The following is a 57,671-nucleotide window of genomic DNA, read 5'->3' on the forward strand; positions in this document are numbered from 1 at the left end:
TCACTACCATCCCATAGGTTTTCAGAAAAGTTGACAAAGTAGCTGGTCACATGACATGTTAAGGTTCTACTACAAACTTTAACAGGAGTGTCTAATGCAACCAGCCAAACATAAATTTACTATTTTCAAGCAGATTGTGGAAATGATTCCATCATATCTTGTACCCAAACTTGCCCGGAAGCACGATGTAGAAAAACGATGCCGAACATTTTCAGCATGGAGTCATGTTGTTTCAATGCTTTTTGCTCACCAGTCACATGCTTTGAGTCTTAATGATATTGCAGATACTTTGCGATTTCATAAAGGTGCGCTATCGACACTGCGTAATGCTACACCACCAAGTCGTAATGGATTATCGCATGCTAATCGTGTTCGCCCTGCATCCATGGCCAAAGAATTATTCCACGAAGTCCTTCGTTATTTAACCAATAGGTTTCCACAGTTCGGTCGAATTGATACCACATTCAAATTACCACGGAAAATCAAACGGACAATTAATCTGGTTGATTCTACAACTATACAGCTATTCGCTAATTGTATGAGCTGGGCGAAACATCGTCGCCGTAAGGCAGCCGCAAAATGCCATATGCTTCTTGATGCTCAGACATTTCTTCCAAGATTCGCCGTAGTCAAAAATGCCAAGTCCCATGATGCTGTAATGGCAAAAACATTGTGCAGCGGGCTTAAAGATGGAGAATTTGTCGTATTTGATAAAGCGTATGTTGATTTTTCACATCTCTTCGAGCTTATGCAACGGGGAATTCTTTGGATTAGCAGATCGAAAACAAATATGGCCTATAGAATAGTGAAAAAATTAAAGATCACGAATAGAAGTATCATTGTAGATGCAAAGATAAAACTAACTGGAATCAAGAGCAGTCAATTGTATCCCGAATGTTTCCGTTTGATTATCGCTGATGTAATCAGAGATGGTAAGATAGTTAGAATGGAATTTATTACCGATGATTTTGAGCTTGCAGCATCAACGATCTGTGATCTTTATAAAGCCCGTTGGGATATCGAAATATTTTTTAAGCAGCTAAAGCAGACACTCAAGCTCTCCGATTTCCTTGGGTATAATGAAAATGCAGTACAATGGCAAATATGGATGGCATTGCTGACCTATGTTCTAATGAGATTTATTGCGTATACAAGTAAATGGAAAGGGACCTTTGCCCGTTTATTTACAGTATTACGTGGTATATTATGGAACAGACTGGCATTACAGAGTGTGCTTGATTGTTGTGGGACAGCAGAGAAACAACTTCGAATGTGTATGCAACCTCAACAACTTTATTTGGCACTATTTTAAGAGAATTCTATGGGACAGCAGTATATCAATTACAATCATTGTAAATCAAAATGTGTGAACTTCCTAAAACAGAAATGAGTTATAAAATGCTGAATATTAAGGGCTTTTTGCTTTAAAACAGTTTAAACTGATAAGATATGGGATGGTAGTGATCCGGTTTTGTAAATCTAATATCAGCACCGTCACTTCCAGCCTGCCCAAAATCGAAGTTATCCTTATTCAATCTGATCAGTAACGGAAACTCATATATGTCCCCGTTTATCTCTGCACCTGTGGGGGAAGTGTTAAGATAAATCCGCTGGTTGAACTTCCACTGGTGATTTGCAAGTATAACTGTGTCATCCGGAGTGACCTCAACATCTCTTCTGATTACAAACGATGAATCCCTGTCTGTCCATGATTGTAGGATTTCAGGAATTACTCCGGGTGGTACCGATTCAATAATCACCTCATTATTTCCACTTTCTATCATTGAATACAGTGATGTACCGGGAATATAGACGTAACTGTTTGGTTCAGTAATATTGTCAGTGAATACAATTCTGATAGTTCCTGTTTTCTCAAGTTCAGCATCAGGGGCAAATACTGTATCTTTGGATATGTTTACATCTGTGATTATTGCCGCTGTGGCTGTACGACTGCTTCGGGCATTAATGGTATATCCGCCTTCAACTATCCGGGTAAACGAGTATGTGCCGTTTTCATCAGTAGTATCGATCAGACTTGAGGGCAGGGGACCGTCTTTAATGATATCGAAAGACTCCGGAATAAGCTGAACGACAGCATCCGGTTCCGGCGTTTTGTCCGGATTCAAGACACTGCCTGCAAGGCAGTTAATTGTCTCTGAGCCGGTTCCTACTGTTTTGTCAACCGCACAGGATAAGAGCAGGAAGACGGGGAATATCAATACTGATGAGATGCTGTTTTTCATTTTTTTCAATCTGATAAAGGGAAGAGCTGAATATTCAACTGGTATACTTTTTCAGAATTTTTCTCTTCTTTTGCCAGCTTCAGTGAGTTTTCTCTGAATATTTTGATCATTTCATTGAGTTTTTCAAGAGTATCTTCGGATACAGTGATGGTGACAGTGGAAATATTGCGTTTTTCTTTTGGATGGCGGCTGAGAGATTCTCCTGCAAGTCGAATAGTCTCAAGCTGGAAAGCCCTGATTGCTGCTGTTCGCACGGGTTCACCTGTAGTGATAATCTGCTTTGTCGGAGTATAGAACCCATCCGGATTTCTCTTTATAAGCTCCAGTTTTTCCAGTAATGCAATTGCTTTTCTGGTTTCATTTTCGGTAATTGGAGGGCTGATTTTCGTGGCAAGTGCCTTGTAATCATCTGAAAAGGGAAAAAAATCCAGAAGAGAGAGGACTGCTGTATAATACCACTTAGTATAGAATTCATACTTATTCGATTCCAGCACCTCAGCTTTGACTCCTTTAAGAGCCAGAAGCTTATCAAAGAACATTTTGTATTCTCGTTCAGACTTTGCCTTATTGAACCTTATCAGAGTTTCGAAATATTCCGCATCACTGTCTTTCAGATCACAGAATTTTATAAGAGGCTGAATCGTGTTTTCTCCAACATGACGTTGTTTTTGGAATATCTTGGCCAGGTGTGAGGGGTCGATAGAGAGCTTATTTCCCATGTACCTGAACGAGAAATAGGGTTTCTGATTCTTGTTTTCCTCGTAAAAATCCCTGAGGAAATCTCTGTATTCCATATATTCTTTTAATGGCCTCATATATTCCAAATATAATCGGGAATAGATCAATAACCCTTTTATGCTCTGGATTGAAGAGAAAATCCGTTGGCCGGAATGCCCACGCATTTCTCAAATTATACAGCGGTTCAGATGAATTTTTAAATGAGAATAAACCAGAGGGTGAGCCTCAGAATTGTTGAGCACGGTAAGATGTCTAATCTTTCGGTGTTTCTCAGTAATACTCAATAACACAAAACAAAGGAAAGATCATTCAATCACGAACTTTCCTGTGTTGACAAGATTTCCGCTGTTACCTGTAACCTGGTAGATTATAGTTTTATGTGAAGTGATTCGTGACTTTGAAAGATTCTTTCCGGCAGCTCCCTTCAGAATCAGTTTTCCCTGCATGTCAAACACTTTGACCGTGTAACCGCTTTTCAGGTGTCCTGGACGGAAAAGGTCTGCAGGGGTAAATTTATCTTCCTGAGAGTTTCTGATCTTATTTGTCGAAGTGCCGGGACACTCGAAGTCAACCATCGATGCATGTGCATCGCGGAAGGCCTTGAGAGCCGATTTGCAGTTGTCCCATGTCCCATGTCCGTCATTGGCATAGTAGGACCATGGCATTATGCCTGCGTATCCGTTCTGGTAAGCATTGTTTACCATCTCTTCTACTGTATACTTTCCTGTCATCGCGGGGGACTCTCCCACTATAGTCGGCTTGTCAAGTTCCCAGAATGTCACGGTCTTCCCCGGTTGGAAAGGATCATACCCCCAGTCAGGGTTGAACATCCAGTCATAGTAGTGTACCTGATAAAAGTCCAGATATGCTTCCGGTTTATTGTATGCAGCTTTCAGAAAAGAATCACTCCAGTAATGTGCTTCGGCCGGAGGCTGCTTTGATGAGTGCCATTTAAGACATGCAGATCCCACGGTTACCATCTTGTCAGAGTGAAGGTGTATTGCTTCCGCGATCATGGCACAGAATCTTGCCATCTCAACAGCACTGACCTTCTGCACGGTGGTTCCTGGACCCTCAATACTCCACTCAGGTTCATTTATTACCTCCCAGGCAAAAAGATTGCAGGTGTTGGCAAATCTCTGCACCATGGGGATAAGGGCATTGTTGATATATGATCTTGTTTTGAGAGTGTCCTGAATAAGATCTGCATGCATTCCGGCATACATTCCGGCTTCTGATTTGAAATCTTTTGTCATGTCAAAAGACCACAGACACGGCATCACCATCACATTGTTCTCTGCGGCAATGGAGAAGATATCCTCCATATCGGAAAGAAAGTTTTCATCGAGGCCGGTAACAAAACCGTTTTCATCAAATTCCGGTGTTGACCTTCCATCACAATGGACCCACCACCGGACACAGTTTACACCGTAAGTCTTGCATTCCTGAAAGAATGTGGAGAAGAAGTCCCGGTCATAAAGCGGTCCCCACTCGTAATGTGTCCCGGCATCGGTACCAAAGGCGTTCCAGGGGACATTTATTCCGTTGATGTAGTAGTCTTTACCATTGTACTTGATGGTACCGGCAGGCTGGGCTGACACCGCAGCGATTGTAAAGAGAATCAAAACAGAAATGTTTCTTAAGATACGTATGGAATTCATTGCTGCTCCTTTATGCCTGTTTTCACAGGCTGACGCTTTCGGGGTGACGTGTGTTAGTTACAAGGCATACACTTACCTTTGTGTCGTTCCTGCGAAAGCAGAAACCCAGCCTTATACCATTGTAAATATAAAACAATTAGGAAGTCCAGTCAGAATCCTTCGGGAGAGCCGTGTGAATGAAAAGAGGAAAGGAGAAAAATTTGATGCAAAGACACAGAGAACGCTGTTAAAAAAGAAATCTCTGGCCCAGATCTCCTGTTTCTTCTTTATACTTTGGCACATCGTTGCGGACAAGAGGAAGAGTGACTGATTGTATGATCATCCCCATAACCAGCTTTGTCGCATCGATCAGATCACTTATTGAGACATATTCTGCCTCTGTCAGATTCTTCTTAAAGTTGCGGTTATGATAGTTTCCCAGTGGAATACTTATGGCTCCACAGGAATAACCAAACTGGTTAAACACCGTTCCCTCACACTGTCCGGCATCCATGAGTTTTCTCTGAAACCGGAAATTCTTGTCAAGTAGCTGGAGCGATTTTGCTGTGGAAACCATAAAATCAGTTATTGCAGGAGTAAAGACAGAGCGTGAGTCCCCGACTCTTATTACAACACCATCACCGATCCGGGCCCCAGGAAGTTCCCTGCTGGTTTCAACAGATATGGGTATTGCCCGGGAAGGAAGGGTCATGTGAGAGCAAAGGTATTTGGCACCATGGAGCCCAGCCTCTTCTGCGACAGTGAAAACTGCGCCGAAAGGGAGAGGCATTTTATATAAGCGCTCTATCACATCCAGAATTATTGCACACCCGATAAGGTCATCACAACTTCGTGAAAAGAGAATATCTTCTTCCACCCGAAAGGTATCAAAATTCCACATTCCTATGTTTCCTATTTCAGCAGGGCCTTCCATTTTCAATAATGCCCTTCTGGCATGTTCCTTTGATGCCTTGCTCCATGATATTGCTTCAGCTCTTACCTCACCATTTGAGGTGAAAAAGGTCACAGGTGCAGCCTTGAACCTTTCTGGATCCCATCCACCATAAAAGAGTGCTTCTGCAGTTCCATCCGGGTAGGTTTTTTCCAGGATAAAACCCGGATGATCAGTATGGGCGACAAAATACAGTGGTTTTGAATCTTTGCGATTTGGATGAATAATCAGATTTCCGAAATCATCTATCTTGAAAGGAACATTTCTCTTTTTACAGTAGTCGGCAATAAACTCCCGGACGTGATGCTCTCTGAATGGGGCTGTTGGGCAGGAGAGCAATCCTTTGATCGTTTCGAGTAGTGATTTTGGGATTTTTTCCGCTTCCATTTTACCTTCGTAACAGTTTTGAGATAGGTGATTTGGCGACTGTTTTTTACCTTTATACATGTTGATTTTAATATAGCATTTCTTGTGGTATCGGGTGAATCCTAAATTGCGAAGAAGGATTTCGAGAAACCATAATAACAGGTTTGTGATTTGCAGTGATAAAATTGCCGTAATCCGGTATTTCTGTGTTTTAGCTATGGAAAATAAAAAAGAAAAATCATCCGGGATATTTTCTTCAGCCTGGTTTTCCCTCAGAGGCCGGTATCTGTCTCCCTGGGAATTCCGTGTGAGGCTTCTGGTCTCTTTTTTACTTACCATTGCGGTGCTTATTCTCAGCCCTGCTTTATCAGAACTGTTTCCATCCCTGAGACTGTCATTTACCGGGGACATCTGGGTATTGCTTTTTGCTTCACTCCTTCTTTTTGTTCTGGGATTTCTTGTCCTTTTTAAAGGTACAGAAGCTGAACTCAAATCCAGGAAGCCAGGGATGATGGTTCTTTACCTGCTGGCAATTTCCGCTCTTTTTGTTTATAGTGTTATCGTTTTATTTAAGACGCCTGAAATTTCGCTTTTCTGGGAGATGGCGATTCTGATCGATATTTTTCTTGTCAGTGAGCGGGTACTTGATCCTCTTCCTTTGGCTTCCCGGAGAGAGGAATCCCGGATTGGTGTTTATCGGTTATCTGACCTGAGTTCATCACTGCTGACAATCGTAACGGTTTTCATCGCGGTGTTGAGCTTTATTATCTGGTATGTGATTCTCAGGAATGATTTCTCCTTTTGTTTTCAGAGGGCAGTATCGGTTCTGGTAATAGTTTCACCTCAGGCATTCAGTATATCTGCACTGCTTGTAATGACAATCTGCAATGCGAGACTTGCGGGCAGAGGAATAATGGTGGTAAGCAGTGAGGCACTGGAGCGTGCCCGCAGAATTGGAGCGGTTGTGTTCTCTAAAACCGGAATTCTTACCGAGGGAAGATACGGGGTAGCTGATATAGAGATATTCAATCCAGGGATGAGCAGGGATGATCTGGTCAAGTACGCAGCCAGTGTGGAGGTCCACTCGAAACATCCTGTGGCCCGGGGGGTAGTGGAGTTTGCGGGTGATGTTTTCCCCGTAACCGGTTACCGTCACATACCTGGCAGGGGAGTCATGGCAAAAGTGCAGAACAGACAGGTGCATGTTGTGACCTCCTCTTATCTTTCAGAGCACAAGATCCGTTTTGATGTGAACCGGCTTCAAAGGATGAAGCAGGGAGGGAGGACAGTGCTTTATGTGCTTATTGAAAACGAGGTTTACGGGGCGATTATCCTCTCCGATGTTATACGTGCTCAGTCGAGGACAGCAGTGAGCAGCCTGAAGGCTATGGGGGTAAAGGCATTTGGTTTGACTGCGGACAGCCGTTCGGTGATGTCTTTTATTTCCGGTGAGCTTCATCTTGACGGCTTTTTTGCTGATGTTTCTCCGGGAGAGAAGGTATCGAAGATACAGGAGGTGCAATACGGGGGGATCATTACTGCGATGATGGGAAAGGCACCGGAAGATGCAGAACCGCTTGCCCGGGCTGATATAAGTTGTCCGGCGGGTACTCAGAGTTCTGAGGCTTCCACCAGGGCAGATATGGTCTTTGTCAATATAAATCCACTCGATATGGTGACCATAATAAAGGCTTCAAAGTCCCTTCGCAGGAAGATACTTGAGAATCTGGGGTGGAGTTTTTTCTTTAATATGCTTGCCTTGCTGCTTGCCTCAGGGGCAATTCCCGCAGGGGTACATGTTAACCCTGTGGCGGCCTCACTTCTGATGGTGTTCAGTGTCCTTATTGTAATTCTCAATTCTCGAAGACTTGAGATCAACTGAGAGGTCTATCTTTGAAACACCTGAATAACAAACAGTGCCAGCAGGATCAGGGCGAGAAGCGCACCGGCTACTCTCAAGACAATTTCAGCCACTCTGGTATTGGAATGATTCCTGCGGGCGTAATCATCAGTTGAAAGCCGCCGTTTAAGGTTTTCATCTTTCCGGGGTGGACCAGGTTTTTTCTCCGGGGGTTTATTGGAGAGTATCTCTCTGAGGCCATTCTCAAATTCATCTTTATTATTCATTATGATCATGTCCTTTGCTGAGTGTTAATGTCCGGAGCAGGCTGATTCTAAAATTTAATAATTAACAATAGTATAAGGCTTGGAAATAGGAGTCTAACGCGGATACGTGGAGAGAGCAGGCTGTTGTGGCTTAATTTATTGAACTCAATATTGTAGATCGCAAATCGTAGAGCTATGAATGCAAGTATCTGATTTGCTTCCAGGTGCATCTTGAGTGAAACCCGTGAAATATTTTTTTTTAGCCTTGACCTTAAAAACAAGTTTTGGTTATTTTAACTTTCTTAGGTAACACAATAATCTGTAACAAAATACTGAAATAAGGGATGTATCCAGAATCGGTATCCTGTAAAAAAAAAGTAGATCTTCATATCCATACTGTTCATTCTGACGGTACAAGCACTGTCAAAGAGATAGTGGAAGTTGCATACCTCCAGGGGTTGAAGGCTGTTTCCATTACGGACCATGACTGCACAGATGCTTACCCGTTAGCGCAGGAACTGGGTGGTGAGGTCGGTATTGAGGTTATTCCCGGAGTTGAGCTGTCAAGTGAAGTCGAAGGAACCGATATCCATATACTTGGTTATTACATAGATCCCGAAAATCCTGCCTTCAGCCGTAAGCTTAAAGAGATGAAAGATGCCCGGTATGTTCGCGCCAAGAAGATTGTGGCCAATCTCAATAAACAGGGCATCGATCTGAGATTTGACACTGTTCTCAGTATTGCTGGAGTGGGTGCGATCGGACGGCCGCACATAGCATCGGCGATGCTCAAGGAGGAACTGGTTTATTCCTTTCGTGAGGCATTTGATAAATATATCGGCTATGGCCTTCCTGCTTATGTTGAAAAGCTCAAGATGAGTCCCAAAGATGTTTTTGATTTGATCAGGAATGCCGGGGGTATTCCTGTGCTGGCGCATCCAGGGGTCACGCAGGTTGATGAACGGATTCCAGAATTTGTGCGTGACGGGTTGATGGGGATCGAGGTTTTTCACACAGAGCATCCCTCCTGCGCTGAACGTCACTACATGCGCATTGCAAAAAAGTACAATCTTGCTTTTACCGGCGGCTCCGATTTTCATAACAACAATCATAATAAATCTGAACTTGGATCACCTGCAGTTCCGTATCAAGCGGTTAATAGTTTGAAAGAGAAACTGGGTATACCGGTTCAAGAGGTATAAATGACTATTGTACCTGTTATTCTGGCGGGCGGAATCGGGGAGCGCTTCTGGCCTCTGAGCAGATCATCGATGCCAAAGCAGATGCTTCGGCTTGTGGGGAACAGGACCATGGCTGAGGAGACTCTCTCCAGGGTTCATTCACTCTGTTCCTGTGATTCTTTACCACTGATTATTACAAGCAAGGCAATCGCCGGAAAACTCAAAAAGGCCATCTCACAGAGACTCAAGTACAATCTAATAGTCGAGCCAAAGGGAAAAAACACTGCTCCTGCGGTAGCACTTGCTGCTGCCTGGATTGAGAAAAAGTATGGTGATTCGGTGATGATGGTTCTTTCAGCAGATCATCATATCTACCCTGTAAAGGAATTTGTCCGGGCTTCCAGATATGCAATTGAGTTGGCTCAGAGTGTAAATTCACTTGTGGTTTTCGGTATAAGACCATCGAGACCCGAAACAGGCTATGGTTATATCCAGCTTGGAGAGCAAACCGGCTCATCAGGAGCCATTCAGGGATTCAAGGTTAAGAAATTTGTGGAAAAGCCATCGGCAAAGAAAGCCTGCAAGTACCTGGAATCCGGAAAGTACATGTGGAACAGCGGCATGTTTGTGTGGAGGACATCGGTGATCTTACAGGAGTTCCGTACTCATATGCCAGAGATTTACAAGGCAGTTCAGGCGCTCTCAAAGAAGGGTTTTACAAAGGCAGCACTTGAGAAGTTTTACGATGAGTGTGAGAAGGAATCCATCGATTACGGAATTCTGGAAAAATCTTCAAATGTAAATGCGGTTGTAGGTCAGTTCGGGTGGGATGATATTGGTTCCTGGGAGTCTCTCTGTCGTCTTCATGGGCAGGACAGCAAGGGAACTACGGTTACAGGCAAAAAGATCTTTCACAAGGAAAACCGCAATTCCATAATAGTCAACAAGTCCTCTCTTTCCGTTGCTGCGATCGGTGCAAGCGATACTGTGCTGGTGGTTACGGATGATACTGTGCTTCTCATTGACCGGTCCAGGATAGGTGATTTGAAGCGTTATCTGGCAGAGATGAAAAAAGAGGGCAGTCTTCCTCTGAATCTTTTCTAACCTCAAAAAGCTGCTGTTCTCGCAATTATCTGGTAGCGTCTAGTAAATTCCAATATAAGGGTTTGTTTGCTCGCAGGTGAAATTGTGACTTAATTAGTAAGCCATAAAATCACACTGGAGATGAAATCATGACTTAAACCGTTAAGTCAATAATCACCTCTGAGATAAGAACTAAACTAGAATAGAACCATCTATTCATTATAAACACTATGACATCACCATCTGTAATGATAATAGCGGGCGATATTTCTGGTGACGTACATGCATCAGGTGTAGTCAGAGAGCTTTGGTCTGATTTCCCGGAGATGAATATCTGGGGGATCGGGGGGCCAAAGATGCAGGCAGAGGGTTTTTCGGCTCTTCTGCCGTTTGAACCGTTTAACAGGATGGGTTTTCTTGAGGTGATCTCTCATCTGCCCTTTTTTCTCAGTGCGAAAAAGCTGGTTATAGATGAGATGAAAAGCAGGAGACCGGATTGTCTGATTCTGGTTGACTATCCCGGATTCAACATGCCTGTTATGAAAGCTGCTCACAGTCTGGGGATCCCGGTATTATGGTATATAGCTCCGATGGTGTGGGCCTGGAAGAGGAAGAGGGCGGAGGTGCTCGGTAAACTGGCTACCCATATCGCCTGTATATTTCCCTTCGAGGTTCAGTATTTTACCCCTTTCACCAGCAGCGTGAGCTTTGTTGGGAACCCTCTGATGGAGTCGGTATCTAAAATTTCAGGTAAAAAGGATAGCCTCGATGAGGGGGAGATCGATCTGGCGATAGTACCTGGGAGCAGGGCTCAGGAGGTAAAAAAGATGCTTCCTGAAATGATTTCTGCTTACTGGATATTAAAGGAGTGTTATCCACGGGTCAAGGCCAGGGTTTCCCGCTGCGGGCCTGTTTCTGAGCAGTTTTACAGAGATGCAATCAGGGGAACGGATGCGAACCTGTTTGATGGGAATTTGAGGGAACTTTTGCGCAGATCCGATCTTGCTCTTGTTACATCAGGGACAGCTACTCTGGAGACGGCTCTGGAGGGGGTTCCGATGGTGATAGCCTACAGGACATCGATGGTTACCTATCACATTTTCAAACGGCTGCTCAGGATTCCTCATATAGGCCTGCCTAATATTATTGCTGGAGAGAGGATTGTTCCTGAGTGCATTCAGGAGAAGTCAGACGCAGAGCAAATGGCGGCAGAATTGCAGGGATACATTGAAAACCCGGAGACTTACCGCAGCACCCTTTCCAGACTTTCAGGGCTGAGGGATCTTCTGGGATCAAAAAAGCCGTCACGTGAGGTATCCGATATTGCTGGTGAGATTATAAGGCGCAGTGTGGCAGGCAGGTGAACCGCTTTGATTCTCAAAACTACAGGAGTAAATATGTACACGGGGATCAGCAGGAATCTGTGGTCATCTGATAAAAAAAATATTACGTGTCATAACTTCTTTTGCAGGATTAGAGTGTATCTGTGAGGAATGTTGTCTGGATTTTCCTTTTCCTTTCAGCGCAGTTCTTCTCTTCTGAGGCAGCGTTCAGAGAGGGTGATTATGTCATTACCGGTTTTCGTTCCACCAGTCGTGACTTTCCTCAGACTGGCATCGGGTTGATAAAGGGTGCTTCTGCTGACACTCTTGAGGAGATAGATTCGGTTCCATCCATTCAGCCGGGGCAGATTATCCTCAGGCGGAAGCGGGATGGTGAGTACAGGCTTTACAAAGGGATGCTGGATACTGCTGCTTTCAACAACAGGGCTAATCTTTACTATGCATTTCAGATTCCCGGATGGGCCAGGATTTCCGATCTGGTTCATTACCGCATATACCGGGGTCCGACAGACAAGCCGGGCAGTGATGAGAATTTGGTGTTTTTTGACAGTGAGCGCATCTACCTTCGTCAGTTTTCCCGAATCTACTATTTTAAGAACGGGAACTGGTTCTCCATAGAGGGTTCTGCCTCTCTTCAGCAGGGTACAATAAAGGTCACCTCGACACCTGAAGGTGCGCAGGTGATTATAAATGGCGTGCCATCGGGGAAAGTCACTCCCTGTGAGATCGAGGGGCTTATTCCCGGGACATACGTTTTGGAGCTGTTCCTTCCTGATCATCACTTTTACCGCAAGCTTGTTCCGCTTTTTCCCAAAGGCACAGTTTCTGTTTCCTTTGAGCTTTTTTCCGATATGGATACAGTCTTTATCACAGGAAAAGCTCCTCATGGCGTGCTGATTCTTCCTCAGCCTCCTGTAGACAAGCGCTACAGAATAGATTCCGTGACAGTTGACGATTACAAGGTAAGGCTGCTTCCAGGAGAACACAGGCTTAACTGGGACGGCGGGGCTCTTTATAAGTCTATTGACACTGTGATAACAATCGAGGAGGGCAGGGTATCGTTTTTTGATTACCTGTTCAGAAGGCAGTACGGGGTGCTGAGGGTTGTGCCTGATCCCGGTGATGCGGAGGTTTGTATCCAGAACTATAACTGCCGTATTGGCGAACAGATTATCGAGGTGCCGACCGGCAGGTACAGTGTATCTGCATTCCGCCACGGGTTCAGAAATCTAAAGAGGGATGTTATTGTGTTGCCTGATTCCATTGTCAATTGCGAAATGAGCCTGATGCAGATTCCGGACAGAGACGCAGACGGGTACATTGACAATGTTGACAGGTGTCCCGATGTTTACGGGCTGCACGACGGCTGCCCCAGGCAGAAGATGAGGGAGGCGATTGAGGGAAAAAGGCAGGATCTTGTTGATTATATCCGGAATGATCATTTCGGGATTGGTTTCACTGTGATGGGAATGATACTTAAGATACCCACGAGGAAGCATTTCTCCAATTTTGTCTCTACCTTTTCAAGCGGTAAAATAGGCGGTGTGAACAATTACCGGGGGCTAACATTTGCAAACATGATTGAGGTGATGTACAGAGGATTGTTTGCATCGGTGGAACTTGGGCAGTGGACCGCAGGACTTCACTACCAGCGTCCCGATACCATGGAGCTTAAGACCCGCAATACAACATATCTGGTCTATTATGATTCGATTATGGAAGTAGAGCCGGTCCTTTTCCTTCCCAGCACAGCTGTTTCACTGGGAGTTCACTATAACTGGTCATGGTTAAACCTTGTGTACTCCATAGGTTATCAGTGGGAGGACATCATTATTGATCAGATATATGATGTCGGGAAGCAGGAATTTTCCAGAATTACATTTGATAATGACTGGTGGTTTCATCAGTTGTATACTGAACTTGATCTTCAGGCAGGAGAGTTTTTCGTGCCATCGGTTTATTTCAAGTTCAAATTTCCCTTTGGACCATTCAGATGGACCCGCTGGCATGTGCTTCAGGCCGGATTACAGATAAAGCTTTTTCCGCATCTTCGCAAGGAGAAGAAGAAATGAGGAAGGTTCATTTTCTGGTATGTGTATTTGTGCTCCTGGTGACACTTGTTCTGGGAGGATGTGGAGGAGGGTTCAGGGGGGACAGTGAGGGTGCCAATGATCTCGGGGAGACGATTTTCGGACCTGATTCGCTGATGTAAAAAAGAAAGCCACGGTCAGGGAAAAACAGTAGGCCGTGGCAGGTAAGAAGATTTTGCAAGGAAATTGATTAGAATAGCAGTCCTACTCTTCCGGTCCAGGTCAGAGGGGTTTGGCCTCCGATATCTCTGAAAAGGAAGTTAGCATTGGTTTCGATTTTCAGTTTGATCGGTGAGTCCTGGAAAAGCAATACACCAAGTACACCAGCGGCATCGAATCCAAAGTCATTATCAGCCTCGCCACCATTGGCATATCCCAGACCTGCGGATGCACCGATGTAGGGGGAGAAGTTTCCGGCAATGGTCAGAGGATAGAAGTTGGCTCCAACCAGGGCTGATGCCAGTAAAGCGTCCCAGTCTGTTGTAGCCTCTGCAATAGTTGTCATCCCGACATTATCTGTCAAATTCCAGATTCTTCCTCCGAAAAACTGCCATGCCGGATTGTCGGCATCGATACCCTGAAGAACTCCGGTTCCTGCTCCCAGAACATAGTTGTCCGGGGTGATGGATCTTGTTATGGCGCCGTCCTGAGCAAAACTGCAGACCGCAAAAAGTGCAATAAGCAAGCTGGAGAATTTACCTCTCATATTCCTCCCTTTCCAGATGTGAATATTGATAAGTTGGTGATTGCAGCAATCCTGAAACAATCAAATGCAAATCCTATACCTTTCTTTCTCAAATACAGGAAACGCTTAAATTGTCAGGTGAAGCGTTTAATGCCTTTTTGCCCGGATAAAATTCTTTCCCGGTTCTCTATTTGCTCTTATCTGTAAGAAGAATTACATCTGAAAAAGGAGGAATTATGATTGTTGTTTCAGATGCATCCAGTAAGACAGGTACAGAGATAATATCCGCCCTGCTGAAAGCAGGAGAGCGTGTACGGGGCATAGACAATAGCCGGGAGAGGCTTGCAGCTCTGAGAAGTTCAGGGGTGGAGCCTGCTGTTGGTGAACTGACAGATCCGGTCTTTCTTCTAAGTGCTTTCAGGGATGCAGAGTCGGTGTTTTTTATCGTTCCATCAAGATCAGAAACTGAAAGTGTAAAGAAATACTTTGAGGATACAGGTTCTGCCTTTGTAAAGGCACTCAGAGATTCAAAAGTAAGGAATGTATACTTTCTGTCGAGTATGGGAGCGGATGAGGTATCTGAGGCGGGGCTGCTGCTGAGTCTGGGTGAGATCGAAAGACGACTTGACACCATAGAAACTGAAAACGTAATTACTTTTCGTCCGGGCTACTTTATGGAACACCTGCTCTCAAAAATCTCCTATATCAAAACACGGGATGTAATAGCGGATTCAACCAGTGGTGATACCCCGCTTTATCTTGTGTCCATTGGTGATGTTGCCCTGAAGGCAGTTTCCATGTTAAGGGAGCGATCATCTCTGGGACGCCGGAAAATTGAACTCTATGGCGACAGGCTGAGCTACAGAGATATGACCCGGATAATCGGTACGAGTATCGGGATACCCGAACTGCCATACGTGCAGCTTCTCGATATTGATATGCGCAACGATCTGGTCAATCAGGGTTATTCAATAAACATGGCCGATAACTATGTAGAGATGACCCATGCTTTAAGCAGAGGCGCTCTCACCCCGAAGCAGATCGATAAATTGACCCCAAACTGCCCCACAAGGTTCAAGCAGTTTGTAGATGATGTATTTGTGGAGGCGTATCACTGCGCAGAGCTGGAGAATTAATAAGACAAGTACATCAGAATCAATGGCTGCGGGTGTTATTCCTGAAACCGGGAAAGACACAAGTAGCCTTTTTGTTAACATTATAGAATATGTCACTGACTGTTTTATTGTTGATTTTTAAAAAGCGCACTTTCACCTCAATGTCATTCCTGCGAAAGCAGGAATCCAGTCCTGATAAAAAAATGAACAGGATGCCTGTTTTCACAGGCATGGCGCCTTCGGGTTCATGTGTTTGTCACAAGAACATCTTCATTTCAAGGTTCATTGCCGTGAAAAGTAAAATATTTGAACACCATTCTACCCCGCTGATACACCGATCTTCTTTTCCTCCTTCCTGCCCGCTGCTTCAAGCAGCCCCGCAATTGCTGCCGCCATAGCATCAACAGCTTCCTGAGAATCAAACGTCAACTGCATCCGAACTTTCCCGTCAGCTTCAACATTTGAAATAGATTTGAGACTCTCCTCAAGTGCCAGTGTAAGAGGACTCCTCTTCTCTTTAGTAACACTTGATGGTATCGATTCCCGGATAAAGGAAAATACCGCGGAGAGCATTTTTCCGGAAGCCTCTGATGCCTTTTCGATGTTAATTACCGATGCTTTATCCTTTTCTTCAGTAACCTCTTCAAGCATGCTCATATCTACCGGTGCCGGGTCCTTCTCACCAAGCAGCAGTTCCAGTTTCTTCTTAAGATCATCGATATTTGAGCTCATCTCAACCGCTGTGACATCCGACGATGATTCCAGGGCAGCGAGCGCTTTTGAAAGATATGGAACAGTCTCATGATTTGAGAATGAGAGTGGGTATGTTTAAAAGGATACGTTTAATCTGATTTTACTGGATGATTTGGTTTCAGCAGAATCGAGGCTAACAATATGATATGTTATATGGATGCGGCTAAGCATTGCTGGTCACATTTTATGGAACTTTTGCAACGATAAATGAGCCATATCTTCAAATTATCGTTCTGAAATAGCTTGGGAATTCTGATGAAAAAAACGTCCATAAAAAAGAACCGCCGGGTACGAGACCCGGCGCTTCCGCTTCACCCAAAATAAATGCAAGAGGACCTTGCATAAGGTAGGATGCCATTAATATAATACCTGAAATTAAAAAAAACAAATTTTATTGCAATGGAGGCTTTTTTCTGTAGGGGCCGGTATCGGAATCGGTATCGATGAATATTGATATCGATGATCTTTACCTGCTTTAATTATTATTTCTGCTTTTTATGAATAAATCTATCGATTTCGATGAAAATTTCGATACCGATGCCGATACCGATACCGACCCCGATTATGGAACAGTGTCTGAAAAAGGAAAAATTGCCGGAGCTAAAAAGAAATCTCACCGCTGGAACTGTATTCCCTGATCTCTCTGTCCTTAATCACGAGAAACCGGCTGCAGATTCTGGAGGCAAACTCAATATCGTGTGTTGCGAGCAGGATTGAGGAATCGATCTTCTGAAGGATTCCAGCCAGGGATAATCTGCCGGGCGGATCGAGTGCTGAAGAGGGTTCATCGAGCAGAAGCAACGATGGATTTGTGACAAGTGCACCAGCAAGGGCTATTCTCTGACGTTGTCCATGGGAAAGCTGGTATGGGGAGAGTTCCGCAGTCTCATCTACACCCAAAATCTCAAGTACCAACAAGGCCTTTTTTCGGGCTTCCAGGGGAGAAACTCCTTTGCGAATAAGACCATAGGAGACATCATCGAGTACCCGCGGAAACAAAATCTGGTCCTCTGGAATATTAAAAAGAAAGCCGGTCCTTTCTCTGACCTCCTGAAAATTCCTCTCCTCAACCGGGATACCATCGACAATAATAGATCCGCTGAAAGGTATAAGCCCCACAGCAGCAAGGAGAAGTGAGGTCTTTCCTGAACCGTTAAGTCCCAGAAGCGCTGCTTTTTCTCCGGGGTTAATCGTAAAGGAAATATTGGATATAGTATCGGACTGTCTCCGGGGATACCGGATTGAAACAGATTTGAATTCAAGAGCCGCATTCATGATGAGGGCACCAGTCGTAAAACTATAGAAAATGCAAAATATAAAGAGGTGCAGACCAGGACCGCAAAATCTGCAGTGTGTAATACAGCAGGATCAGACCTGAGAGAAGTATTAATTCCGTAGCCGCGTACTGCCATAGCAGCCGCACTCCGCTCGGCTCTGAAAAGCACCCGTACCATCCATACTACGGGAAAAGAGAAAAGGACTCTCCAGCCCTTTACACCTGAAGTCCCTCTGAAGCGCAGGACTTCTGTAATGCGTGAGGTTTCCTCCAGAAGCAGCATCGTCTGATTAATCAACTGAACAACCAGTGCTGTAAATGATTCAGGAATCCGTAGAAGAACAAGCCCCCGATGAACATCGTTGATGGAAATAATTGTGACGGTTGATGCTGCGATAAAGAGAGTGCAGGTGCTGCGAAGTGCTATTCCCAGTGCATGTGCCAGTTTCCCGTCAAGAGGTGATGAATTGACATTTTGAATGTTTATCCAGGGAGTGAGCAGAAGAAAGGGAGAAAAAAGCATCAGGGAGGCAATGGCACACTGCAGAACCATTCGAAGAGGCAATGATGAAAGTGAACACCAAAGAATCGTACCACATAAAAGAGCGACCAGGCCTGTGATAGAATTATGGGGAAGTAAAAGAACGGCTATACCTGTCAGAAGTCCTGAAACAATTTTTATGTGCGGATTCAGGGATTTCAGAGGCCCATCAGCACATCCCCACACTTGATGAAAGTCCCTCATTTATCCTACTCTGGATGCTGTTATAAGGTATTCCTTCTCATTATCTGTTGTCTCCTCGATTGCAAATCCGATGGTTTCAAGCAGTGATGCCATCTCCCGGGCGGGCGCCAGAAGGTGGCTCTTTACTGCAGGGGAAGACCGGGAGTGAATTCTGTTGACCTCGTCACGGGAAATAAGATGCCAGATATGGAGTTTCCCGCCGGGTTTTAGAATGCTGTATAAAAGTTTCCCGGTTTCTTCGGTATTTGTCAAATGAGGCCAGACAGAAAAGCAGATTATTCTGTCAAATGAATCCGGAACAGTTCCTGGTGTTTCGACTGATCCATGAATCCAGGTTACCCGTGGATCCTTTATCTTCGACCTGGCATTGTTAATCATTGCTTCTGAAATGTCGATTGCTGTGACTCTGCCATTCTCTTTGAGTCTGTGCAGCAGTGCTGCTGTAAGATTTCCGGTCCCGCAACCAACATCCAGAACATGTTCATCATGCCTGACACCGAAATGTAAAAGTCCTTTATCAAGGTCAGACCCGACCTTTTGGAGATCGTGCCATGAATCCCATTGCGGTGCTATCGTGTCAAAGAATTCTACAACCGATAAGGTTGAACTGTGAGTCATTCTGTCTTCTCCTGTTTCAGAGGAAATAAGGAAACGGCCTGGGAGATCCTTATAACAGCCGGAATCGCGACAATCATCAGGACAACACCCGGCCATCCGCTGAGAATTGATGCACCGGCAACGAATTTTGCCGGAAGTTTCATAAATAGTGACATAAGATAGATAAGCCCCACCCCAATTGCACGTCCCAGGATAAGAACCGGTACAAGGATTACAAGCTCATGCAGGCGCGGAAAAAAAAGATGCATTGAGGAAATAATGGCAGACATCATTGAAATCTCTATACTCATTAAAAATGCAACAGGCGGATAAAACGGAGGCATGCCAGTGAGGACGCCTGAGATAAGAGGGATAAGAAATGCCGTAAGTGCGGCTGGAAAGGGACTGGTGAAGAATGCCAGTGTGACAAGCGGCAGATACATGGGCATGAAAACAGACCCAAGGTGAAAGATGTGGAAAATGAAAGGAAGAAGTATTGCGGCTGCGCCGAATACAGAGCAAAAAGCGATTTCTCTGGGTTTCAGCATTTTTATACCTTTAGCGATAATCCACAAAGGAAGTTTAATCCCGGCATGGGGTAATACTGTATATATTCATATTGCCTGTTAAGCAGGTTTCTGATCATGCAATAGGGCTCGATTATCACAGATCCGGAACGATATATCCTGAGACGCATCGATCCATCCATGAAAAAGATATCTTTCACCGGGTCACGTCTGTAATTATTCATGTACAAACCATGCACCCATTCACTGCTGAGTGAAACTTCCAGTTCTGATGAATTGATTGAGGAACTGTAACTGATGCCTGTATTGACTTTTGAGCCAGGATTCTGCTTTGTATAAAACCCGGCATCCTGCCAGCAGGCTGTGATATAAGCCATGAACGGACCGATATTGTCTATTGAAATTTCTGCCTCTATACCCTGGATTTCAAGTCTTCCGATGTTTACCACTTCTGCAGACGGCCACATGCCGAAATAGCGGATCATGTCTTTTCCCCAGGTTTTAAATACGGAACATCCGGCTTTAAAATTCTCAACCTTTATCTCCATACCTGCATCCCAGTTTAAAGATAACTCAGGCCGGAGATCAGGGTTTGCAACCGGGAAGGGAAGATAGAGTTCGCGCAGAGTGGGGATTCTGAAATTCTTTGCGATACGGGAGTGAAAACTTAACGGTTCCAGAGGGTTCCAGTGTAAAGATGCTTTGTAAAGAAAAACCGTACCGTATCTGCTGCTGTAAAGAATTCTTGCTCCGGCCAATCCACTCAGATGTTTGTCAGCTTCAAGAGCAACCTGTCCATAGAGACCGGAGATGGACTGGCTTTTTAGAGATGAGGAGGTATTGGATATACGGTTCTGGACTGTTCCATCGATATACTCACCTGATATCCCTGCAATTGTTTTAATCCATTTACCTGAGAGAGTGACTTCTGCAGAACCTCCGGCAGTATAGTCCCGGGATAAGAAGCCATCATACAGCTTATGTTCACCGGTATTTATCCATGGGACAAGTGAAAGAGAAACGGAAGATCTGTCGTGTTTGAATTGTGCGCTGAAAGAGTTCCGGAGAACTTCGAAGAAATGATCTGTATAGGGGCTGATAACTGTACCGGGATCATTACCTTCAAGGCGGATGAGCCTGTCTCTGAATGAAATCGTGGATTTTTCAGAGAGGCGTGTTTTAACGGCGACAGAACCGGCAATACTGTTTCCATCGGTTCCATCCCTGTGCCCATCTGTTGTAAAGGCACTTATTGCCGTTACTGCGTCGATTCTGTTTTTACGGTAAAGGATGGAGAGGTTTTCACGGAAAGTGTTAAATGAACCTATTGAAGCATCATTCTGAATGCAGATTCCCTCTTTTTCAGGCCAGCGGGATTGGATATTTATCACTCCCATGGCGTTTGTACCATAAAGGACTCCGTCTCCGCCTTTTATGATTGTCACTTTGTCAATCATCGACGGAAAGAAAGCATCGGGAATGGGATGTCCGAAAATTCCCTGGTAATCGGGTGCGCCATCTTCCACAACAAGTATCTGGGAATTGGGACTTCCGCCCATTCCCCTTATGTAAATCCCTCCTGATGCACCTGATGAGATGCCGTGCAATCCGGTACCTCTGCTGGTGATGTACACGCTGCCGGATTTCTGCGACAGTTCTTCAAGTGGAGTGGATCTTGCCGTTTCTCTTATCTGTTTTCCTTCAACGACCACTCTTTCTGAAACGGCGGCTTTTGTGAGAGGTTTCTGCCCCCGCACGGTCATTTTGTCAAGATCCTGCAGAGATGAAGTATCGGAAAGGGAACCGGCTTGTTCAGCGGCTGAATTCGATTCAGCGGTAAAACCGGCAGATGCAAAAGAAAAGAGGAGGCATGCTGCTGAGACTGCCGGGATCAATTTCAGGTATCTATAAAGCTTAGTGTCCATAAGGCCCCGGAACAGAAAAATCCTGCTCCATGTTATCTTCAGTCAGTTCGATCAGGAAAAAACCTCTGTCTGCATCTGTTGCACTGATTGTTTTGTAATTGAACCAGATTGGAGTCTGATCGATAATGTCTGTGTCCGGTGATACCCATGTTGAATCGCACATGCAGATGCTGTCGATAAGACTGTATCGGCTCTGGTTTCTGCAGTAAGAGTATGTATCAAGCTTTTTAAAATGAACAGAGCCCTCTCCACGCATGCAGGGTCTGGGACTTGTTGCCTCGCCATAACGCAGCACAGTATTCCAGACTGTACCGTTAAAGGAGGGGTTCTGAACCAGTACCTCAGGTGCTATTCTGTTGATGATTGTTACTTCCGGTTCAGAGAACATGCAGAAGCAGGGCAACAGGAAAAACAGTATCAGTAAGGTCTTACATAGAAAGAATACAAATTCAAGTATTTTTACTGGCATTGTGGGTTAAATTGCCGTTCTGAATAGTGCCTGAAATTGTATTTTGGCCACAACTGAAGAATCCTGTTATAAAGTACTTCCGGTATAGGCTCAATGCCTTCCGGAGGACAAGGCCCCTGATGATTGGGGGCATTAAGGTCAATTGTCCGCCTTTGTCCGGCGACAACCTCCTCTTCAATTTTACTTGCCAGAGGAAGGCAGTTGTGTGTGCTGCATGATGTATCATCCCAGCAGGCTACCATAAGAACATAGTCAACTCCCGGTTCTACCTCTATGGCTGCACTGGAATCTCCAGGAAGAATCTTACCGAATTGCTTTCCCATATAACTGCTTTCAGCTATGGTCCAAGGTGGTCTGCGATCAAGAGATTTATTGTTGAAATCGTTTTTTAAACGAACAATTGCGGTCTTATCCTCTTGTGAGAAAAAGCTGCATGAGAGGAGGCAGGCAGCCGGTATGAGGAGTAAAGAGAGAATTAAAGTAGAACGCATATTTTGTCCTTTCTCTATAGTGATGGTAGCACTAAAATAATATAAGTAGCACTGGCTGGCAAGCAGAAATCACTTTATAATTTCCGGGGTTTTTTGTACCCCGGTAAACTGCATCAAGCACTCAAAATTTCCGGTCTTCTGCTATACTTAAGAGACAAAGGGCTTCTTGACAATGTACAAAATCAGGTGATTTTTATAAACTTCTCAATCGTCTCAATGTTAAAACCAGTAATCTCCTGAATTGTCTGCATACTCATCCCTTTCTGAGCCATTCCTCTGACAATTTGGTGCACCAATTCATCTTTCTGCTCAATCACAGAATCTTTGTGCTCAAGCTCGGTATCTTTCTGCTCAATTTCCTTCTTTAATTCCCTCTCGATACTCTCCTTTTCTAACCTTTCTCTCTCACTAAATCTATCTGCTATCGTTGCCATAATAGCCTCACCATCTTTGTGTTCTCTCACCACTATTTCCTTAAACTTATCCATCAACCCACCATTGATCACAGAACTCAGATAGAATATAATGACCCGCAAATAATCACATTCTTTACCTTCAACCTTCATTGATATCCTGATAATTTGCGGTAAAACACTCAAAATTCCTGGGCTTCTGCTATGTTTGAGAGCCAGAAGAAGTATCTTGAGTTTCCCCGTTCCTTTCTCCGTGGGAGAACCATCTTCCATCTGCTCCGGATCAAAAAACCATAAATCCAGCATTAAAAAATGGAAGTCCGGGACAGTTTCTTCGACTCCATCTATGATTGCGATCGCATCCTTCATGCTATTGCCGGATTTACAAGGTCTGCCGCTATGGCATATTACAATCAGGATTACCTGCGGCAGAAGCCCTCCTGTCCCGTATTGCTTCTCATGCTGTTGCCAGATCTTCAGGATAAGTTCAAAAGCTGGAAATGGGTCCTTTTATCCGGTGCACTCTTATGCTCAAAGAGCAGATATACCCATTGATCATCTCCCGATATTTTTGCACGATAAATGATATCTGAACGATATTCCCTGAGGTTTTCATCGAGCCAGTTTTCTTTTACAATCTCTAATGTATCCCAAACGATACGGTTTTGAATTCTTGAAGGCAGTTTAATGAGGAGAGTTTCCAGGCAATATCAATATCCTGCATCGATTCACGAAAAAGACGATCGTGGGCTTGCTGAATTTAACCAGATCCTGATTGTCTTTTGGAACCATATTGCGTATTCCTCTCTGTCTTCTTGCAAGATGGTTTATTACTGTTCTGAATATGAACAGAGCTCAGCATTTGGGGCCAGTTTTCAGGGTTGGATTCTGTTTTCGAAGATAGTATGGAAGTTCGATTGGTATAAATATGAATGATTCAGGCCTGGAAACTGTCCGCTTCCGTAATTCGATCCGTTTCAACCCTTTTTCGGCAATATATTTGCTCCCCAATAATGGCGACCCGCAAAAACAGTTTTGTTTTCTGATTAATCTGGAGAGTACATCATGAGTCTCGAAGAGATGAAGATTCAACAGGAACGGAAAACCTCCGGGAGTGTGCATAAACTTGACAGACTACATTACAGAAGGCAGTATGTGATTGCCGTTGAACCGGTTGAGGAACTGTACGGATGGGATTGCATGAAGATAAACCGATATTATTTGTATGCACATCCTGATCTTGAAGTCAACTGTTTTGCGCACTTTGTTCTTATAGGTAATATTTACAACTATGAGACACCGGAAAAGAACAATGGTGATATTCTGGTTGATATTGTAAAACATGGGGGAGGCAGGAGAGAACTGTTTTCAATCATGAAGAAGTATGCGGGATGTTATGCACTTTTTATTGCAAGTGACAAGCCGATGATTTTCCATGATGCCAGGGGGTTAAGGGAGATATTTTACTGTACCGGTGAAAACCGGATTGTCTGCGGATCGCAACCTAACCTTATAGCGGAATACAGCAGACCTTTGATAACACATAGAACCGATCAGGTTCTTTTAGATTTCTATAAGAATTTTGCAAGAGACTCACAATGGGTTGGTGATGAGACTCCATACATGGGAATCAAGCATCTGCTTCCAAACCACTCTCTCGATATCAATTCACGCAAAGTATTCCGCTACTGGCCTGATGAACCGGTAAGGAAGCTTAAGGTCAGAGATTCTGTGGAAAGAAGCTGTAGCTTTCTAAAGGGTATAATGAAGTCTGTTGTTAACCGGCAGTCAACTGCCATGGCTGTAACAGCGGGAAATGACAGCAGAATCCTTCTGGCTGCCTCAAGAGAACTGATTAAGGATATCTATTTTTTTGTCAATGACATTAACCTCGGCCCCACACATCCGGATATCTATATACCTGAAAGGCTTTTTAAAAGCATCGGTCAACCATTCCATATCCATAAAGCAGATGCCGGTGTTGACGAAAAATTCCGGGAATATTATTTAAAAAATGTATGTCTTGCTGAGAGCAGCAGAATCTCCTATATCTACAATATTTTTCATAAAAAACTCGCAGATAAGATATTGGTGCTGGGAGTGAGTGAAATTGGAAGATTGTTTTTTGGGAAAGATCCCCGGAAATTAACAGCTCTCAGGATGGCATCGAAACTTGGATACGAAAGGAGCAGTTATGCACTCGACCAGTGTGCATCATTTAAAAATGAGCTTATAAGCACTGGACACAAATTCAACCTGAATGTAATGACACTTTTTTACTGGGAACACCGTCTTGGCAACTGGGGGGCAACAAAGAATTCGGAGTGTCTCATCGCAATAGAAAAGATTGATCCCTTTAACAGCCATTATCTCTATGAGACTCTGTTAGGTGTAGATGAAAAGTATAGAAGTGCGGAAAGAGCGCTTTGCCCGTTGTTTAAAAAGATCATAGAGAACATGTGGCCGGAACTGCTTGAGGAGCCGGTCAATCCGGAGAGAACTGTGAAGGGTAAAATAAAGAGGATCTTGAAGAGTCTGGGTGTTTTCAGCCTTCTGAAAGAGATAAAGTACCTTTATCTTTCATTTCGACAATTTTTAATATGAATGTTTATTTGCTTCGATTTTGATACCAATCCGACATCGGACTCTAAAGAGGACAGTCAAGCTGGTTGAGCAGCAGTTGAGGCAAACTGAATATCATAAAAGTATTTATATTTTTTATTCAAGGCGATCAGTTCATCGTGAGTCCCCCGTTCAACAATCTCACCCGACTCAAGAACCAGTATCAGATCGGCATGCCTGATTGTCGAGAGACGGTGGGCCACTACCAGTGCGGTTCTGTTCTCTATAAGATTATTTATTGCTGCCTGAACCAGTCGTTCCGATTCTGTGTCAAGTGCTGATGTTGCCTCATCGAGAATAAGAACAGGAGGGTTGCGCAGAAGTGCTCTGGCAATAGATAACCTCTGTCTCTGACCGCCTGAGAGCATAACACCCCGTTCTCCTATTATTGTGTCAAGTTTATCCGGCATTTTTTCTATAAACTCCCAGGCATTGGCTGCATTTGCGGCTGAGATAACCTTATCTCTTGTCGCGTTCGGGAGACCGTATACGATGTTGTTATATATGGTGTCATTGAAGAGAACGGTTTCCTGAGAAACGATTCCGAAAAGCTCACGGAGACCGGCCAGATCAATATCACGCACATCGATACCGTCAATAGTGATACTTCCAGTGTTGATTTCGTAAAATCTGGGAAGAAGATCCAGGATGGTGCTTTTCCCCGCGCCACTTGATCCCACCAGAGCGACAACTGATCCCTTATCAATATTAAAACTTACATTGCGCAGAACAGGTTTTTCTGTTCCGGGGTAAGTGAATTCGACATTTGTAAAAGAAATTCTTCTGGAGAAGGAGGGTATATTCTCCGGTTTCATAACAGTGAGTTTTTCTTCGGATTTATCTAACACTTCAAACACTCTCTCAGCGGCAGCAAATCCTCTCTGAAGTGTGCTGTTGATTGCCCCGAGTGATTTCAGCGGTGTAAATGTTGAGAAGAGAAATATAAGAAATCTCACAAAATCCTCTGCTCCGAAATTGCTGGCGGAGAGCACTTCCTTGCCTCCATACCACAGAAGAATTATCACCACAACTACTCCCAGGCTCTCTGTAAGAGGGCTTGAGATTGCTCCTACTGATGTTGACTTGTAGGAGTGATGTGTGAAGTGCTCGTTTTCTTCCTTGAATTTGACACTTTCCTTATCATCCATGTTGAACATCTTCACAACCCGGACTCCACCGATTGTTTCGTGAAGAATAGACATGAGTCCGGCCATATATTCAAGAGACCTTTTGCTCCTGCGGCGAACCGCTTTTCCGACAACCGCGATCAGATAACCGAGGATAGGGAATATTATAAAAACAGCCAGTGTCAATCGGGTGTTTATTATAAAGAGCATGCCGATAAAAGAGACAAGCCGCATCGGTTCTACAAACACCCGGTCAAACGTACCGGTCATCGATGCGTTTATACTCTGGACATCGTTGAGGATAAGAGAAATGATGTTGCCTGACTTTGTGCGGTCGTAATAGGTTACAGGGAGTCTTAATACATGGTTGAAAAGCTGGTTTCTCATGTCACGTACTATAACCAGGTTCAGTTTTGCCATGACAAGAGATTTTATATATATCAGAAGGTTTTTCAGAAAAAAAGTCACAGCCATCAGGCCGCAAACTACCTTGAGCGAATCAAAAGGTGAATCCCGCTTTATTAATTGATATGTCCAGTATTTGAGAATCTCGTTGATGTTATCTAAAGATATTTTCGGAGGAGACAAGGCAGTGGCACTGGCAGGTTCGAAGAGCGTCTGGATCAGGCTTGCGCCAAACCAGAGCGATAAGGCCTCAAAATTAACAACTAAGAAGGAAAGGGTAATCGAGAGGAGAAACCATTGCCAGTAAACAGCCAGATAGACCAACATTCTCCTGTATAAAGTAATACTGCCTTTTTTCATTTTAATACCGGAGCAGGATCCTGTTGCCTTACTTATGCGTGTTGTTCTTTTTTTGATGATTGATCCCAGACAAGTATGGAACCGCAGCTCTGACACAGAGTGAGTTTGGTTCCCCGCTTTATTTCGTTATAGAGTTGAGGCTCGAGAACCTTGAAACATACGGTACAGGTACGGGAATCGGATACAAGGCTGAGAGCACGTCCGGTTTTTCTCTTTTTACGGATCAGATCATAAGTCCGGAGCAAATGCTTGCTGATCTTTGGAGAAACTGCGTCTCTCTCTACCATAATCTTGCTGATTTCAGTGTCGATTTTTCCAATCTTTTCCTTCAGTTCCGCGATTTTAGGCTCATTTTCAGCCTTGATCCTCACGTACTCCTTTTTGCTTTCCTCTACCGATGCCTTTAGTTTTTCGATCTCATTTTCCAGGTTTTTCCTTCTGGTTTCCGCACTGTTTATAATATTCTTATGGGTTTCTATCTCCGCATGCACAGCATCATATTCGCGGTTTGTTTTGATTGAGTTGAGTCTGCTTTGGCTTTTTTCCAGGGATTCATGAGCCTTTGAAATCTGTTCTTCGAAAGAACCCTTTTCAGACTCCATTTTCTTAAGCTTTGCTTCTATGTCCTCAAGATCGGTTTTTGCTTTGCTGATTCCATTCTCAAGCTCTGCTACTGCTGCAGGAAACTGTTCCTGAGAAAGCTCTTGTTCACGAATACGAAGATCTATCTCCTGAAGTTGAATCAAATACTCTAAATCCTCAATCATAATACCTCCATAGAATTAGCCGAAAAAATAAAAAAAAGCACCTCCCTAAGGTGGTGCTTTTATGTTCGATCAGAGGGTTTATGTTTAACAGAAATGTGTTTACTGCAAACTGAAAGAGTTTGCAAAATCCCTCCTTACCGGAAATTTTTGGGCCCACTAGGACTCGAACCTAGGACAAACGGATTATGAGTCCGCTACTCTAACCGACTGAGTTATGGGCCCTGATAATTCTTAAAAAATAATTCCGGAAGGGTCAGGTGGGCAAGCTACTTTTGTTCACTTGTTTTGAGTGCGTATACTCGAATTTTGTGGCTCAATTTTAAGTTGCTTTTCCATCTCAGAGATTATCTATTACCAAAAAAATTAGCCAACCTCTTCTGGTGGTTAAAAAAAATTAAAGTTTTCACCGAAGTTGCCGATATTAATAATAGGGCATGATAAACACCGGGAGGTGCAAGATGTCTGTGACAGGTGTTGAATCGTCAGGCAGACGTGTTGAAAAGGTACAGAACGAAAGACGTGCTGAGGAAGCAAGAGCAGCTGAGCAGCGCAGTCGAAGTGAAGAGGACCAACGGGCACGTCGCTCTACGGAATCAGGACGAGGTGAAAACATGGACGTTACAGCCTGATAAACCTGGGCACAATACCTGGATTGTTATGATTGAAGGCAGGGTGAGTGTGGTGACTCACCCTGTTCTTTTTTATGCCCATAGAAGTTGCTCGATATCCATGGAGAGACCCTGGGATTGAGCTGAGGCGAGTGCGGCATTGCTCCCAAGAACTACAGTGGATGACGGCTTCGTATCCAGAACAGCTCTTGCTGCTTTTGCAAGGGAGTTGGAGTCTGCACCCATTATCGCCTCTCTAAGTTGCTGTTTAAATTCCCTGGTGTTGCCGATCAGAAGATCAACAGTCTCACCTAACCCCTGGGAGTGAGGCGGTTGCGGGGCGTCAATTCTGCCGATTGTTCCTATGATGCTTTGATCAACTTTATCTGAAGGCAGTCCCGAGGCGACACCTTCTAGTCCCTTCTTGAAATGCTCGATTGTGCTCTTGATATTTGGATCGCGGTAAGAGGAACAGGCGAATATCGGATGAGAGATAGACATCAGGGAAGATCCTCCGTAAGCTCCCCCTTCCACTCTTACTTTATCCCAGAGATAACCAGTGGAGAGATTTCTGGACATAAGGAAGAGCAGGCCTGAATTGTATGCCTCCACTTTTGGAAGTTTCCATGCCTGAGCGACAAAATTCACAGCAGAGTTGATCTCTATGCCTTTAATCCTCTGTGGTACTGTTGGCAGGGATGGCATTGTAGTGTGGGAGGTCTTTTTTTCAGGGAGTTTCAATAGAAAACTCCTGACCATTGGCATGACCTCTTCCGGGTTATCTGCTGTGATGGAGACGACACAACCGTTGCGGTTTACAATTGTGGAGTGAATCTGATTGATTGCATCTGCTGTTTTGTCGATCCTGTCCTCTTTAACCAATTTATCCAGAAAACGAAGCTGGGAGATTCCCCCAAGCTGCTCGCCGATAAAGCGGGAGAGGGAAAGAGAGGATGATGCCATGGAGATGGCGAAACTGTTCCCGGCAGCAATGACAGAGGATAGCATGCTGTTGCGCTCCTCAAGCAGGATATCCTTGATCTGTTTGTGGCTGCTGAGATCAGCGGAGAGCAGAAGATCTCCCAATATATCGAGCATCTCTTCTGTTCTGGGTGCCAGGGCTTTGCTGTGCATGAAAGAGTGGAAAAACAGTTCTCTTTCTTCTCCTGTCATGGTTTTGCAGAAAATCGATGCATCGACACCGCCGGTTGAGAGAGCAATCCTCTTGGCCATGCTTTCATAGGAGAGTCCTGCAGCTCCGCATCGTGTGATAAGTTCGCTATACACTGGAAGATAGGGGATGAGGGAATAAGGAATAGCCTGCAGGTCGAAACTGATATCAAAGTACACTATTCCAGAGGTGAACAGAGGATGGGAGTAAATTTTTACACCCTCGAAGTCGGAAGTCTCCGTGGGGATATCACGACCCCGCAGCGGAAGATCGGTTTTTTTGAGCCTCGGCAGGGATGCGAGCTCTTCTGGAGAAGGAGATCTTTTCTGTTGCTCCAGAAGGGTTTGTGTGAGATGGAAATAGCGCTCCTTTTCCTCTTTCCCGAAGTCCTTTGTAAGCTCCCGTGCGTGTCTTTCGGTTTGCTGTTCAAGTCTGGTACCCATTTCCGAGGAGGCGATAATTACCGATCTGAGCCGGTGCGGGTTGTCCAGAAGTCTGGTTTTGATAATCCGGGAGAAGTAGGATGGATCTGAGGAGTTCTGTTCTTTAATGAAGGAGAGATGCTTCTCGAAGGCAAGGTGAGCCAGAGGATCACCATCGTAGACCCATGAGCGGAAGCAGCGCTCTGCCAAACGCAGGTTATAGGGGAAGTGTGCTCCTGTGATTTCGCGGAGCGAAAATTCCACCTGTCGTAAAGAACCCTCCAGAAGCTCTTTGTCCAGGTTGTTCTCTACCTGGTTCTGCAGAGTGTCAAGGATCAGTTTTTCAATTTTTTCGGCGTTTTCAGGCTTGCATTTTCTCAATCCGGCTGCAAAGACTGAATTGATAGTATCGGAATCGAACCCCGAAATATCATCCAGGTCTTCTCCCAGCCCGGAATCAACCAGTGCTCTTTTCAGTGGAGAACTCTCGGTGCCCAGAAGGTAATGGCTGATAATGCGTCCGCAGAGTACAGATACAGGGTCTGTTGTGTCTCCGAAAAGCCAGGCCAGTGCTACTGTTGCGGTTCCGTCATCCTCTTTTGGTGCCGGTGCTTCGATGGAGATGCTACGTGGGCTGCTCCATGGGGTCTGTGCTTTAATCCGGGAGTCCACCTCAAGTTTACTGAAGTGTGAGAGATAGTCTGAGTCCAGGAACTTAAGGGTTTTCTCTGATGGAAGATTTCCATATAAGAAAATAAAGGAATTGGACGGGTGATAGTATTTCTTGTGGAAATCGCGGAATTGCTGGTATGTGAGATCGGTGATATGCTCCGGTTCTCCTCCGCTTTCATGAAAATAGGTGGTATCAGGAAAAAGAGAGGAGAGGGTTTTTCTTTCTACATGGCTTGAGAAGTTGGAAAATACCCCTTTCATTTCGTTGTAGACGATTCCCTTTACACCCACATTACCGGAGATATCTTCCACATCGAAATGCCACCCCTCCTGGTAGAAAGTGTTTTCAGAGAGAACAGGGTTAAATACCGCATCACAGTATACATCAACCAGATTGAAAAAGTCTGCTTCCACCTGAGATGAAACCGGGTAGACAGTTTTATCAGGGTAAGTCAGGGCGTTAAGGAAAGTCTGAAGTGAGCCTTTCAGGAGTTCCTGGAAGGGATCTTTGAGAGGGAATTTTTTAGATCCGCAGAGAACAGAGTGCTCCAGAATATGAGGAACACCGGTGCTGTCCTGAGCCGGGGTGCGGAAAGCAATGGAGAAGAGGTTGTTTGGATCATCGTTGAAGAGGTGCAGAAGCCTTGCGCCGGTTTTCTGGTGAGAGAAGATGTAGGCGCAGCAGTGCAACTCCGGGATTTTCTCGATGCGCTTAAGAACAAAGCCATTGACAATTGAATTGAAGGTCAGATTCTGTTCCGGTATGCTCTTTTCCATTTTTACAGACAACCTTTCTTACCACTGATTAATCTGATTAAAGATGATTACGCTAATTTTGACTAAGGAAGAAGATTTTCTTTTCATAATATCTTACCACTGATTAATCTGATTAAAGATGATTACGCTGATTTTATCCACGGAAAAAGATTCTTATTTGTATTGATTTGTATCTGGATTATCCTGGGTCTGAATAGTTCGAATACAGAACAGAGAAGCTGTTTAAGTCTCCTGCTCTGTGAAGTGCATAAGATAAGTTATAGTAATGGCAAAAAGTGTACCTTTTTCTTACCACTGATTAATCTGATAAAAGGTGATTACGCTTATTTAACCAGGGAAGAAGATTTTCTTTTCATAATATCTTACCACTGGTTAATGACCACTGATTAACCTGATTAGTTCTAATTGACCTGATTAATAGAGAGAGAGAAAGAAGAACTGCAGAGAGATTTTGGCTGCGGAAATCCGGTATACAATTGTCATTTTTGTTTCCTGGTTTAAAACAGTTAAATCAATCCCCCTGTAGAGATCCGGTATACAATATCGTTTCTTCTTCCTTAGTTAAATCAATGCAATCATTCTAATCAGCTTAATCAGTGGCCATGGTATGATTATTGCACTCTTTACAAAATGTAACACCGGTTACGTAAAAGGGAATGATGAGGCAAAGATGGATCAAAGCAGAGGTTTGCCCCTGGGAAGTGAGCTCCCCGATTTCTGGCTCCCCGATATAAACGGAGTGATTGTCCCTAAAGAGCTGTTGATTGGCGGTCCGGCATCACTGGTTGTCTTCATGTGTAACCACAGTCCCTACGTAAAACATATCCGTGAGGTGCTTGTAAAGGTCATCTGGGAATACCAGCAACGCGGTATCTCTGTTGTTGCCATTAACCCCAATGATATAAATCTTTCTCCTGAGGACTGTCCAAATCGCATGAAAGAAGAAGCCAGGCTCTATGGTTACACTTTCCCTTACCTCTTTGATGGGACCCAGAGCGTTGCCCGCAGCTTCAATGTTCTATTCACACCCGATTTTTTCGTGTTTGACAGGGAGGGAAAACTGGCCTATCATGGGCAGATGGATGACAGCAGACCGGAAAACAACCTGCCGGTAACCGGAAAAGACCTCAGGGATGCTCTCAATGCCGCTATTCTGGGTGAAAAACCGCCCTCAATCCAGAAGCCATCCAGCGGCTCAGTTATCAGATGGAGAAAGTAAATGTAACACTTGCATGACTGCTAATTAGAATCAGGAAATCCTTTAATCAATAAACTTAAGATCATTTTTCGATCTGGCCCCACTTTTGATCATCTGCAATGTATGACCCAATCCTCAGGAACGCAAAACAGTTCAGATCAGATGGCGTTATCAAGTGTAAATCAAGAGATTGATAAAAAGATCGGGCTGATTCTGGTTCAGATCGATGGTTTGTCCAGAAACCAGTTCCACAAGGCTATCAATTCTGCAAAGATGCCCTTTCTGAAAAAACTGCTCAATAGTAAGGGATACGATGTACACTCTTTTTATTCCGGGCTGCCGTCCAGTACTCCTGCAGTTCAGGCTGAGCTCTTCTATGGTGTTAAATGCGCTGTTCCATCCTTTGGTTTTATCAACCGGGAATCAAAAGAATTCTACAACATGCTCTCATCACGGTTTGCCCTGAGGGTCCAGAAAGAGCTTGCGGAAATGGGAAGAGGACTTCTGACCGGTGGCAGTGCCTATTCAGACTGTTACACCGGGGGGGCCTCCAGGGCCTCTTTCTGTGCAACCAGTATAGGATTTGGATCCTGGTGGCTGCTCAGGCATCCCTTCAATTTTCTTCACTTTGTGCTTATCCACTGGCTTATGTTCCTCAGAGTAGCTTTGCTTATGATTTTTGAGACCGGGTTGGCAATTTTTGATCTCTTAAAGGGTTTAATCTCAAGGGAGAACTTCTTTAGTGAACTGAATTTTGTACCCACACGGGTGGGGATATGTGTTCTTTTAAGGGAACTTGTTGTAACTGCGGTGTCCAGGGATATAAGGCATGGAGTACCTATAATTCACTGTAATTTTCTGGGATATGATGAGCAGTCGCACAGGCGTGGTCCATCCAGCCGTTTCGCTCACTGGACACTCAAGGGTATAGATGATTCGGTAAGGAGAATTTATTGTGCCTCACAGAGATCAAAGAAACTGAATTATTCTGTCTGGATCTACTCAGATCATGGTCAGGAGAGTTCGCTTCCCTATTCCAAACTTTTCGGGAAATCGATAGACCAGGCAATCTCTGATGTCATTAATCGCAGAGTTCTGGAGACGACTGATTATCCCAGTTTCAATACCGGAGTGCAGCTTGAAAGGGGGGCTTTACTTGGAAAATGGTTTTCAAGATGGCTGCCGGTGGGGCGGGCAGATTCTACCCGCAATCCAATCGCTATTACGGCTGTGGGGCCGATCGGCCATATTTACCTTAGTAAGCAGGATTTGGAGCGAAAAGAGAAAATCGCTCTTGATCTTGTTCTTCAGGCAAATATTCCGGTTGTGATTTTCTCCGATGCTTCCGGGCAGGTGAAGGCTTACACCAGCGAAGGATGTTTTGTTCTTCCGGAAAATGCAGACAGGGTCCTTGGCAGTGATCATCAGTTCCTTGCCGAGGCAACTCTCGATCTGCTTGCTCTTCAAAAAAACAGGTATTCAGGTGATCTGATGATTATTGGCTGGAACCGTGGCGATACTCCTCTTACATTTCCGATGGAGAACGGAGCACATGCGGGTCCGGGCAGAGATGAGACTCATGGGTTTGTGCTGGCTCCTGTGGACTCTCCGATCGATAGCGGAAGTAAAGGTTACCTTCGACCGCTTGATTTAAGAGAAACAGCTTTCAGGCATATGGAGTCTTGATCTTCTCTGTTTTTATAAAAATAGAGAAGAATCATTGAAGCTTTAGTTCTGGAGCAAACATTTCTGGATTACTTGCCAGAGGAAATCGTAAGAAAGACATCGATACCGACACCGAGGAGAGAGGATTTACAACTCAATACTGAATCCCACCATTTTTCCGTTGACTACAGGAGAGATGTTTCTTTTCTGATGTATCAATGGAACTATAAGGCCCGATGCGGTGCCTAGTGCTGCTCCGCCCAGAACGTCGATAAAGTAGTGGTGTCCGGATGTGACCCGAAGAGTCGCTACGCCTGAGGCCAGGCCGAAATTACAAGCTGCAAACAGTGCTTTCAGAGCAGGTTTAACTTTTGATTTCGAAAAGATGTATGAACTGAAAGTCGCTGTCACGAATGCCATAGTCGTATGACCTGAAGGGAAAGAGAAATAGCGGTCTGATTTGCTAAGCAGCTCAGAGGGGGTATTCCCGGAGGATACATACGGGCGGTATTTTGGAAAGAGTCCTTTTATCAGGTCTTTGGTTCCCCACGCCAGAAGAGCGCTTTCCAGGTACATCAGACCGATTGTTGCTATCTGGATTCGATCAAACCTGTCGAGCAGCAGGGGGAGAGAGATGACTCCGGCCGCAGTCAAAACAGTAGTGATCCTGTCTTGTGCTTTGCTGTAGTCAAAAGATGGCCAGCCCCAAAAACAATCCGGAGTAGAGGAAGGAGGTGTAGCATTTCTGATGAAGTAAACAGAAGCCAGATTTACACCTGCACCAGTGCTCAGGAGAGTTATATCAGCGGGAAGGTTCAGGCTGAAATTGCTGCTGCCGCCGCAATACAGCACCGATGGAAACCAGATAATCGATAGCAATACTAAGACTGGTTTCATTCTGTTTCAGGTTGTTGACAGCACATTGGCGATATTAAGAAAAATTCTGGTACCATCATCAGGTTGTGAATCGATTTTTACATCGATGCCTGACTTGTGGCAGGCTTCCAGCGCACTCACCAGGCCGATACCACGGCCATTTTTCTTGGTGGAAAAACCAAGACTGATTTTTGATGTATCAAATCCGCAACCATTATCTTCGATTACCAGAGAGTTTCCATCGCGGTAGATTTTTATCCTGCTTGCCCCGGCTTCCTGGGAGTTGGAGAAGAAAATATAGAGAGCGGAAAGGAAGAGTTGTTCATAGAGCATGGCTGGGGTATTTCTCAGGTGCAGATTGAATTTCATGGAATAATTGACACTGAAATAGGCGGCCATCCTGTTTACAAGCAGAAAGATATCTGATTTCACCTTGTTTTCTTCTGTGATACCTCCGACAGACGCGATTATCTGTTCGATGGTGCTTGAGACGATGGATTCTATTTCTGGATAATCTTTTGAGAGTTTAAGAAGAAGTTGGTTGCTTTGACTTCGGATATTGTGAATCATGATTCTATGATGAACATCTTTGACTGCCTGAGCAGCTTTTTCGAGTCTTTTATGCTTCTCCAGTGATTTTTCGAAAGCGTATAAAACAGATAAGCTTAAAACTATACTGAATGAAAAGAGATAGAATATTAAAATGTTTTCCTGGAGAAATGTAAAAGAGTAAATGCAGACCAGAAGGGGTATCATTTTGAGGAAAATGCGTAACTTCCGGTCGATGCCCAAAACATAAGTATTGATTAAAGACTGTATCCAGATAATAAAAATGTAGAAATAGATAAAGGATGGGGGAGTGGTCTGAAAAACTACGGCAGATGCGATTATTATATGGTCAGAGTAGGTGCGCAGTTTTATCAATTTTAAGAAATCATATTTAGTGAAAAATGGGATAGTGGTAAGGACCATCACTACAATTGCGAAGACATTTAGAATCAAAGCCACCCGTGAAATCTGATCCGTAAGGGCAATTGAGGCAAAAATGATAGTTGTTAGTGCAGATCCCAGATAAAGGAGTGTCAATAATTGTTCATTTCTCTGAACTGTCATAATTCTCTACCAGATCTATGAGTTTTTTAAGTCCTATGGGTTTATTTACCAGGGTTCCACCTTGTTCGATGAACTCTTTCAGTTCACCGTTGAGAGGAGAACCTGTTATCAGCAGGAATGGAATAGCCTGTGAAATTTTACGAACTTCCCTGAAGAGATCAAGTCCGTTAAGGAAGGGCATTACATGGTCTGAGACGATCAGGTCCAGACTGTCTATGTTTTCAAGAAAGCATCGGAGCCCGGACAATCCGTTATCAAAAGCGTGAACACAGTGAGGTCTGAGGTGTGATTTGTAGATCTCTCTGGTTATATCCTCATCCTCTACAAGTAATATTCTCACCTGTTACCTCTGTCAATAAAGAACTTGGTGCAAGCGACAGTCATGGAGTAGAAAAATATGCCCACTGATATGGCAAACCAGGGTGTGATCTCTATGGGGTTTTTAAAAATCCAGGCCCATTTATGTGTGCCATAATCAAGGAATACCCTAGAGTGTATATAATTATTATGCTGGTCAAATGCAATATAAACCCACTGTGATGCCCACGCCATCCCTGGCAGATAACTCAACCAGGAAACTGCGAAATAGTCCCAAAGTATCTCAATAAGCAGAATTACCGTCATAAATTTTAAATAGTGCCTCACATCCCATCTGTCCCAGATATAGAAAAACAGAGCGATTCCCGGGATGGCGCACTGGTAAGAGAGGCTTTTTCCGCAGGGACCTGTGAAGTAACAGAAAAAACTGGCTGCTGTGATATGGAAAACCTGCAGAGATATTTTCTGAGCATCACTGGGTTTCTTTTCTGATTTCTTAAGGGCCAGAAAGATAAAATTAAATAGACAGGTACATAAGGGATAAAACAGCCAATCTTCAAGTGTCAATATAAATTCAATATTGGTAATGCTCCAAGGTAAAAACAGCCATCCCGGAAAACCGGGATCATATTTTTCAATATAAATGCCCCAGAACCATCCCGAGATAGTGCAAATAGCAAAAACTGGAAGAAAATGTTTCCAGTTCCATCTTGACTTTACTTTCCATGCACCAACAGATGTAATCTGGGCGATTATTAACAGAGTGACAGGGTAACCCATTCCAATAAATCTTTGCATAGATGTTTTTGGCGGGCCGCAGCATACCTGAGAAAAGAGTTTTTCGTAGAGTGTCTGATAAAAATCAAGATTAGACGGCATATTTTCTTCTCACCAGAAAAATGTCGACGCTGTTTATAGCCATGTAGATAAAGGAGGACCCTGTTATTCCATACCAGGGGGTAATATCCACAGGGTTGTTGAAGATCCAGGCCCATCTGTGCTTTGCAGGGTCCAGGAAAACACTGGAGAAATGGGCAATTCCATTCTGGTCCCACGTGATATAGATCCATCCCGGGGCCCAGGATTTATAATGATAGATCCAGGAAACAGCGAAGCAGTCCCATAAAATCTCAAAAAATACCATGGTTCCAATGAACAGGAGCATGTGCCTGCAGTTTATTTTATGCCAGGCGTAAATCATCAGGACCATTGATGGGACAGCATACATCAGTGTTTCGAGCTTTCCGCAGATTCCGCCGAAGGAAAGCATTAAAAGTGATGCTGTCCACATGAAGATAAAGAATGTGATTTTGAGCCCCTGCGCCCATTTAAAATCGGTTGTTTCCGTGTCCCCCTCAGTGAGTCTGTAAACACCATAGAAGAAGATGGTGAGGAAGATGTAAAAAAGGATATCCTCAACGCACCAGAATCCAATCCATCCCGACGAGCTCCAGGGAGGTACAACCCACCCTGGAAATTCCGGGTCTATTTTGTAAATTATAGCACCCAGGAGCAGGCCTGAAGCCGCAGATGGGATGCAGATATACCAGAATGCATGCCATCTCCATTTCTTTCTCTTTGTCAGTACAATCATCAGTATAATTGAAACAATCAGCACAATTATATCTGATATCAGAAAATTACGGGCGATTATCTTCTCAAACAGTGTTGAAGGAAGACCATCTTTCAGATAATAACTGAAATTCATCTTTCCTCTCAGGTGAATATGAATTTAGAGAAGAACCAAACGAAGCAGCCTACTACTGAGTAGCCCAGAAAGACCTGAAGAGGTATTCCCAGAATTACTGCTTTAGGGCGGAATGGCTTGAATAACCCCAGGTAATATGAATCGTAGTTATAAGTCCAGTAGCCCAGGGAGTGAAAAGTTATTTCCATCAGATTGCCTGCTATGATTGCTGAGATGATGTAAGACAGGAAACTTCCTCCCATTTTTGATGCGGCGATCATGGTAAGCGCAAAAATGAGGTTCCATCCAAGAGGAAAGAGATAGTTTACTTCGGTATTTTTTATACAGCGGCTGGTGACCAGGTCGGGATGGTACTTGAACATGCCGTGCATTGTTGATTCATAAACAAACGCGAAACAGTAGTTGATCAGTGCAACTTTCCACCAGGATGATGGAAAGAGATGATAGAGGAGGAAAAGACTGAGAATTCCCTGACCTGTAATTGACCACTCTTTTTTAGTCATACCGACTCCTGTGCTGGTCTTTTTAAGGTTAGAGCCTGGTTTTCACCCTGAAATACTGCACTTTTAAAGAACGGTTCTACTATTTACTGAATATTTCTGTATCTGAATTATTTACAATTCTAATTCAGAATAAGTAAGAACATAAAGAATCGTTTTTTTTATATAGAAGAAAGCAAATCTCAAAATTGAGTGAATCAAGGCAGGAGGAAGCTTAATATAATGGTACACGAGAAATTTGAGAATATCAAGCGGAATGCAAAAACATTAATCTGATTCATATACAGATAGAATAAGAGGGCCTTTTAGAATCAAACAATCCCATAATCAAATGAATCAAGGTATGGCACGTCTCTTGCACCCTGGGGAAAGAAGTGAGTTGTTCAGCCCTTAAAATGACAACCTGAAAGAGGCTTATGCAGCAGAAAACACCTGTTCGCATTGGGATCACGGGCTCTTACGGAGGGATGAATTTAGGGGATGAGGGAATACTGCACAGCATGGTCACACAACTGCGGAATTCCCTGAGAGCGGAGATCACGGTTTTTACCCGCTGTTGTGAGGATTCCCTGAGTCGCCATCCGATAGATCATGCGGTAAAATCCGTCAACATGTCCCTGCCTGAGATTTTGCCTGTGATTGAGAGGCTTGATGCGCTGGTAGTGGGGGGAGGAGGAATTCTCTATGATGCTCACGCCAGGCTTCATCTTCGGGAAGCATCATTGGCCCTTGAAAAAGGTGTACCGGTGATGGTGTATGCAGTTGGGGCCGGGCCTCTGAAAGATTCATTGGTTGCCGGGTATGTTCGTGATGTTTTAAGTGCTGTTGATCGTCTGACTGTCAGAGATCGCCATTCCTGCCAGATTCTGGAGGAGATTGGGCTGAGACGTGAAATGCTAATCACTGCAGATCCGGCGCTTCTTCTCAAGCCGGAAACTGTGGATAAAACAGTGCTGCGCCGGGAGGGGCTTTCAGGGAAAGGGAGACGAGTTGGAATCTCAGTAAGAGAAGCGGGAGTTGCCGCACCGGATATCCAGGAGAGTCACTATCATGCCCTGCTTGCCAATGCCGCGGATTTCATGATTGAACGTTTTGATGCGGATATCATCTTTATCCCCATGGAACCGGGTGTCTTTGATGTTCAGCAGGCACATGCGGTAATCTCCAGGATGCTTCGTCCCCAGAGAGCATCGGTGCTGCGGGGAAACTACAATTCAAATCAACTTCTCTATATTATCAGCCATCTGGATTTCGCAGTGGGGATGAGGCTTCATTTTCTGATCTTTGCCGCCAGAATGGGAGTACCTTTTGTAGCTCTCCCTTATTCTTCGAAAGTGATGGGTTTTCTTGAGGAACTGGATATAGAGATGCCTCCCATTAATCTGGTCAATGAGGGGCGTCTTATGGCCTATATTGACAGAGCCTGGGATAGCAGAGAGGAGTTGAAGAGAAAGATAAATACCATGCTTCCCAGGCTCCAGAGCCGTGCTTCAGAGAATAATGGTGTATTGATAGATTTGCTTAAACAGAGAAAGATTCAAGACAAGAGGGAACAAAATGCCTCCTCTGAGCCGTCCTGATAAAAATGAAAAAATAACCGTGCCTGCAAGTGAGGCACTTGTGGCAGCAGAAACCGATGTATTGGTGGTAGGGGGTGGTTCTGCAGGAATCGGGGCATCGTTTGGTGCTGCAAGGGCCGGTGGTGAGGTGATACTGGCAGAAAGGTATGGATTTCTTGGTGGCGCTGCTACTGTGGCACTGGTGATGCCTTTTATGTCAGCCCATACCCAGGAGTTTACTTTTCGCAAGCCCGGTAAGTCAAACCTGTTTCCTTCCGATCATGGTGAGGGTACCAGGGTAATTGCCGGAGTGCTTCTGGAACTGGTGAATCGGCTGATTGAGAACGGGGGAGCTGTGCTTCCTTCCTTTGAAACCGGGTATGTAATGCCTTTTGATCCGGAGGTTCTTAAAAGCACAGCTTTGAGTATGCTGGATGATTCCAATGTTCGTGTGTTGCTGCACTCCTTTGCGTTCTCCTACTCCAGAGGGGAGGATTTTTCCACGGTTTTTTTCATGACAAAATCCGGACCTGTTGCAATTCGTGCCCGCTGTATAGTGGACTGTACTGGTGATGGTGATGTGGCGTATCTGGCCGGGGCGCCTTACAAGATAGGGCGTGAAACTGATGGGTTGGTGCAGCCGATGACACTTTATTTCAGAATGGTGGGCTTTCATCGGCCTGCATTTGTCGAGTATGTGCGGAAACATCCTGAGCAGTGGTATGGAGTATTCGGATTGTGGGATCTGATCGAGAAGGCGACTGCTGAAGGGAAGTTGAAGTTTCCAAGAGAGGATCTTCTCATGTTCGCAACTCCTCATGACCAGGAGGTAAGCGTAAACAGTACAAGGGTGGGTGGATTGGCGGTTGATGTTTTTGATCTGACTGTTTCGGAGTGGGAGAACAGGAAGCAGGCACATGAGGTTTCTGAATTTTTGAGAAAATGGGTTCCCGGTTTTGAGAATTCCTATATGGTGCAGACAGGTGTTCAGGTTGGAATCAGAGAGTCCCGCAGGATAATGGGAGAATATGTACTTAAGGGAGAGGATATAATCGAGGCCAGAAGATTTGATGATGTGATAGCGCGCAGTGCTTATCCTCTTGATATTCATAATCCCAGGGGAAAGGGTACCCGTATGGAGCGGGTTCCTCCTGGAGAGGCTTACGATATTCCCCTCAGGTGTCTCAAACCTCTGGGGTGTGATGATATTCTTACTGGCGGTCGTTGTATTTCCGGTACTCACGAAGCACACTCATCCTACAGGGTAATGCCGGTGGCAATGGCTACGGGGCATGCTGCAGGTGTGTGTGCAGCCCTGGCAGCAAAGGTCGGTAAAGTCAGTTTGGTTAAACCTGAAGATGTTCAGGTTGAGCTTTTGAGACAGGGAGCCAATCTGGGCTAATTTCTCCGGTGTTTGTTTTCTATATTATTCTTGATAAAAGGTTCCCCATTTACCAGTTTTTAAACGTACCAGAAGTGCAGATCTTGTCATTTACTGCTCTGTACAGAAAAATTCCTTTTTTTTAAAGTCCGGGTTAAATATGAAGAAAGCAGTCCTGGTGATCGGGGGTGGGAGAGGTATTGGACGGGCGGTGTGTTTACGCGGCGCACAGGATGGTTATCATGTACTGATAAACTACCGTCAGAACACTACAGAGGCAGAGAAGACTCTGGAGGAGGTCAAAAGATCCGGTGGCAGTGCTGAACTGTGCCGTTTTGATATTACTGACCGCAGTGAGACTGTTTCTGCAATTGAAGATTTACTGGCCAGAAATACTGTCTGGGGGCTTGTGCTGAGTGCGGGGATACGCAGGGATGAACTGCTGGTGTTTATGGAGGAGAATCACTGGGATGAGATTATCGACATCAACCTGCGCAGTTTTTACACTGTGGTTAAACCAGTTGTAAAGCAGATGGTTCTGAGCAGACAGGGGAGAATAGTGGTCGTATCTTCAACCTCCGGACAGACCGGGCTTCCGGGGCAGGTGCATTATTCGGCTACAAAGGCGGGATTGATCGGTGCGGTTAAGGCGCTCTCCCAGGAGTGTGCCAAAAGAAATGTGCTTGTAAATGCTGTCGCTCCCGGTTTTATTGAAACAGATATGACTGATGATATAAATACTAAAGAATACAGGGAAAAGATTCCAATGCAGCGATTCGGTCGTCCTTCCGAGGTCGCATCGGTTGTTTCTTTTCTTCTGTCTCCAGACTCCAGTTATATGACTGGTCAGGTCCTGGGGATTAATGGCGGCATATACATGTGAACTGGTTCCCAGGAACCCGGAGTGAATGTGAGAGCGTACACCAGAAGAGTAGCTTTTATAACTGCTGTGATTTTCATTCCGCTTCTGTGTCTGGCTTCGCAAGACAGCGGTAGTGTGTCAAAGCTTAGTCTTGTTCCTGCATATTTCCCCGGTATGGGAAATTTGAAGAGTGGAAATTATGAAGCTGCTCTGCAGGAGCTTCTTTCTGATTCTCTGGTAACAGATTCTATCCAGCGGGTTTTCCAGTTGGCCAATATCCATCATAAGCTTTCCGATCACAGTAAAGCGCTTTTTCTCTACAGGCTTGCTGCCCAGAAAAATGAGGTGATAGCGCCGGTTGCCTACACATTTATTGGTGATATTGAATATGAGCAGGGGCGGGTGCAGAATAGCCTGACTGCTTACAGGGCTGCTCTTGGGCACAGGATTCCTCAGAAATATAAGATTTATGTCTTCGGGAAGATTCGGAAGGCTGTTGAGCAGGACAGCAGTGGTTTGTCTGATGCAGGATGGCTGGAGGAGTTCCGGAGGTGGAGGGAATCGGAGGAGAAGGTAAAGCTGCCTGATTTTTCGGACACTGTCGATGCGATGATCAAGGGGAGGAATTGGAGTGTGATAGATTCGCTCCTTGACACGATGGTTTTAAGCGGAAAAGAAGGCTGCCGAATCGCCAAGCTTGTTTTCAGTTCTGATTCACAGCAAATAGGCGGGAAAAACCAGTTTAAGCTTGCCAATGCTGCTGCACAGTGCAAGGACTGGAAGACGGCTGATGGGATTTTGCGAAATATAGCGGCTAAAAAAGGGTTGATGAGGGAAGTTCCGGAGGGAAGGTATCTGTATCTCAGGGCGCAGGTATACTATCAACTGGGGATGTTTGAGGAATCGATTAAGACCTACAGGAAAATAGACAGCAAGTATGGTTCTGACGCCAATGTTTTAATGAGTCTGGCGAGGGCTTACCGTAAAATCGGTAAAGCGGATGAAGCTGATAAGTGGTATGAGAGGCATTTAAAAGAGTATCCTTCTCATTCAAGAAACCAGGAGATAATGTGGCTCAAGGCCTGGAGGATGGAGGAGAAGGGGAAGATTAATGAAGCTGGTTCTGTGTACCGGCAGATTTATACCCGTTATCCGAAGGGGTCGAGGCGGGATGAGTCGTATTTGAGACATGCACTTTGTTTTTACAAACAGGAAAAATATGATTCTGCCCTGACGATACTGGATAATTTTACAAAGAAGTATCCTTATTCAAAACTGAGGCTTTCCATTTCTTACTGGAAAGGCAAGTGCCTGCTTGCGCTTGACAAGACAAGGCAGTCCAGGAAGGTTTTCCGCGAGATTTCAGCAGAGGAACCTTATGATTACTATGCACACAGATCGAGGCAGGTTTTATCTCTTCTGGGAGATACCGCTGAATTTGCTCTGGACACCGTCTCCGGTCTTGATCATGTGTTCCAGTGGCTCGATTCCATATCGCCTGCCAAATTGAAAAAGGACCTCTCTGCATCAGATTCAATCGATTATATCCGTGGGATTTACCTTGCCTCGATCGGGGAAACAGAAGCAGCCGAATACTTTCTGGAAAAGCTGGAGACTTCTTTTCCTGCAAATCTGAGTCTTCAGTTGGAGTTGTCGCTCCTTTATTATATCGGTGATTCGCCTGCCCAAGCATACAGGGTTGCCCGTCGCTTGACCTGGCGGATACCCGTTGCCGCAAAGGGGAGAATGCCGCTTGGGCTTTACAGATTCCTTTATCCATCATTTTTTGGCGATATAATCAGGGAGGCTGCGGCACAACACAATGTTGATCCTTATCTGGTCAGTGCGGTGATAAGGCAGGAGAGCATCTTTAATCCTGTGATCAAGTCGCCTGTTGGAGCGATCGGGCTGATGCAGATAATGCCTTATACAGGCAAGTACATCGCTGAGAAGGTTAAGGTTCCATTTGCAAATGATTCTCTTTCCTGTCCGCTTTACAATGTCCGGTTCGGGACCTTTTACATACGGGAGTTGCTGGATGAGTTCAACGATAATGTAGTGCTGGTACTGGCCGGCTATAACGGGGGACCTCACAATGCCCGGAAATGGTTCAGCAGGAATAAAGAAGAGGAGTATGATCTTTTTGTGGAAGATATAGCTTTTTCTGAAACTCGTGATTATGTAAAGAAAGTGCTGGCCAATTACTGGACCTACCGGGTGCTTGCAGGTAATTCAGGTTTTGCTTTTGGGGTTGAGAGCGCATTGTCGGCAGGTACGCGTCATTCCAGGTAAGCGGCTGCAGGTGTGGATTTTATGTGGAAATTTGAGTTTCTGTTGCACTGGAGGCTGATCTCTCTTATTTTTCAGTGTTCGGGTAAAATGCCTGGGTAATTTTTTCAAACAGGAGGTCCTATGTTCAGAAGTATTCTACTGTTAGGCATATTTGGCGTTTTCATGGCTTTTGCTCAGGATGACGATGATGTGAAAGCGGATTCGATTGTTTATGAAAAGCCTACAGAGTGGCGTGTCTTTTCTGCATCGGGACCAGTGAAAGCTTTTACTCTGCAGAATAATGTGTTGTGGTTCGCTACTCAGGAGAGTGTTTTTTCTACGAGCATGAAAAAGGCTGCTGAGCAGAAATTTCCCACTTTGGGAAAAATTGCGGGAAGTGATGTAACCTGCATGGTAACTGATGCTTCCGGTAAAGTATGGATTGGTGGAAATAACGGAGTAGCTGTCAGAAGCGGGAATCAGTTTACAAACTACACATCTGAAAACGGCCTTCCAAGTGATGCTGTTAGCAGTATGGCTGCTTCGTCAGATGGAAAAGTATGGGTTGGTACAGATAAAGGGTTGGTTTGTTTCCAGGGAAGCTCATCGAAGACTTACACCACAAAAGATGGTCTGGTGAGCGACAAGGTGCAGGCACTTATGGCTGGGAAGAAGGGCGATATCTGGGTAGGAACCAATAAGGGAATCAGTGTGTTTGATGGAGCGAAGTGGACACTTCATGATATGAAAAAGGGCTTGAGCTGGAACGATGTGAAGGCTTTGGCACAGGATTCCAGGAAGAATGTTATCTGGGCGGCAGTTGGAGAGAAAGATGTGAACTGCTTTGAGAATGGGAAATGGAACACTTATATGGAAATTCAGCCTGGGATAACGAGTATAATGGTTGATACACAGAGTAGAATCTGGTTTGGATCTGAAACTGGTCTGCTTAAGTTCAATGGAGATGAGTGGATTAGTGATCCAAAGCAGTTAGGCATACCTGCTGCTCAGGTTTTCAGTCTTCACAGGGATAATGGTGGAAATTTGTGGTTTGCCATGGAAAGCGGAGTGGTCAGACTTGCAAATCCATATCCGTTCTGATTCCTTTTGGCATAATCATTGCGGCATAAGAATTGACATGCTACTCTGAATCAGTACTGAAACGACCATGTCAGGGCGGGATGTCTGGTGTAGCTGTGCTTTTTAATGGTAAACATAAGAAATCAGGGAGGTTGCAGTGATATGGACAAAATAAAGATCGCGGTTGTTGGCATTGGCAACTGCGCAAGTTCTTTAATCCAGGGTATTCAGTATTATAAGGATAAAAGGCCCCAGGATGCAATTGGTTTGATGCATTGGGATATTGGTGGATTCACACCATCATCGATAGAAGTTGTTGCTGCTTTTGATGTTGACAAGAGAAAGATTGGAAAAGATGTCAACGAAGCGATCTTCAGCAAGCCTAACTGTACTGCTGTCTTCTGCCCTGAGATGCCTCTTGCTGGTGTAAAGGTAAGGATGGGGAAAGTGCTGGATGGTTTTTCAGAGCACATGAAAGATTATAATGAAAATGATCGCTTTGTGCTCTCTTCGGAAAAGGAACCTGAAAGAGAAGAAGTAGTAGATATCCTCAAGGAGACCGGTGCAGAGATACTTCTGAACTATCTTCCTGTGGGTTCTGAGGAGGCAACCCGCTTTTATGTCCAGTGTGCCCTTGATGCAGGGGTTGCTTTTATAAATAATATTCCCGTCTTTATCGCCTCAAATCCTGTATGGGCTAAAAAATTTGAAGAAAAGAATATTCCTATAATAGGAGATGACATAAAGGCGCAGTTGGGTGCTACTATAACCCATCGTACTCTGACAGATCTGTTCAGGAAAAGGGGTGTTAAGCTGGAACGCACCTATCAGCTCAATACCGGAGGTAATACCGATTTCCTTAACATGCTTAATCGGGCACGCCTTAAATCCAAGAAAGAATCCAAAACAGAGGCTGTTCAATCGGTGGCTGCCTCCAGGCTGGATCAGAGGGATATCCATGTGGGGCCATCGGATTATGTCCCCTGGCAGAATGATCAGAAAATCTGTTTTATTCGCATGGAGGGAAAATTATTCGGTGATGTTCCCATGAATCTTGAACTTAGGTTATCAGTTGAGGATTCTCCCAACAGTGCAGGTGTGGTAATAGACACTATTCGCTGCTGTAAACTTGCCCTCGATGCCGGGTTAGGCGGTGTTCTGCATGGGCCATCATCGTACTTCTGCAAGCATCCTCCTTGTCAAATTACAGACGATGATGCCCACAGGAAAGTCGAAGAGTTTATAAAGCAGTACAGTGTTCAACCAGCAGTTATCAACCAGCCACTTTAATCTGCAGCCGCCGATGGTTTTTTTCACTGCCATGAGCGGCGCTTCTCCAGGGTTGAGAAAGAAAATTGCGTTTCAGATAACCTGTCTGACAGTGTTATCAGTGATGCTGACTTTTTTTGGCTGCACGGTCGCGCCGAGGTATACTAAAAAGACAGAGAAAGAGGCTCCTCCTCCGGAGAAGAAGGTCTCTCCCGAAAAGATCAGGAAAACGCACGGTAAGTATTTTCAAGTGGGGATGGCGTCGTATTATGCCCATAAGTTCCACGGGCGGAAAACTGCCAATGGCGAAATTTTTAATATGAATGAAATGACCGCAGCCCATCCTACCCTCCCCTTCAACACAATGGTCAGGGTTACAAATCTAAGCAATAGAGTATCTGTTGTGGTCAGGATAAATGACCGGGGTCCATTTGCAAAAAAGAGGATAATAGACCTTTCCAGAGCAGCGGCAAAAAAACTGGGTATTATTCAATCCGGGGTAGGGAAAGTTGGATTGGAGATTTTAAAAAAGTAGCCTTACGAGGCCTTCTTATTCATAGCTGACAGCTGTGTTACTGTAAATTTCCTCTTCGGAATAGCCTGCTCTCTTAAGTGGCTGTAGAAAATCGCTTTCTATATCAGGAATGTAGTTTTTCAGGATTTCTCCCTGGCCTGAAATCTGGAACTCTCCTGTGCAGGAAGGTACGAGAACCGATTCACCGTTCCCCATCTTTATCTCAGAGCTATTCCAATGAACTGAGGCTGTTCCAGAGATGATAGTATAGAGAATCATCTTACCGTTTGTGTTTTCCGTCATCGGTGATACCAGAGAGATCTTTTCAGTAGCGAAATGGCGATTGGCAACATAGTAGGTTATGGAGTTTCCGTCCCTTTTCAATTCAAGACCTTGTATCACCTGATTTTTCAATCTGCCCTTGAAATCCAGAACATCAAGTGTCTGTTTCAGATGAAGCTCTCTTGGTCGTCCATCGAGACCGGGGCGATTCCAGTCAAACACTCTGTACACGGTGTCGGAGTTCTGCTGTACCTCAAAAAGCACTATACCTTCTCCAATGGAGTGGAGAAGCCCTGCAGGAACATAGACAACATCACCTTTTTTCACTGGTATCTCATTCACGAGGGAATCAAAATCCCTGTGTTCGATGCCAAGTTTAAATTGTTCTTTTGATACACCTTTCTTTAATCCTAAAACGAGTCTGGCACCCTCTTTTGCTCTGAGCACATACCACATCTCAGATTTTCCCAGTTCTCCTCCCTCGTGTTCTCTGGCGTAACTGTCCTGAGGATGTACCTGGAGGGACAATCGGTTTTTAGCATCTATCAGTTTAATGAGCAGTGGAAATCTCTGCAGGTGTTTCCAGGTGCTACCAAGCAGTTCCTCTTTGAAATTATCAAAAACGTACCTCAGGCTTTTGCCTTTGAGGCTTCCATTTTCAATTATGCTTGCGCCACGGTTATGAGAGGCGACATTCCAGCTTTCGCCGGTATGTTTGAAGGGAACATCTTTATTGAATATTTCTTTTAATGCCTGGCCACCCCAGACATTTTCAGTGTAAACCGGAGTGAGTTTAAGTGGATAGAGAGTCATGTTTAATAACTTATCATACTAAAATCTGCGCAGGGTTAAAGATTCACCGGTCTAGTTAAAAAAGAAAATACATCAGGGAGCGGGAAAATCCGAATTCTAAGAGCTTTGTTACTGCTGGAAAAACTCAGTTAAAAATCGGCCATAATCCGATCAGAATAAAAATGCCGGCGAGCAGTTGCAGGAGACTGAACAGAACAGGATTTTTAAGCGCGCCGAGATTGATAAAATAGCTTGCTCCGGTTAGAATGAGCCAGATTGAGAGGAGAATCATGCCTAATCGTTCCATATTTTCCTCCTGAGGGTTGGGTTTATATGAGAACAGCAATTTAAGTGCCTGATTTTGATCTGGGGACGGACTACTTTTTTACTTTTATAAGCGCTTAAATAGTCTGGTAGCAGTATTTGGATTTAATTTAGCTGAACAATACATGAGCCGTGATGCTCTTTTGTACCTGGATCGGAGGTGGAAATCTATCCTCTGCATTGGGAAAGACAGGTAATTTCCTTCAATATTAATGAATACCGCAATAGATGGATTTTGTCTTCAGTCAGTTTTGAGTTGCAATTAAAGAAATAAAAATACCCGTCATGGATAAAAGGGATCCGATAACGGGTAAAAAAATGTTCCTGCGGTCAGATTTCCGCTATGCAGTTAATGTGCATATGCCTCACTTTTCCTCGGATGCGGTACTGAGTAGGGAAGAGCAACCATCACTACTCCCTGAATCAATATTTCTATTCCGACCAGAAGACCGATCAGAAAGAAGGAGATCTCTGGCCAGGCAGCGATAATCCAGATTCCAAAGGCAAGAGAAATGATCCCGGAAAGCATCACCCAGCCCCAGTTTGCACGATGCTCAACTGGTGCGGCAATGGCTTTGAACAATCCCAGAATGACAAGAAAAGCAGCTATGAAATATGTCAAAGCGGTGGTTGTCAGGCCGGGATGGAACATTACCAGAAATCCTATTGCAATTGCCAGAATCCCTCCAAAGAGATGCCAGAAAATTCCTCTGCGGCGGCCCGGTGAAAAAGCGGTTACTATATCAACTACTCCCCGGACTGCTATCACAATTCCCAGAGTAATAATGGATAACCATGTTGTAAAGGCCGCGAATGAAATGCAGATCAATCCCAGGATTATCATCAATACCCCCAGCCCCACACTCCATCCCCGGTAACTTTCATAGACCGAACGATCTGTATCGATTGTGTTCATTGCAAAACTCCTTTAAGTTAAACGATCCGTTTCTCGTCAACCCTATTAATATTACGTATCACTGAGCCCGTCCTGACTTTTTTCTGCCAGTATCCGTTTTAACTCAACTAAATAGCACACACCATGCTGGGTTTCCTGTTCGGGGTCGGTATCGGTATCGATGCCATTGCCCATGTATCCTAACTTTACTGCGTTCAATTTTAAACAGTTAAGGAAAAAGACTGATCACGCGGAGATTCGTTTGATTCCAGTTTTGGTTTTATTCCGTGACAATACTTGAAATGTAAACCCCCGGTTTGTGATTAACCGGACTTCTGATCCCTTTATAAGTTACAAAAATGTTCTGTCAACTGTCTGTGTGTAACAAAATTGTCTGTCATGTATTCTGCGATCCCGCCTGAATCCTCTTTCTAAGTGAAATCAGCTATTGGCATTGCCTTTGCATAGATATCCTGCGAAAAAAAACGTCTCAATTATCAAGAGAGGATCTATGCTAAAACTCAGAACTTTGGTCGTAATGTCAATGGTAACAGTCAATAGTATGGCGGCACCTGAGATATCTTTCAGCGGATATCTTGATGCTGATGTGTGGGTGGATTTACGGGGATCTTACTTTACAAACAGTGAGCTTGATCTTGGTTTATCTTTGCAGTTCAATCCAAAGATCAGTGCACATGTGTATACGACTGTGAATTCCGTGTATTCATTGTCAGGACAGGGACAGATTCCTGCAGGTGCCGGACTTCCATCGGAGCGCTGGATTGAGGTTCATTTTGACGGGTTTGATATCACATGGGAGAGTAAAATCGGTACCTTCAAAGTGGGTGATCTTGTTTATCAGTACGGAAAATTCAACTACTATTTCTACAAACGCCTGAGCATGATAACGAAAGAAAGCTTTACAAGAGGGCTAAGCTACGGACTCGGTAATGAAAAAATAAGGCAGGAGATAACAGCGGGTGTAGCTGATGTCGGGGATAATGTGGCGGATCTGCACGGGCTAACAGGAGTCAACCTGAATGAGAATCATTCCCTGGAGCTGTACTACGGGATGCGGGGGAGTTCTCTCGAAGAGATATCATCAGGAACCGATTTCTTTGCAGGTGCACACTACCTGGGATCGATCGGTGACTATCTGTCAGTAAAGGCGGATGTCGGGTACACATCAATCGGAGGAACCGACCGGGGAAATGTGCTTTCTCTTCTTCTGGAACCGTCACTGACATTTAACCGGTTTTCATTGGCTTTCACCGGTTATGCACTGTTTGATCCTGATTCGGTAAATGAGCTTGCTGATGATCCGCTGTTCGGGATTGCTGATGAGCTGATGTTTTATGTGGAACCCGGGTACAGTTTCAATGACAAGTTCGCAGCAGGTCTGCCTCTGGAGTACCATGGGGCGGATCTGGAGAACAAGGATGATAACGCGTTCTGGGCAGTCCCCACCTTTTACATCTATCCTGCTGAAAATATTCAGTGGTGGCTGTGGGGGCAGGTGGTGGGTCCGCTCTCTGATGGTGTAAAAGGCAAGGATCTTCTTTACGGAATAGGGTCCGAAATAATTGTGGAGTTTTAAGAAAATAACAGTTCTGTATCTGAAGTGAAAAAGTCTTTTGATTAAGAAAATCAAGGGGGTGGAGAATTGCAGACGCATGTGATTCCTGATACACAACGAGGTGTGACACGCCCATACCTTATACAGTCAAGATGCGGTTGAGATGAATATGCTTTACTTTATGAAAATGATTGGACTTGTTACAGAAATGTACCGCAGTCTGTCAAACGAAACAGTGTTGTGCCGGTGCAGATCGATATCGGCTGTGAATAGAGCGTGTTTACACAATTTGCCATTCTGGCATGTCTGTTGCACTGACAGGTTAACGTGGTTATTACAAGTCAAAACGAGACAAATAATAAACTTTCAAATACATGGAAGGAGTTTTCTATGAGTAAGGTTTGGATGGCGGTTCTGGCGGGGGTGGTTTTGACGCCAGGTTCGATAAGTGCTGAAACCGGAAGTACAATAAACACAGTTGACACACTCTGGGTGCTTGTCGCAGCATTTCTGGTATTTTTCATGAATGCCGGTTTTGCGTTTATAGAGACAGGTTTCTGCAGGGCGAAAAACGCTGTTAATATATTGACAAAAAATTATGTGGTTTTTGCGATTTCTGCCATGGTGTTCTGGGGACTTGGTTATGGCCTGATGTTTGGCGACAGGGGAAATAATTTTATTGGAGCCGGATCGTTTCTGGTGAGTGAAAATGCTTTCAGCCCGGTATCCAACATTCCTCTGTTTGCCTTTTTCTTCTTTCAGCTTGCCTTCGCTTCGGCTGCATGCTCGATAATTTCCGGGGCTGTGGCAGAGAGAATCAAGTTTACTGCTTTTATTCTCTTTGGTGTAGTGATGGTTGGTGTTATATACCCGATTGGCGGGCACTGGGTCTGGGGTGGAGGATGGCTTGCGAATCTTGGGTTTCATGACTTTGCTGGTTCTACCGTAGTGCATTCTGCTGGAGGATGGGCAGCACTGGCTGGAATAATTCTGCTCGGAGCGCGGCTTGGCAAATACAGAAAGGACGGGAGTGCAAGGGCAATAGTCGGTCATTCTATTCCTCTGGCTACACTGGGTGGTTTTATACTGTGGCTTGGATGGTTCGGGTTCAATCCCGGAAGCGAACTGGCAGTTACTGAGAATGTTCCAAGAATAGCTCTGACAACAGCTCTGGCATCGTGTGCGGGAACAATAACTGCGATGTTTACAGCCTGGAAACTTATGGGGAAGCCGGATTTGTCGATGATTATAAACGGGTGTCTGGCTGGTCTGGTAGCAATCACTGCAGGATGTGCGGTAATTTCTCCTCTGGGCAGTGTAATAGTGGGTGCCATAGGTGGTGTTCTGGTGGTAGTATCAGTTATAACTTTTGACAAGATCAAAATTGACGACCCGGTTGGAGCCCTGTCTGTGCATCTTGTAAATGGAGTCTGGGGTACTTTAGCGGTGGGATTGTTTGCGGTACCGGGGCGTGTTGATGGAGTCACAGGATTGTTCTATGGTGGTGGTATCGGGCAGGTGTTGTCGCAGTTGGCCGGAATTACCGCTATCGGTGGCATAGTTTTCATACTGTCAATGGTGTTCTGGTTTATCATAAAGAAAACAATCGGTCTGAGAGTCTCCCGTGAGGAGGAGATCGGAGGACTGGATATCGGCGAGATGGGACTTGAGGCTTATAACGGGTTTCAGATATTCACTACTGAGGGATAAGATAACTGCGGAATAAACGGGAGGAATAAATATGAAGATGGTTGTGGCGATTATACAGCCGAACAGATTACCTGATGTAAAACAGGCCTTGTTTGATGCGGACGTGCGAAAGATGACTGTGACAAATGTTATAGGCTGCGGGCAGCAGGCAGGGTATACTGAGAGCTATCGTGGCAATATATTCGAAGTCAATCTTCTTAAGAAGGTAAAGCTTGAAATTGCCGTAAATGAGGAATTTGTGGACCGTACAGTGCAGGCGATCATTAAAGGGGCACGTACGGGTAAAATAGGTGACGGGAAGATATTCATTTTTGATCTTCCCAGGTGTATCAGGATAAGGACAGGAGAGGAAGGAGGGTGTGCTATTGGTTAGTAGGCGGGTGATTTAAGGTTAGAACTCGGGATTCAGGATTCAGGTAGTCCGTTTTTCATGAATCGGTGTTGGTATCGGCACCGATTCAATTTTTTGCTCAATTTGCTCACAAAGGAAAGGTTGTTAATTCATATCCGGGTGAAAGTAGAATTTAAACGACTAAGTCAATAATTCACCACGGAGAGAGGCAATCCATCGAACCTTATAAAAGTAAAAAGATAGTTCGTCCCCAAGTTTTTCAAAAATCATTAAAGAGATAATGTGTGGGAGGTTTGAGACTGTCTCAAAATAGGAATAAGATTTTGGGCGGCTGCCGCAGACGGGCACCGGGATGCTTTCTGCCCTTCCTGTTGGGCAGGTATCACCTTCCGGCTCGTCGTTCCACCTCGGTATGTCGTTTGTATCGCGGAAGAAGACTTCCGCTTTTTTGGAGCATACTGCACCTGAAGACAGGTGCACCTCCAGTCCGGCTGGCCGCGCGTGCTACGGGGCTTTATCAGGTGAAACAAACATTTATACCTTTAACATTCCATATCTTCTTAAGATTGTAAAGCTTTCAACATCTGGATTTCTGTTTTCACGGAATGAATTTCCAAGATGAAAAGAAACTATTCCTTGAATCTCTGATAATCGATCCTGTACCGTGCGACCTTATACTGCACAACCCGTTTGGTCGTACCAAGCAGTCTCGCAGCTTCGGTCTGATTACCCCTGGAATCTTTTAAAGCCTCGGTAAGAAGCTCCTTTTCGTATGCTTCAACCAGGTTTTCAAAGGTCCCGATCCGCTCTCCGCTGGAAGAAAGATCTTTCATCTGAAGTGTCGGGGGGAGGTCATGGCCGTTGATGCAGTCGCCGGATGCCACAATTACAGCCCGCTCGATGACATTTTCCAGTTCGCGCACGTTACCGGGCCAGTGATAAGCCAGGAGCATATCAATTGCAGGGGTGGAGATCCGTTCGATTTTTTTGCCCAGAAGGTCCGAATATTTTTTGGTAAAATAATCTGCCAGTAGCAGAACATCGGAGCCGCGGTCCTTCAGTGGAGGCAAATAGACAGTAAATACGTTGATTCTGTAAAAGAGATCCTGTCTGAAGCGGTTCTCCAGTACATCCTTTTCGAGGTCACGGTTTGTGGCAACGATCAGCCGTACATTAACTTTGATCATCTTTGTGCCACCGACCCGCTGAAACTCCTTCTCCTGGATTACCCTCAGGAGCCGTCCCTGGGCACTAAGCGGCATCTCTCCGATTTCATCGAGAAAAAGTGTTCCACTATTGGCAGCTTCAAACTGGCCGACTTTCATTTCTGTGGCGCCGGTGAAAGAACCTTTTTCGTGCCCAAACAGGACACTTTCCAGAAGAGATTCAGGAAGAGCAGCGCAGTTGACGGCAATAAAGGGCCCCTCTTTAAAGGTACTTCTCTGATGAATTGCGCGTGCAACAAGCTCTTTTCCTGTGCCGGTGTCACCCCGTACCAGAACTGTAGTTGGAGAGGGTGCAACCTGGGCTATCTGGCGGAATACCTCGCGCATGACACTGGAGTTGCCCATCATCTCATCGGGTTTGCCTCGCTCCTCGAGTGTTCTGCGAAGCTCCAGGTTTTCTTTTTCGAGCGCAAGGATGCGTTTCTGACGGCGGTCGTTTACAACCTGAGAAATAAGGTCGGCGATCGCCTCCAGAAAACGGAGTTCATCCTGCAGTATTGTTTCCTCAGTACAGCTTCTGTCTACGGAGAGTGCTCCGATAACAGATTTGCCGGATTTTATTGGCACACACAAAAATGCGATATTGCTGTCGGAAAGATTTGACCTGGCACCTGTACGGTTAAGGAATTTTGGCTCGTTTTTGATTCTGGGGATGACAACCGGTTTGCCTGTTTCAACCACCTGGCCGGTTATTCCTTCGCCAAGCCGGTATCTGCCTTTTCTACGGTCGTGGTCAGAAATCCCCCGGGCAACATCGACGACAAGTTCGGTTCTGTCAGGGTTCAGAATAGAGATCATCCCCCGGTTCATCCCGGCATGAATCTCCAGAATTTCGAGCACATCAGCCATGGTTTTTTCCAGTGCTGAGGCATTGCCCAGAATGCGAGCGATATGGTAAAGTACCGATAAACCGTTGAACCCGAGATTGGCTTTTAATTCAGAAAGTATCATATTTTTTCTCTTGATACAAAAATGTATCATCTATGGTAATCAAGGCAATCAAGATCTGATATGAAGGTATCAGATTTGATTGCTTTTTTATTTAACACACTTCAGGAGATAAACAGCATTTCTCTGTACTTTGGAAGATGCCACATGTGATCCGGAATCAGGGTTTCCAGGTCATCAACATGTCTTCTTATATGCTCCATCTGTGGTTTGACCTCATCAAAGTAGTACGCTGCACGCTCATCTTCGTGCATCGATTCTGCCTTTTTAACCATCTCAGAAAGGATGCGAGTATTTCTGTTTACGAACAGGATGACTTCGCTGAGGTGTCTGTAGAGTTCTCTTCTGTTCTCGATACACTCAGGGTTCAGCTTGAGTTCTTTATCTTTCCCAAGCTCTGTCATCTGCAGCACTGTCTTGCCGATATTGTGCTGGAATTCGTAGGCAGAGGGAAGTACCGATGAGTTGATCATGTCGATTATGGTTTTTACCTCGATATCGAGAACCTTATTGTAGATATCGATCCAGATATTGTAACGTGCGATCAGCTCTGATTTGCTTAGTACGCCCAGTTTTTCGAAGAGTTTGACATTTTCCGGATCGATCATCACTGCCAGAGCCGCTGCAGTGGAGGGCTTATTGGGAAGACCGCGTTTTTCGGCTTCTTCATGCCATTGCTTTGAATAGTTATTTCCATCAAACAATATTGGCTTGCTTTCCTTTATAGTTGCTGAGAGAACTTTGAGTACCGCGTTTTCAAAGGAATCACTCTTCATAGCTGCGGTAATTTTTTCTCTTATGTCGTTGATCGAGTCGGCTATGATGGAGTTTATAATTGTGATCGAGCTGGAAATATTGAACGAGCTTCCAACGGCTCTGAATTCGAATTTCATCCCTGTGAAGGCAAAAGGAGATGTGCGGTTGCGATCTGTTGTGTCACGCGGGAACTTGGGCAGATGCGCTATTCCAAAATCTACAATGTCCTTTTTTGAGATTTTATTACGGTTACCGTTTTCAATATTGTCGATTACCTGTTTGAGATGGTTACCGAGATAAACGCTCATGATGGCCGGAGGAGCCTCATTGGCGCCCAGCCTGTGTTCGTTTCCAGCGCTCGCGACAGATAGTCTCAGAAGATCGCTGCGTTTGTAAACAGCCTGGATCACAGCTACCAGGAAGGTAAGGAACTGCAGGTTTTCCTCTGGTGTTTCTCCCGGATTAAGGAGGTTGGATCCCTTGTTGTCGGAAAGCGACCAGTTCAGATGTTTTCCGCTGCCGTTGATACCGGCGAAGGGTTTTTCGTGCAGAAGGCATTCCAGACCGTGTCTTTTTGCCACTTTGCGCATCAGGTCCATAAGGAGCACATTATGATCCGCAGCCAGGTTGGATCTTTCGAAGTACGGTGCAAATTCGTACTGATGCGGGGCGACTTCGTTGTGACGAGTGGTTACCGGAATTCCAAGCTTGTGTGCTTCCACGGCAACCTCGTTCATGTATGCGAGAACCCGGTCCTTTATGGAACCAAAATATTGATCTTCGAGCTGCTGGCCCTTAGGTGAGGGGGCGCCGATAAGTGTCCGTCC

53 protein-coding genes and 1 tRNA gene (1 of these 54 running past the window's edge) are annotated in these 57,671 nt (G+C 44.8%); 23 read left to right on the plus strand and 31 right to left on the minus strand.

Going from position 1 to position 57,671, the window contains the following annotated elements; all coding sequences use genetic code 11:
* Positions 1 to 94 precede the first annotated feature (94 nt).
* Positions 95 to 1,312, plus strand: a complete 1,218-nt coding sequence (locus GX089_09130; GenBank protein ID NLP02643.1) for an IS4 family transposase — start codon at positions 95 to 97, stop codon at positions 1,310 to 1,312.
* Positions 1,313 to 1,424: 112 nt separating this feature from the next.
* On the opposite strand, the gene GX089_09135 is transcribed toward GX089_09130, so the two are convergent.
* The 4 genes from GX089_09135 to GX089_09150 form a co-directional block, all read right to left on the minus strand.
* Positions 1,425 to 2,243 (minus strand): carboxypeptidase regulatory-like domain-containing protein, encoded by an 819-nt coding sequence (locus GX089_09135; protein NLP02644.1) that lies wholly within the window; start codon positions 2,241 to 2,243, stop codon positions 1,425 to 1,427.
* A 5-nt stretch (positions 2,244 to 2,248) separates the two neighbouring features.
* Complete coding sequence (locus GX089_09140) at positions 2,249 to 3,037, minus strand: TIGR02147 family protein (protein NLP02645.1); 789 nt, start codon at positions 3,035 to 3,037, stop codon at positions 2,249 to 2,251.
* Positions 3,038 to 3,286: 249 nt separating this feature from the next.
* A complete protein-coding gene (locus GX089_09145) occupies positions 3,287 to 4,642 on the minus strand; it encodes a T9SS type A sorting domain-containing protein (GenBank protein ID NLP02646.1) in 1,356 nt (451 codons plus the stop codon).
* A gap of 226 nt (positions 4,643 to 4,868) precedes the next feature.
* A complete protein-coding gene (locus GX089_09150) occupies positions 4,869 to 5,960 on the minus strand; it encodes a hypothetical protein (protein ID NLP02647.1) in 1,092 nt (363 codons plus the stop codon).
* A gap of 196 nt (positions 5,961 to 6,156) precedes the next feature.
* Between GX089_09150 and GX089_09155 the strand changes: the two genes are divergently transcribed.
* Positions 6,157 to 7,821, plus strand: a complete 1,665-nt coding sequence (locus GX089_09155) for an HAD-IC family P-type ATPase (GenBank protein ID NLP02648.1) — start codon at positions 6,157 to 6,159, stop codon at positions 7,819 to 7,821.
* Between the two features lie 5 nt (positions 7,822 to 7,826).
* Here the strand turns inward: GX089_09155 and GX089_09160 are convergent, their stop codons facing one another.
* Positions 7,827 to 8,066: a hypothetical protein gene (locus GX089_09160; protein ID NLP02649.1), complete on the minus strand. Its 240-nt coding sequence runs from the start codon at positions 8,064 to 8,066 to the stop codon at positions 7,827 to 7,829.
* 323 nt (positions 8,067 to 8,389) lie between these two features.
* Between GX089_09160 and GX089_09165 the strand changes: the two genes are divergently transcribed.
* The 5 genes from GX089_09165 to GX089_09185 all read left to right on the plus strand — a co-directional run bounded on the left by GX089_09165 (position 8,390) and on the right by GX089_09185 (position 13,864).
* On the plus strand, positions 8,390 to 9,247 hold the full coding sequence (locus GX089_09165) for a PHP domain-containing protein (protein NLP02650.1): 858 nt from the start codon (positions 8,390 to 8,392) through the stop codon (positions 9,245 to 9,247).
* Complete coding sequence (locus tag GX089_09170; protein NLP02651.1) at positions 9,248 to 10,330, plus strand: NTP transferase domain-containing protein; 1,083 nt, start codon at positions 9,248 to 9,250, stop codon at positions 10,328 to 10,330. It abuts the gene before it with no gap.
* A gap of 209 nt (positions 10,331 to 10,539) precedes the next feature.
* On the plus strand, positions 10,540 to 11,673 hold the full coding sequence (lpxB, locus tag GX089_09175; GenBank protein NLP02652.1) for a lipid-A-disaccharide synthase: 1,134 nt from the start codon (positions 10,540 to 10,542) through the stop codon (positions 11,671 to 11,673).
* Positions 11,674 to 11,795: 122 nt separating this feature from the next.
* Positions 11,796 to 13,724, plus strand: a complete 1,929-nt coding sequence (locus GX089_09180) for a PEGA domain-containing protein (GenBank protein ID NLP02653.1) — start codon at positions 11,796 to 11,798, stop codon at positions 13,722 to 13,724.
* Positions 13,721 to 13,864: a hypothetical protein gene (locus GX089_09185; GenBank protein ID NLP02654.1), complete on the plus strand. Its 144-nt coding sequence runs from the start codon at positions 13,721 to 13,723 to the stop codon at positions 13,862 to 13,864. Before GX089_09180 ends, GX089_09185 begins: the two co-directional genes overlap by 4 nt.
* A gap of 68 nt (positions 13,865 to 13,932) precedes the next feature.
* On the opposite strand, the gene GX089_09190 is transcribed toward GX089_09185, so the two are convergent.
* Complete coding sequence (locus GX089_09190; GenBank protein NLP02655.1) at positions 13,933 to 14,448, minus strand: hypothetical protein; 516 nt, start codon at positions 14,446 to 14,448, stop codon at positions 13,933 to 13,935.
* A gap of 215 nt (positions 14,449 to 14,663) precedes the next feature.
* Here GX089_09190 and GX089_09195 point away from each other — a divergent pair, with 215 nt between their 5' ends.
* The gene (locus tag GX089_09195) at positions 14,664 to 15,563 is read left to right on the plus strand and encodes an NAD(P)H-binding protein (GenBank protein NLP02656.1); all 900 of its coding nucleotides are present in this window, start codon (positions 14,664 to 14,666) and stop codon (positions 15,561 to 15,563) included.
* 297 nt (positions 15,564 to 15,860) lie between these two features.
* On the opposite strand, the gene GX089_09200 is transcribed toward GX089_09195, so the two are convergent.
* The 9 genes from GX089_09200 to GX089_09240 all read right to left on the minus strand — a co-directional run bounded on the left by GX089_09200 (position 15,861) and on the right by GX089_09240 (position 22,891).
* Positions 15,861 to 16,274 (minus strand): hypothetical protein, encoded by a 414-nt coding sequence (locus tag GX089_09200; GenBank protein NLP02657.1) that lies wholly within the window; start codon positions 16,272 to 16,274, stop codon positions 15,861 to 15,863.
* A gap of 621 nt (positions 16,275 to 16,895) precedes the next feature.
* The gene (locus GX089_09205) at positions 16,896 to 17,570 is read right to left on the minus strand and encodes an ABC transporter ATP-binding protein (GenBank protein ID NLP02658.1); all 675 of its coding nucleotides are present in this window, start codon (positions 17,568 to 17,570) and stop codon (positions 16,896 to 16,898) included.
* Positions 17,567 to 18,316, minus strand: a complete 750-nt coding sequence (locus GX089_09210) for an energy-coupling factor transporter transmembrane protein EcfT (protein NLP02659.1) — start codon at positions 18,314 to 18,316, stop codon at positions 17,567 to 17,569. Before GX089_09210 ends, GX089_09205 begins: the two co-directional genes overlap by 4 nt.
* On the minus strand, positions 18,317 to 18,934 hold the full coding sequence (locus tag GX089_09215) for a class I SAM-dependent methyltransferase (GenBank protein ID NLP02660.1): 618 nt from the start codon (positions 18,932 to 18,934) through the stop codon (positions 18,317 to 18,319).
* A complete protein-coding gene (locus GX089_09220) occupies positions 18,931 to 19,461 on the minus strand; it encodes an ECF transporter S component (GenBank protein NLP02661.1) in 531 nt (176 codons plus the stop codon). Before GX089_09220 ends, GX089_09215 begins: the two co-directional genes overlap by 4 nt.
* Before the next feature lie 2 nt (positions 19,462 to 19,463).
* On the minus strand, positions 19,464 to 21,365 hold the full coding sequence (locus GX089_09225; protein NLP02662.1) for a TonB-dependent receptor: 1,902 nt from the start codon (positions 21,363 to 21,365) through the stop codon (positions 19,464 to 19,466).
* A complete protein-coding gene (locus GX089_09230; protein ID NLP02663.1) occupies positions 21,355 to 21,753 on the minus strand; it encodes a hypothetical protein in 399 nt (132 codons plus the stop codon). The genes GX089_09225 and GX089_09230 overlap by 11 nt, the downstream gene beginning before the upstream one ends.
* A gap of 71 nt (positions 21,754 to 21,824) precedes the next feature.
* Positions 21,825 to 22,325: a hypothetical protein gene (locus tag GX089_09235; GenBank protein ID NLP02664.1), complete on the minus strand. Its 501-nt coding sequence runs from the start codon at positions 22,323 to 22,325 to the stop codon at positions 21,825 to 21,827.
* 182 nt (positions 22,326 to 22,507) lie between these two features.
* Entirely contained in the window at positions 22,508 to 22,891 is a 384-nt protein-coding gene (locus tag GX089_09240) for a hypothetical protein (GenBank protein ID NLP02665.1), read from the minus strand.
* 159 nt (positions 22,892 to 23,050) lie between these two features.
* Here GX089_09240 and GX089_09245 point away from each other — a divergent pair, with 159 nt between their 5' ends.
* The gene (locus GX089_09245) at positions 23,051 to 23,293 is read left to right on the plus strand and encodes a hypothetical protein (protein ID NLP02666.1); all 243 of its coding nucleotides are present in this window, start codon (positions 23,051 to 23,053) and stop codon (positions 23,291 to 23,293) included.
* On the opposite strand, the gene GX089_09250 is transcribed toward GX089_09245, so the two are convergent.
* Entirely contained in the window at positions 23,215 to 23,442 is a 228-nt protein-coding gene (locus GX089_09250; protein NLP02667.1) for an Rpn family recombination-promoting nuclease/putative transposase, read from the minus strand. The genes GX089_09245 and GX089_09250 overlap by 79 nt on opposite strands.
* A gap of 361 nt (positions 23,443 to 23,803) precedes the next feature.
* On the opposite strand from GX089_09250, the gene GX089_09255 reads away from it, so the two are divergent.
* Positions 23,804 to 25,342, plus strand: coding sequence for a hypothetical protein (locus GX089_09255; protein ID NLP02668.1), 1,539 nt, complete (start codon positions 23,804 to 23,806; stop codon positions 25,340 to 25,342).
* A 56-nt stretch (positions 25,343 to 25,398) separates the two neighbouring features.
* On the opposite strand, the gene GX089_09260 is transcribed toward GX089_09255, so the two are convergent.
* The 3 genes from GX089_09260 to GX089_09270 all read right to left on the minus strand — a co-directional run bounded on the left by GX089_09260 (position 25,399) and on the right by GX089_09270 (position 28,241).
* Entirely contained in the window at positions 25,399 to 27,219 is a 1,821-nt protein-coding gene (locus tag GX089_09260) for an ATP-binding cassette domain-containing protein (protein NLP02669.1), read from the minus strand.
* 65 nt (positions 27,220 to 27,284) lie between these two features.
* Positions 27,285 to 28,019 carry a hypothetical protein gene (locus tag GX089_09265; protein NLP02670.1) on the minus strand — a complete coding sequence of 245 codons (735 nt, stop codon included), beginning with the start codon at positions 28,017 to 28,019 and terminating at the stop codon, positions 27,285 to 27,287.
* Positions 28,020 to 28,167: 148 nt separating this feature from the next.
* A tRNA-Ile gene (locus GX089_09270) sits at positions 28,168 to 28,241 on the minus strand.
* Between the two features lie 236 nt (positions 28,242 to 28,477).
* Between GX089_09270 and GX089_09275 the strand changes: the two genes are divergently transcribed.
* Entirely contained in the window at positions 28,478 to 28,648 is a 171-nt protein-coding gene (locus GX089_09275) for a hypothetical protein (GenBank protein ID NLP02671.1), read from the plus strand.
* Positions 28,649 to 28,720: 72 nt separating this feature from the next.
* On the opposite strand, the gene GX089_09280 is transcribed toward GX089_09275, so the two are convergent.
* Positions 28,721 to 31,669: a hypothetical protein gene (locus GX089_09280; GenBank protein ID NLP02672.1), complete on the minus strand. Its 2,949-nt coding sequence runs from the start codon at positions 31,667 to 31,669 to the stop codon at positions 28,721 to 28,723.
* Positions 31,670 to 32,339: 670 nt separating this feature from the next.
* Between GX089_09280 and GX089_09285 the strand changes: the two genes are divergently transcribed.
* Entirely contained in the window at positions 32,340 to 32,888 is a 549-nt protein-coding gene (locus GX089_09285; GenBank protein ID NLP02673.1) for a thioredoxin family protein, read from the plus strand.
* 102 nt (positions 32,889 to 32,990) lie between these two features.
* The gene (locus GX089_09290) at positions 32,991 to 34,553 is read left to right on the plus strand and encodes a hypothetical protein (protein NLP02674.1); all 1,563 of its coding nucleotides are present in this window, start codon (positions 32,991 to 32,993) and stop codon (positions 34,551 to 34,553) included.
* Between the two features lie 126 nt (positions 34,554 to 34,679).
* Here the strand turns inward: GX089_09290 and GX089_09295 are convergent, their stop codons facing one another.
* Genes GX089_09295 through GX089_09320 form a run of 6 tightly spaced genes read right to left on the minus strand, consistent with a single transcriptional unit; the run spans position 34,680 to position 39,050 of the window.
* A complete protein-coding gene (locus GX089_09295) occupies positions 34,680 to 35,429 on the minus strand; it encodes a phosphatase PAP2 family protein (GenBank protein NLP02675.1) in 750 nt (249 codons plus the stop codon).
* Between the two features lie 6 nt (positions 35,430 to 35,435).
* Positions 35,436 to 36,521, minus strand: a complete 1,086-nt coding sequence (locus GX089_09300) for a hypothetical protein (GenBank protein ID NLP02676.1) — start codon at positions 36,519 to 36,521, stop codon at positions 35,436 to 35,438.
* Positions 36,502 to 36,861, minus strand: coding sequence for a response regulator (locus GX089_09305; protein NLP02677.1), 360 nt, complete (start codon positions 36,859 to 36,861; stop codon positions 36,502 to 36,504). The genes GX089_09300 and GX089_09305 overlap by 20 nt, the downstream gene beginning before the upstream one ends.
* Entirely contained in the window at positions 36,858 to 37,718 is an 861-nt protein-coding gene (locus GX089_09310) for a hypothetical protein (GenBank protein ID NLP02678.1), read from the minus strand. Before GX089_09310 ends, GX089_09305 begins: the two co-directional genes overlap by 4 nt.
* Entirely contained in the window at positions 37,708 to 38,547 is an 840-nt protein-coding gene (locus GX089_09315; GenBank protein ID NLP02679.1) for a hypothetical protein, read from the minus strand. The genes GX089_09310 and GX089_09315 overlap by 11 nt, the downstream gene beginning before the upstream one ends.
* A gap of 8 nt (positions 38,548 to 38,555) precedes the next feature.
* A complete protein-coding gene (locus GX089_09320) occupies positions 38,556 to 39,050 on the minus strand; it encodes a hypothetical protein (protein ID NLP02680.1) in 495 nt (164 codons plus the stop codon).
* A gap of 413 nt (positions 39,051 to 39,463) precedes the next feature.
* On the opposite strand from GX089_09320, the gene GX089_09325 reads away from it, so the two are divergent.
* The 7 genes from GX089_09325 (at position 39,464) to GX089_09355 (ending at position 48,004) form a co-directional block, all read left to right on the plus strand.
* Positions 39,464 to 40,627 (plus strand): polysaccharide pyruvyl transferase, encoded by a 1,164-nt coding sequence (locus tag GX089_09325; protein NLP02681.1) that lies wholly within the window; start codon positions 39,464 to 39,466, stop codon positions 40,625 to 40,627.
* The gene (locus GX089_09330; GenBank protein ID NLP02682.1) at positions 40,605 to 42,008 is read left to right on the plus strand and encodes an FAD-dependent oxidoreductase; all 1,404 of its coding nucleotides are present in this window, start codon (positions 40,605 to 40,607) and stop codon (positions 42,006 to 42,008) included. Before GX089_09325 ends, GX089_09330 begins: the two co-directional genes overlap by 23 nt.
* A 139-nt stretch (positions 42,009 to 42,147) precedes the next feature.
* Positions 42,148 to 42,870, plus strand: coding sequence for a 3-oxoacyl-ACP reductase FabG (gene fabG / locus GX089_09335; protein NLP02683.1), 723 nt, complete (start codon positions 42,148 to 42,150; stop codon positions 42,868 to 42,870).
* A 21-nt stretch (positions 42,871 to 42,891) separates the two neighbouring features.
* Complete coding sequence (locus GX089_09340; GenBank protein ID NLP02684.1) at positions 42,892 to 45,141, plus strand: transglycosylase SLT domain-containing protein; 2,250 nt, start codon at positions 42,892 to 42,894, stop codon at positions 45,139 to 45,141.
* Positions 45,142 to 45,261: 120 nt separating this feature from the next.
* A complete protein-coding gene (locus GX089_09345) occupies positions 45,262 to 46,221 on the plus strand; it encodes a hypothetical protein (protein ID NLP02685.1) in 960 nt (319 codons plus the stop codon).
* Positions 46,222 to 46,362: 141 nt separating this feature from the next.
* A complete protein-coding gene (locus tag GX089_09350; protein NLP02686.1) occupies positions 46,363 to 47,490 on the plus strand; it encodes an inositol-3-phosphate synthase in 1,128 nt (375 codons plus the stop codon).
* A gap of 13 nt (positions 47,491 to 47,503) precedes the next feature.
* Entirely contained in the window at positions 47,504 to 48,004 is a 501-nt protein-coding gene (locus GX089_09355) for a septal ring lytic transglycosylase RlpA family protein (GenBank protein ID NLP02687.1), read from the plus strand.
* 15 nt (positions 48,005 to 48,019) lie between these two features.
* Here GX089_09355 and GX089_09360 read toward each other — a convergent pair whose 3' ends face one another.
* The 3 genes from GX089_09360 to GX089_09370 form a co-directional block, all read right to left on the minus strand.
* Entirely contained in the window at positions 48,020 to 49,078 is a 1,059-nt protein-coding gene (locus tag GX089_09360; protein ID NLP02688.1) for a mannose-6-phosphate isomerase, read from the minus strand.
* 124 nt (positions 49,079 to 49,202) lie between these two features.
* Positions 49,203 to 49,364 carry a hypothetical protein gene (locus GX089_09365; protein ID NLP02689.1) on the minus strand — a complete coding sequence of 54 codons (162 nt, stop codon included), beginning with the start codon at positions 49,362 to 49,364 and terminating at the stop codon, positions 49,203 to 49,205.
* A gap of 366 nt (positions 49,365 to 49,730) precedes the next feature.
* The gene (locus GX089_09370; protein NLP02690.1) at positions 49,731 to 50,297 is read right to left on the minus strand and encodes an HdeD family acid-resistance protein; all 567 of its coding nucleotides are present in this window, start codon (positions 50,295 to 50,297) and stop codon (positions 49,731 to 49,733) included.
* A 490-nt stretch (positions 50,298 to 50,787) separates the two neighbouring features.
* Here GX089_09370 and GX089_09375 point away from each other — a divergent pair, with 490 nt between their 5' ends.
* The 3 genes from GX089_09375 (at position 50,788) to GX089_09385 (ending at position 53,935) form a co-directional block, all read left to right on the plus strand.
* Entirely contained in the window at positions 50,788 to 51,873 is a 1,086-nt protein-coding gene (locus tag GX089_09375) for a hypothetical protein (GenBank protein NLP02691.1), read from the plus strand.
* A 369-nt stretch (positions 51,874 to 52,242) separates the two neighbouring features.
* The gene (gene amt, locus GX089_09380) at positions 52,243 to 53,562 is read left to right on the plus strand and encodes an ammonium transporter (protein ID NLP02692.1); all 1,320 of its coding nucleotides are present in this window, start codon (positions 52,243 to 52,245) and stop codon (positions 53,560 to 53,562) included.
* Positions 53,563 to 53,593: 31 nt separating this feature from the next.
* Entirely contained in the window at positions 53,594 to 53,935 is a 342-nt protein-coding gene (locus GX089_09385; GenBank protein ID NLP02693.1) for a transcriptional regulator, read from the plus strand.
* 608 nt (positions 53,936 to 54,543) lie between these two features.
* Here GX089_09385 and GX089_09390 read toward each other — a convergent pair.
* Together GX089_09390 and GX089_09395 are read right to left on the minus strand one after the other, a co-directional pair.
* Positions 54,544 to 56,091 carry a sigma 54-interacting transcriptional regulator gene (locus GX089_09390; protein ID NLP02694.1) on the minus strand — a complete coding sequence of 516 codons (1,548 nt, stop codon included), beginning with the start codon at positions 56,089 to 56,091 and terminating at the stop codon, positions 54,544 to 54,546.
* A 101-nt stretch (positions 56,092 to 56,192) separates the two neighbouring features.
* A protein-coding gene (locus GX089_09395) for a glutamine synthetase type III (protein ID NLP02695.1) crosses the window boundary here: on the minus strand, positions 56,193 to 57,671 show its 3' portion. Its footprint extends 714 nt past the window's final position; the window shows 1,479 of its 2,193 coding nt (coding positions 715-2,193); its start codon lies off the right edge, out of view — the gene reads right to left on this strand; its stop codon occupies positions 56,193 to 56,195.

The sequence above is a fragment of the Fibrobacter sp. genome, assembly GCA_012523595.1.
GTDB lineage: Bacteria > Fibrobacterota > Chitinivibrionia > Chitinivibrionales > Chitinispirillaceae > JAAYIG01.

What these genes read in the sequence shown, in the direction of transcription:
- GX089_09130 (NLP02643.1), top strand. Translation starts at nt 95, where the DNA reads ATGCAACCAGCCAAACATAAATTTACTATTTTCAAGCAGATTGTGGAA.
- GX089_09135 (NLP02644.1), bottom strand. Translation starts at nt 2,243, where the DNA reads ATGAAAAACAGCATCTCATCAGTATTGATATTCCCCGTCTTCCTGCTC.
- GX089_09140 (NLP02645.1), bottom strand. Translation starts at nt 3,037, where the DNA reads ATGGAATACAGAGATTTCCTCAGGGATTTTTACGAGGAAAACAAGAAT.
- GX089_09145 (NLP02646.1), bottom strand. Translation starts at nt 4,642, where the DNA reads ATGAATTCCATACGTATCTTAAGAAACATTTCTGTTTTGATTCTCTTT.
- GX089_09150 (NLP02647.1), bottom strand. Translation starts at nt 5,960, where the DNA reads ATGGAAGCGGAAAAAATCCCAAAATCACTACTCGAAACGATCAAAGGA.
- GX089_09155 (NLP02648.1), top strand. Translation starts at nt 6,157, where the DNA reads ATGGAAAATAAAAAAGAAAAATCATCCGGGATATTTTCTTCAGCCTGG.
- GX089_09160 (NLP02649.1), bottom strand. Translation starts at nt 8,066, where the DNA reads ATGAATAATAAAGATGAATTTGAGAATGGCCTCAGAGAGATACTCTCC.
- GX089_09165 (NLP02650.1), top strand. Translation starts at nt 8,390, where the DNA reads ATGTATCCAGAATCGGTATCCTGTAAAAAAAAAGTAGATCTTCATATC.
- GX089_09170 (NLP02651.1), top strand. Translation starts at nt 9,248, where the DNA reads ATGACTATTGTACCTGTTATTCTGGCGGGCGGAATCGGGGAGCGCTTC.
- lpxB (NLP02652.1), top strand. Translation starts at nt 10,540, where the DNA reads ATGACATCACCATCTGTAATGATAATAGCGGGCGATATTTCTGGTGAC.
- GX089_09185 (NLP02654.1), top strand. Translation starts at nt 13,721, where the DNA reads ATGAGGAAGGTTCATTTTCTGGTATGTGTATTTGTGCTCCTGGTGACA.
- GX089_09190 (NLP02655.1), bottom strand. Translation starts at nt 14,448, where the DNA reads ATGAGAGGTAAATTCTCCAGCTTGCTTATTGCACTTTTTGCGGTCTGC.
- GX089_09195 (NLP02656.1), top strand. Translation starts at nt 14,664, where the DNA reads ATGATTGTTGTTTCAGATGCATCCAGTAAGACAGGTACAGAGATAATA.
- GX089_09200 (NLP02657.1), bottom strand. Translation starts at nt 16,274, where the DNA reads ATGAGCTCAAATATCGATGATCTTAAGAAGAAACTGGAACTGCTGCTT.
- GX089_09205 (NLP02658.1), bottom strand. Translation starts at nt 17,570, where the DNA reads ATGAATGCGGCTCTTGAATTCAAATCTGTTTCAATCCGGTATCCCCGG.
- GX089_09210 (NLP02659.1), bottom strand. Translation starts at nt 18,316, where the DNA reads ATGAGGGACTTTCATCAAGTGTGGGGATGTGCTGATGGGCCTCTGAAA.
- GX089_09215 (NLP02660.1), bottom strand. Translation starts at nt 18,934, where the DNA reads ATGACTCACAGTTCAACCTTATCGGTTGTAGAATTCTTTGACACGATA.
- GX089_09220 (NLP02661.1), bottom strand. Translation starts at nt 19,461, where the DNA reads ATGCTGAAACCCAGAGAAATCGCTTTTTGCTCTGTATTCGGCGCAGCC.
- GX089_09225 (NLP02662.1), bottom strand. Translation starts at nt 21,365, where the DNA reads ATGGACACTAAGCTTTATAGATACCTGAAATTGATCCCGGCAGTCTCA.
- GX089_09230 (NLP02663.1), bottom strand. Translation starts at nt 21,753, where the DNA reads ATGTTCTCTGAACCGGAAGTAACAATCATCAACAGAATAGCACCTGAG.
- GX089_09235 (NLP02664.1), bottom strand. Translation starts at nt 22,325, where the DNA reads ATGCGTTCTACTTTAATTCTCTCTTTACTCCTCATACCGGCTGCCTGC.
- GX089_09240 (NLP02665.1), bottom strand. Translation starts at nt 22,891, where the DNA reads ATGAAGGTTGAAGGTAAAGAATGTGATTATTTGCGGGTCATTATATTC.
- GX089_09245 (NLP02666.1), top strand. Translation starts at nt 23,051, where the DNA reads ATGGAAGTCCGGGACAGTTTCTTCGACTCCATCTATGATTGCGATCGC.
- GX089_09255 (NLP02668.1), top strand. Translation starts at nt 23,804, where the DNA reads ATGAGTCTCGAAGAGATGAAGATTCAACAGGAACGGAAAACCTCCGGG.
- GX089_09260 (NLP02669.1), bottom strand. Translation starts at nt 27,219, where the DNA reads ATGTTGGTCTATCTGGCTGTTTACTGGCAATGGTTTCTCCTCTCGATT.
- GX089_09265 (NLP02670.1), bottom strand. Translation starts at nt 28,019, where the DNA reads ATGATTGAGGATTTAGAGTATTTGATTCAACTTCAGGAGATAGATCTT.
- GX089_09275 (NLP02671.1), top strand. Translation starts at nt 28,478, where the DNA reads ATGTCTGTGACAGGTGTTGAATCGTCAGGCAGACGTGTTGAAAAGGTA.
- GX089_09280 (NLP02672.1), bottom strand. Translation starts at nt 31,669, where the DNA reads ATGGAAAAGAGCATACCGGAACAGAATCTGACCTTCAATTCAATTGTC.
- GX089_09285 (NLP02673.1), top strand. Translation starts at nt 32,340, where the DNA reads ATGGATCAAAGCAGAGGTTTGCCCCTGGGAAGTGAGCTCCCCGATTTC.
- GX089_09290 (NLP02674.1), top strand. Translation starts at nt 32,991, where the DNA reads ATGACCCAATCCTCAGGAACGCAAAACAGTTCAGATCAGATGGCGTTA.
- GX089_09295 (NLP02675.1), bottom strand. Translation starts at nt 35,429, where the DNA reads ATGAAACCAGTCTTAGTATTGCTATCGATTATCTGGTTTCCATCGGTG.
- GX089_09300 (NLP02676.1), bottom strand. Translation starts at nt 36,521, where the DNA reads ATGACAGTTCAGAGAAATGAACAATTATTGACACTCCTTTATCTGGGA.
- GX089_09310 (NLP02678.1), bottom strand. Translation starts at nt 37,718, where the DNA reads ATGCCGTCTAATCTTGATTTTTATCAGACACTCTACGAAAAACTCTTT.
- GX089_09315 (NLP02679.1), bottom strand. Translation starts at nt 38,547, where the DNA reads ATGAATTTCAGTTATTATCTGAAAGATGGTCTTCCTTCAACACTGTTT.
- GX089_09320 (NLP02680.1), bottom strand. Translation starts at nt 39,050, where the DNA reads ATGACTAAAAAAGAGTGGTCAATTACAGGTCAGGGAATTCTCAGTCTT.
- GX089_09325 (NLP02681.1), top strand. Translation starts at nt 39,464, where the DNA reads ATGCAGCAGAAAACACCTGTTCGCATTGGGATCACGGGCTCTTACGGA.
- GX089_09330 (NLP02682.1), top strand. Translation starts at nt 40,605, where the DNA reads ATGCCTCCTCTGAGCCGTCCTGATAAAAATGAAAAAATAACCGTGCCT.
- fabG (NLP02683.1), top strand. Translation starts at nt 42,148, where the DNA reads ATGAAGAAAGCAGTCCTGGTGATCGGGGGTGGGAGAGGTATTGGACGG.
- GX089_09345 (NLP02685.1), top strand. Translation starts at nt 45,262, where the DNA reads ATGTTCAGAAGTATTCTACTGTTAGGCATATTTGGCGTTTTCATGGCT.
- GX089_09350 (NLP02686.1), top strand. Translation starts at nt 46,363, where the DNA reads ATGGACAAAATAAAGATCGCGGTTGTTGGCATTGGCAACTGCGCAAGT.
- GX089_09355 (NLP02687.1), top strand. Translation starts at nt 47,504, where the DNA reads ATGGTTTTTTTCACTGCCATGAGCGGCGCTTCTCCAGGGTTGAGAAAG.
- GX089_09360 (NLP02688.1), bottom strand. Translation starts at nt 49,078, where the DNA reads ATGACTCTCTATCCACTTAAACTCACTCCGGTTTACACTGAAAATGTC.
- GX089_09365 (NLP02689.1), bottom strand. Translation starts at nt 49,364, where the DNA reads ATGGAACGATTAGGCATGATTCTCCTCTCAATCTGGCTCATTCTAACC.
- GX089_09370 (NLP02690.1), bottom strand. Translation starts at nt 50,297, where the DNA reads ATGAACACAATCGATACAGATCGTTCGGTCTATGAAAGTTACCGGGGA.
- GX089_09375 (NLP02691.1), top strand. Translation starts at nt 50,788, where the DNA reads ATGCTAAAACTCAGAACTTTGGTCGTAATGTCAATGGTAACAGTCAAT.
- amt (NLP02692.1), top strand. Translation starts at nt 52,243, where the DNA reads ATGAGTAAGGTTTGGATGGCGGTTCTGGCGGGGGTGGTTTTGACGCCA.
- GX089_09385 (NLP02693.1), top strand. Translation starts at nt 53,594, where the DNA reads ATGAAGATGGTTGTGGCGATTATACAGCCGAACAGATTACCTGATGTA.
- GX089_09390 (NLP02694.1), bottom strand. Translation starts at nt 56,091, where the DNA reads ATGATACTTTCTGAATTAAAAGCCAATCTCGGGTTCAACGGTTTATCG.